Here is a 53519-nt window from a genome sequence, read left to right on the forward strand (position 1 = left end):
CTTAAACTAGGAGGGCTAACAAATTCAAATCCACCAATTTTATCGTCCGATCCCATTCGTACATAGCGCTGACTTTGAACACTAAAGGAGAGATGACGGTGACGAGTTAGTTGTGCCAGCAGTGCTCTGCTGACTCCTTCTACAGAAAAAGTATAACTGATGTGTTCAAGTGTAGAGGTGTGACCTGAGCCAGTAATGTGTCTAAACAACCTATCAGCTTCGGTTCCACCCAATCCATCTGTTGCCTTGTTTTTAAAATATTTTTCACCTTCAATGTCAACAATTTCCGATGGTTTGTTTGGACTATAGCATGTACGAATAGCTGTTAAGGCTACAACTTGACTATCTTTGATTACATCATCACCAATTAGCTTCAAGATATCACTAGAAATAGTATCGCAAAATTCATGAGAAAGCTGTGTGTGAGCAATTAGTTTAATATTCATATATATCTCCTTTAAAATTCAAATTAAAAGGCAGTGGATTAACCACCGCCCATATGTATTAGATAAATCGCGATGCTCCAAGTTCAATCTGACGTTTAATTTCTTCTTCAATCTTCGGTTCTGGCGCTTCCCATCGATCAGGCTTAATTACTTTACCAACCTCATTATAATGTGGTTTTCCATCTGGGAAAATTTTTTGCATGTTTGCATTATGCACAATATCAAAAATTTTGTCTGGAATAACCGATGCTTCAACAAGTCCACCTTCAGCAAAATATTTAATGTCAATTAGCGCATCAATCTGACCAATTAAACGATCTTCAGGAAAGGGTTTGGTTAATTGCTTATCATATGTATCGTAAATTGATTTAATAAGGTTATGCACAAATTCATTGAACTTTAATTTGTTGCCGTTAGACGATGCATAGAGCAACTCAACTACTTCTTCCATGATAAAATTTGCTCTATTAGTGACCAACTTATCATCCAGTGCTGTAGGTTCTTCTGGTGCGGGACAATTAAATGCTTTCTGAAATTCCCTTACTTTTTCAAAGTTTGTTTTCTGTCTATTTAATACTGTCATATGTATTTCATTGCCCCTCTTAGCTATATTTTTTAAAGATCATCAAATCCGTTATCATCGCCAACCTTACCATAGTTACGTGATTTAGCCTCGAAGAAATCTGTCTTCGTAGAGTTCAAAGCTTCATCAGAGAACGGTTTAATCCAAGGCATACAGTTCACATCTACACCTTCATATAACTTCTCCATACCCATCAACTTCAGACGTTTATTTGCAGTGTATTTGATGTAATCGCTCAACTCATCTAGATCAATACTCTGAATGTCTTTGAGGGTGTAATGACCCCAATTGGTTTCAAGTTTAACCGCTTGATCAATCGTGTTATAGACATACTCCATGTTCTCAGGTGTATTCAGTTCAGGGAAGTCCACCAGCAACTGTTTGTACACTTCCGCGAAGAAGTAACAATGCTGATTCTCATCTCTTTGTATATAGGATACCATCTGACTTGTAGCCATCATTTTTTGATCGCGCGCCAGATTGTAGAAGAAAGCAAATGTACTGTAGAAGAAGATGCCTTCAAGAATTAAATCGGCAACCATTGACTTAAAAAATGTTTGAGGATTAGGATTGTCACGAAATCCTTGATAAATATCTGAGATGAATTGATTACGCTCAAGCAATACAGGGTCATGTTTCCAATACTCAAAGATCTCTTTCTGCTCTTGATCAGATACAATTGAGGAAAGCACATAGGAGTATGACTGGTTATGTACTACTTCTTGTTGCCCAATGATTGCAGAAATTGCTTCTAATGATGAATCTGTGAAATACCTTTTTACATCACCAACAAACATTGTTTGCATTGAGTCCAATACCGCAAGTAGTGAAATATTAATTTTGAATGTGTCTTGCTCCACTTTGCTAAGTTGAGTGAACTGGGAAGCGTCTTTAGACATTGGGATCTCATCTGCAATCCAATGATTGAGTAGCAACACTTTGTATAGCTTATACATATGAGGCATTCGGATATCGTTCCAGTTAAGGATACCCGAATTTTCTCCCTCAATAATACGTGTTGATTTATTTGGTGCTTCTGTGTTGAAGATTTTCTGAATTTTCAATTATATATTCTCCTTATATTTAACTAGAACAAGAGTCACATTCATCAATAATTAATGCACGACTTCGTACATAATAGGTCGATTTCATACCAGCTCTCCAAGCATGAAGATGTAACTCTAGAAACTCTGTAGCTTTGATGTCTGGACGAACATAAAAATTAAAACTTTGACCTTGGTCGACGTGACGTTGACGAGCTCCAGCCATATTAATTGAGGCGTGTTGATCAACCTTAAATGAAGTCTTATAATACCAAATTGTTTTCTCGTTTAAATCTGGTGCAGGATTTGCAATTTTGTAAGTAGTTTTTTCTTCATAGGAGATCAATTCATATAGCGGATCGATACTTGCAGTTGAGCCAGCAATAATCGAAGTAGATCCGTTAGGCGCTATAGCAAACATCCAAGCATTACGAACTCCGTTTTCTCGTACCTCAGTCTGCAATTCTATCCATTGTTCAGTAGTTACATATTTACCTTCTCGATTCCCCGATACATATTCACGTTTAACGAAATACTCTCCCGTATCCCAATCAGACCCTTTGAATTTTGGATAATGTCCTTTTTCTTTGGACAGTTCCATACTGGCTTTTACGAGCAAGTAGTTAATTTTTTCATATAGATTATCGTTATATGTGACAGCTTCTTCAGACTCCCAACGAATACCCTCAAGAGCAAGCAAATGATGTAGTCCGAATGTTCCTAATCCAATAGCTCTATACTGTGCATTTGTATATTGCGCTTGTAGTACATCAATATTGTTAATATCGATCACATTATCCAACATTCGAGTTTGTATTGGAACAAGTCGCTCAAGAACATTATCTGGTACTGCTTTAGACAAGTTAATGGAGTTGAGATTACATACTACAAAGTCGCCGGGAATTTTGGAGATAATGATACGCGTTTGACCGTCTTTAGTTACCAACTCTTCTTTTTCAACTACAGTAGGGGATTGATTCTGCATAATCTCTGTACAAAGATTCGAGGAAAATATCATTCCATGTACACTGTTAGTGTTTGCGCGATTCACTGTATCACGATAGAACATATATGGTGTTCCAGTCTCTAATTGAGATTTCATCACACGCTTCATAATATCAATTGACTGAACAGTGATTCTCTGTAGTAAAGGATGATTTACTGCTTCTTCATATTTTTCTCTGAAGGTTCCTCTGCCCAATTCCTCGTCATAGAAGTCTTCCAATCCAAGTGATCGTCCATCGCTATCTTTCCAACCCATAATAGACTTTACTTCATGTGGACAGAACAGACTCCATTCTCCTCGACTCTCAACTCTTTCCATGAACAAATCAGGAAGGCAGACACCATGGAAGATGTCGTGTGCTCTCATTCGTTCATCGCCATTATTGAGTTTCAGATCAAGAAAAGCTAAAATGTCACGATGGAATACATCCAAGTAAACCGCTACAGCACCTTTACGTGTTCCAAGTTGATCTACGCTGACTGCTGTATTATTTAGTTGGCGAATCCAAGGTACTACCCCTGAACTGGTGTTTTTGTGACCACGAATATCAGATCCTCTAGCTCGAACTTTGCCTAGATAAACTCCAATTCCTCCACCAGTTTTACTAAGTCGTGCTACATCTGTATTAGAGTCAAAGATACCCTCCAGTGAATCATCTACTGTGTCAATAAAACAACTAGACAATTGACCAGCAACCTTTTTACCAGCATTGGATAGTGTAGGTGTAGCAGCCGTCATATATAGATTACTCATAGCCCAATAAGCTTCTTTGACTAGATCCATACGTTGGTCTTCAGGTTCTTGATGCATTAAGTACATAGCAATAACCATGTATCTTTGCTGTGGCAATTCCATTAGTTTCCCATCAAAGTCATGAGTAAGATAACGTTCTGTTAGGGTAAGCAATCCGATATAATCGAACAGCAGATCATGCTCAGGGTTAATGTAATCTCCCAATTCTTCAATCTGTTCTTTTGTATAACAGGTGAGAAGTTCTTCTCTGAAGATTCCTTTTTCAACTAAAGTTTGAATTAGAGGATAGAATGAACCATATGGCTCATCCACATAGGACTTATACTTCCGATTGTTTGCAGCCTTTTTATAGAGTTTTGTCAGCAATCCTCTAGCAGCAACAAATTTCCAGTTGGGTTCTTCCTTTGTGATCAAGTCAAGCGCAGTCATTGAGAATGCTTCGCTAATCTCTTCCGCTGTGACCTCGTCACGTCTTAGCTTACTATTAACACCTTTGACCAACTTTCCCTTGTCTAACTCAAAGCCACTTAAAACTCTATCTGAATATGTATTGATTCTGTTTTCGTCAAACGCTAGTTGTCTGTTATTCGGTTTGTTTACTAATCGGGGCATTAAAATCCTCACTTTCAAATGTATATATCTGTGTAAAAGAATTATTTTATTATAATAATATGTATTATTTAGACGTATTTCTCTTCAACCTCTACTACCGTAACCCTATCCCCTACACTCATCGTATAGTTTTGTTTAAAGAATCGGTTCATTGCATATTCCACGGCTACCATCTTCATTTCACTGATGCTAACTGGATTCTCTCCCGCCATTTCGTAACAATCTTCCTCGTCTACATTGACCCAAAAATCAACCTCTTCTGTCTGTTCTTCTCCATAATCACGATCTAGTACAACTCTAAACTGCATTATCATCACCTCCTTGAATTAATCACTTTCTATCTCTGGTGTGAAACACTACTCGGCTAAACTCATTCCAAGCGTTATTCCACACCTCTTCTCCGTACTTGTCATATTTCTTAAACTGCTCTCTTCCTATATGCTGCTTCAACTTCTTGGTTACATAACTATCTTCATGTAACTTAGCTTCATTATCTGTGTCGACATCTTCATTGAAACATTCAATCAACACTCTCGATAAACTTAATGTTGCTTCATTTAGTCTTTGAACTTCTTTTTCCTCCCCACTTGCTTCATTTTTTGTCTTTCTAAGTAGTTCTTCACTTCAAAATACTCTTTAACTGATTCTTCCATACTGTTTGTTTTGAGATGTTGTCGATCAATAGCCATATTTAGAGCTTCCAAACTTTTGTTTAACTTATCTAGCGAATTCTGAAGCTTACTATTTCTATTCATCTTCAACACCTCTTCTTGTTGTTTGTATTATCAGTTTAATCCAACACACTAGTTTAGTCAATATGTATTTTCACTCTTAAAATATTAATCTCGCGGTGATAGGTTAAATTTAATATTACCAAATAACGTATCATTTGCGCTTCCGGTAAAGTTATCCAATACATGCTCATTTTCTTTGTCTGTGTGCTCAATAATCAACACGTTATATTTCTCATCATAATGCATACCACCCAATTTAAACTGTACGGGAATATTCTGTGATGAAGCTGCTGTTGCGATTGCCTGAATAAGTTCTGACTCATGCTTTTCCCTAATCGTTTTATATGTCCCAGTAGGTAGGGTAAGCGTATACGGAGTACCATCCACACTGAATGTAAAGATATTGTTGCTAGTATTAATTGTGACCTGCTTATTAATGTCTACAGATCCCCATACTTGTTGTCCATATTTAGCTATAATGTCCATCTCCTCAACTGATTTTTATTCCAGTTCTATTTGTCTCTAACCTACTTTAAATAAAAGGTACATTTTACAGAGTCTACTGTAGAGGTTGAATTACAAATCCATACTCTTTTGCTCTATAAGCTGCTTTTTGATCAAACTTACTCGAACCACTTATTTTAAATTCTATATTTTACATTATTTTCAATAAATCGTACTTTTGGACCATGTGAACAATGGGATTAAGAAATATACTTACATTGATAGAAATATTAACTATAAAAGGAGTGTATTACTGTTGTTCAAACTAGCAAAAACCTCTCTTGTATTGTCTATTGCTCTTTTCAGTTCTCTATCTTTTGCGTCTTTTGGCTCAGCCGAGGCTGCAAACAATGATGATGTTGCCCTATTCTATCTAAACCATGCAAAAGTTTCGGGCGATACTCCAGCTGAACCCATCCAAAATAAGTTCATTAAAGAAGAAGAACTCAATCCCACCATTGAAAGATCAACCACAATCCCTGTCTATGATGAAAATGGAAACTTGTTGAATGAATATACAATTGAAAAAAACACTGGTGCTGAATCAAAAACTTCTCTACTTCAAACAGGTAAGCTCGTAAACGTTCTTGTTGCTGTGGACGAAGAATATAGAAGCGCCCACAGCGATTGGCAAACAAGGGTATCCAATATAGTTGAAAGTGCAGATGATCCTTTTAACGAAAAATTTAACATAGATCTTAATATATCTGCATATAAGTATTGGTTCTCAGAAGGAAAAAATGCTTCAGAGTTACTAAGTCATTTAAAGGGTGACGGAAAAGATTCCTATGATTTAGTTATCGGTTTTACAGGTGAGTCGGACTTTTATGGAGTAAACGGTGATTTTATTGGTGGGCTCGCATATATGTACTCCAGTAAGCCCCCATATGCAGGCTATAGTGTGGTAAGCAACCAATCATTATCGGGAACAACGCGCGCTTTACAACATGAGGTCTCGCATAATTATGGTTTGGACCATGATACAGCAGCCTCCACACCAATCTGCATTATGAATTATAATACAATGTATAGTACTACCACTTGGCATACTGCTCACTTCAATGAATTAGCTCTGCGAAAACTTTGGTACGGAACAACTTTTAACTAAATAATCTTAATTGTGCCATAGGTGTTGTCAACTTATGGCACAATTTCTCTGAGGTGAAATCAATGAACAATAAATTTGTAATTATTTTAATTCTCATGCTTCTCTTGAGTGGCTGTTCAAATCATTCTGCAAATAATCTACCCAAAGGAGATGACCCAGTATCCTGGATTAATTTTGAAGGCAAAAAGTACGAATTTTACAAAACAGATGTTTCTGTTGATGATTCTCTCATTTCAACAAATGAAAAAACTGATGCAGACGATGGAGTAGAAAGTAACTTAGAAATATTTAAAGCGGAAAGTGAAAATGGTGTTAGTTTGTTTATTCAAGATCCAATTAGTAAGGAATGGGTTGAATATAGGTTAAAGTAAATAATAGATACCATTTGATTGTCTATTTCGTTACGAGTAAAATGGAGATAAAATTTGACTTTCATTAACATTTCATCCTCTAAAAACCCTTATATATCAATACTTTTCTGACTCAAGTAAAGCTAAAATCTCATGATAGGCAGTCATTCGACCAAATTTCCTTCCATGACTACATCCCATCTCATAGCAATCATCAAAGTTGCCTCCTGACCAGTCTTCAGGGTTGTAGTCTTCTTCAATGTCCTTATTGATGTCATCGATATACTCTTGCAATGTCTCAATCTTATTTCTCAGTGCTTCAGCAAGATCCATATAAACATCTCCTTGAATTGTTTTACAGTAACTCAGTAATCTCTTGATTAATCTCGTCAATCTTTGTATTGTAGTATGTATTTTTCTTGACTTTTGCCTCTTCAAACTGCTTCAAATTATCCAAGCATTGTTTTAGGTAGTGATTCACACATCCTTCTTTCGTGCGGAAAATGCTGAGGGACACACCTGCATATGCTCTGTAACCAGTGTTGTCATATGGAGCAATAACTGCGCTCGACAGTTTTTCATTACCTTTGACCTCTCGAAAGTGAAAATCAGAATAATAGACTTTTTTATTTTTTGGTAAGTCTTCGTTGCTGATAACTACAACTTTTTTAGGTGGAATATGGCGAATTGCCTTGTTGTCGACATCATTATAACGATAATCACAAATCCAAACTACATCACCAATCTTAGCCTTCGATCTGAACTCTAAGTGATTCAACTACTCTCCTCCTTGTGAGATATATGCCTTTTAGTTCATTGTGTGGAGCGGATTATCGATCGCTTTATCTATTTCGTTTACAGTAGCCAATCTCCAATTATTAACTACGTAATGATAACCCCTACTGTAGCTTCCATCTAAATTGTCAGCAGAAAAATCTATAGACCCTTTTTCTAATCCACTTACTCTTGCCACTTTACCCGCTTCTCTGTCAAAAATGTATACACCAATACTAATCTGCTTCTTGGATTCATTTTCAATTTCAGCTAATTCACGATATCTTTTAGCTTCTTTCTCATGATATTTGACTTGTTTATAAAAAGACATTGATCATTCTCCTTTCCCTTTGAAATACGCCTTTCATTTGGATCTCACTAAACTTGACAAATCAAACAACAGTCCCACCAAAAAGAAAATTACATAATATCCTGAGACGGTAATAGTGAGACCGAATAGTTCTTCTAAGCCAGTTACGCATATTGCATCAAATCCAAACAGTGATAAGAACCATGCCAATATTAAACCACTCACACAATTCAGTTAATTGTCCTCCTTTCCCATTGGGCGCTTATATCAATATCGGGGGTTCAAAGATTCATTAACAGTTGAAAAGATAACCTGAATTTGATTAGCCCAAGGTTTTAGGGTAGGATCTAACCTTCTAATTTCACCTAACTCTGTTTCGGAAACTTGATTGTAGAAATCGTTCTCACCATATTTGATCCACTCAAATCCTTCACGAAGGACATTGATTCCGTTGATCAGTTCCACAATCATTCCTTCTTTAAACGAATCATCATCTGAGTAATATGCATCAGTAATTTCTCTTAGGCGTTCTGGTGTCAGTCCCATAGATTTTTCTCCTTTCAGTAGTTGAGCTAAGTATTCATCTTTATTTTCTTCTATGTATTTCATTGTTTTACTTAAACTCATATCCTCAGCTCATCTCTTAAGTAGATTTATCTTTAGTTGAATTTAAGAATAATATCACAATACCTTTGACTCTTTTGGAATAATATCTAAGCCAGCAGCATAATCTTCTGCCGTTTCATAAATGTCATAACCATCTTGTTTAGTCTTAACAATGATGCAATCTGGAACCTCGACACCGTTTTGATCAACAATCTCATAAATCTCAATCTAATCACTCATTTCCTGATGAAATCTCACATTTATCAACTTTCTTTATTGACTTCAACACTAATAGATAGTTGATTTGCAACAATGTCGGTCAAGTTGTCAGTCAATACTTTAGATACTCGTTGCTTGAAAGCATCTTTTGACCAATAATCACTTCTAAATGAGCCGTAAATTTCTTGCTTAACAACATCTTCAATTGTTCGTTCAATATAAGCAATCTTGTTAACCTTACTTATCTCTGTTTGGACAGTTTCTTTAATGATTTGGAGGATATCATCTTTAGTGATTCCTAATTCATTATGCATGTAGTTCTTTACAGCATTGTATTCTGCTCTAAATTCTTTAGGTGGTTTGCTGGTAACAGTCTGATTTTTTCGATCTACAGAGTTTTCATTCATTCGTTACTCTCCCTTTCTCAGTCAAATATATCTTTCACTTAGAATGCTAAATTGTAAATCATATACCCAAAATATGTTGTCCAGATCATTGCTGTTAGTGTACTATTAAGTGTCACATTTTTATTACTTAGTACTTTCATCTTTTCAGTAACAAGTTCTGAATCGGTCATATCTTTAGCTTTTTTCTTTAATGAAGAGTGAATCCACATAAAAATGAAGAGTAGAATTGCAAGTAGTGTTGGAATCTTAATCGGATCAAATCCAATGGCAGCAACCAAATAAATTGCTTCAATAACAGTCAGTACTAATGCAATCATTAGCGGTAAGCAACCATCCTTCATAAAGCTATCAAGTAACTTACTATTATATTCACTGTTTGTTCTTTTTCCTTCTATTTCAGAAATCTCTAATAGCTTCAATTTCTTACCTGTCTCTGAGAATATGGAGCCCTTAAAGACGGTGTACAGGTTTATAGCAAAGAATAAAATTGATAGAAAAATCATCATAAATCTAAATCACTCCTATTATTTTATGGATGAATCCAGGCATGAATTTCGTCTGCACGAAGCAACTCACAAAGTTGATTTAAATTACATCTACGTTTAACCGCATCCCACATAAAACCCTTATAGCCAAACTCTTTCTCGCAAAATTCCACTGCCTCGTCTACCTCCGTAAATGTCTTTTCTTCGTTCTCCAAATCAATAATCAACATATTTTCAATTCTCCCCTGTGTATAGTTTGCTAGTTTCGTACTGATCGTGAATAATATCTAATGCTTCCCGTAGCCCAAGAATTTCACCTTCATGAGCAATTGGATCTGTATCCTTGTAGTAATTAAGTGATACTTCAATATCTTCAATGATCTTTTCAATTAGTGCTTCCATTTATGTATTTCTCCCTTCTAGAATCGTACAGTTGGGTAAGGATCATAAATATCTTTCTTTCTACTTTGATACAAATTCCATTTAATAAATTCTTCAGACAGCTTACGACTCTTCATCTCTTCAAGCATTGCAATTTCAATGTTGGTTTTTCGTTGTTGTGTTCGTAAAACTTCAAGTCTATTTGTGATATCTAGGTAGCTAAGCTCAGGAAACATTTATTTACCTCCTTCATTCAATCTCTTCAGGATACTTTTCAATGCTTCTCCAATAACTTGAGATGAATCTCTTGTAGATTTCATTGCGAGGTTCATTTTATTGATTGTTTCATCCATTTTTTCATTTACCTCCCTTGGATTTAAAAAACGGAATGTGTAGTACCATTAGTGCACCTGCTGGAGCCATCAACTGAGTCAAAGCTATTCCAATGATCTTCCCGATTTCCGTGTAAGGTTTTAGTAAGAATATAAACTGAGCTAAATAATAAAATGTGAATCCAAATACCAGCCATAGGAACATAAACTTTAATATCAATAGTGTTGATTTGATTTTTCTCACTCATTTCTTAACAAAAGTATCGTCTCTTGTTGCTATGAATTGTTTAAAATCGTCACTAATCCATTTGAGTATTTTATGTATTCGTACTTGACTAAACTTTTCATTTTTCTCGTTATACCACTCAGTTAACGTTTTATTGTGTTTTTCACTATTACAGAGCCTGCAACTAGGAATACAATTTGAAAGATCGTTTGTTCCATTCGGATTAACATGCTCTTTACTAAAATCGTATAACTTGAAAACTTTTTTAACTTCAATTAAATGTTTGTCTTTGGGCAAGCCGCAGTAAGCACATTCGAAATTGAAATGTTTCTTGCAGTTTTCCCATTCTTCATCTGTAATTTCATGTATTTTTTTATTTTTCCTATAAGATTTCTGTTTGTCGGGATTATTTTTGTACCAATTTTCATAATACCCTCTAGATCTCTTTCTTCTGGTATTTTCTTTAAACTGGACTCTTCTTCTGTCTTTGTTCCGTTCATCACCAGCTCTCACATTTTTCAAATGACGTTCATAATTATCTTCAGCCCATTTTTTAGTCTTTTTAATGGTACAGAGTATACAATATGGCTGATAATAGGTATAGGCTATTCCTTTTGAGTTAAATTTTTGTCGACTATAAAATTCATCTAGTAGTTTTAATTCATTGCAGATACTACATTCTTTAATAAGTTTATCCCTCCTCACAAAAGTTGATAAAGCCACTATTTTATTTGTCGCGATCACTTTTAGGGACAAAGTCATTCCCTTTGCAGGAAAGTAGATTTGCGGTTCTACAGAAGTGTTCAAAGTTACAATCTTCGCAAATGTCCATTGCTTCATAATCTTCAAGCTTTTCTTCGCTCAATAACCTCTACCTCACTTATCTTGAAACTTGTATTTTATAAGGAAATAGGGTCTAAAAAATCCATTCCAAAAGTATTTCGAATGTCTTTTTTTAATTACAACTCCAACACACGTATCCATCTATAGCCTGTGAACATTTCGCACATACTCTCTCAATGTATAATTTACCACCTAAAATCTCTACTCTTGAATATTCACCAGACTCTTCTAGTTCTTTTTTCTTTTGTTCAAGAAATGATCTTTTATATGACGATTTACACCAAGGAACTAATGCCATAAAAATCCTCCTTCGCTTAAGATTTTTCTAAAAACAGATATCAACCAGTTCATCATATGTGCTCTCAATTCTTTGATTAGCCAACTCTATGTATTTACTTTCTGTTTCAAATCCAATAAATCTACGATTGTTTTTTAATGCTGCTACCGCTGTTGTTCCTGATCCCATGCAATTATCTAGTATGATTGAGTTTTCATTTGTGTAAGTTAACATTAGGAATTCAAAGAGTTCTAATGGCTTCTGTGTAGGGTGTATTGGCTTCATATCGACCCCAAATCTTTGTACACTTCTAGGGTAGCCCGTATGTGTCTGAATCGCATCTTTATCAGACTTTCCGTAGTTAGTACCGCCAGCCCCTTCAGATTTCTTTCCACGATCCCCTTTATTAATTGTGGGCTTATCTTTTTCTACTAATCCTTGAGGGTTGTAGATTGGTAAATTCTTATAAAAGACTAGTACATTTTCATGAGCCTTCATAGGCATCTTCTTAGCGTTTAAATGACCAGTTGCCTTATTCTTTTCCCATATCCACTCGTATTTTAGAAGTTTTAAATTGCTTGATCCAAGTACCTTATCAAATGGTGTCTGAGCTGTTAAAACAATAGCTCCGTCATCTTTTATAATTCTTTCATATTGAATCCATAATCTTTCTAGATCGATAATACTATCCCATTTGTTTTGAGTCGTCCCATAAGGTAAATCACACAGTATCATATCCACGCTAACATCAGGAATTAATTTCATTCCCTCTAAACAATCCATTTGATAAATGCGATTCAGCTCAATACTGCCTAATAGCTCCTTAGTCAATTGCCCATCTCCTCATATTTTGATGAAACAGTTCTTTCTTGGACTTCTATGTATTAAAATGTTGTACATCCCTTACGATATCTCTTGCCTTTATATTTGAATCGCGCGATGAATGTACGAACTAGAATTAATCCTTCATTCACACGCTCAATCACAATTACACCCTTTTCAGTCATCCATCTTATTTTTCCTTGTACATTTGGAATGGAGGATATCATCTTAATGAGATATCCCACCCCAACATTGCTTTGCTCACATCTTACGCGCGCATGATCACTGACTTTGATTCTTACTTTTTGATTCTTCATATGTATTACCGTTTATTAGATTTGCGCTGAGTACGTTGCTTCTTGAATTTAGTCAACACAGATCCTTCCTTTCGACCATTTTCTGCTGGCTTAACATAATGGAATGAGAAACCCTTTTTAGCTGCTTGCTGTTTAGCTGCAATGACTGCACCAAGATAATCAGCAGGAAGATTGTCGATTACCACACTTTGATTGTTGTTGTTAGTTGCGATTCCGTAAAATTTCATATGTATATTTCTCCATTCGTATATGTATTATTTTATTGTTTAATTACTTCTCTATAATCTTCAATGAACAATTGGCATGTCTTAGTAACTTTAAATTTAGGCTTATATTCAGTCCAAATGTTCATATTGAGCGAACCTATCGCCTCTATATCTGTAAATACCGGAACCTTATTGTAATACTCAATATCGACTTTGAACTTCATTAGTTGTAACTTTCCGCAATCTATCTTTACAGTGTTATTTGATTTTCCTAATGGTTTTCTATCTGAGATGAACAGATCTTTGATTAAAAACATTCCCGGCTTAAAACCATTACCTGAGTACCGATAAAACTCGGTAATATAATTGATAAATCTCTCATCGATTTCATTGACACTAAACTCTAAGTCATAGTACAGCGTGTCATCTGGAACAAAACTACTTAACCGATTATTGAGCTCATCCTTCAGTTCTTGTAAATTCTCTTTTTTTATACTCAGCCCTCCTGCGCCGGGGTGTCCACCTGTATGTTCAATAGCCCTACATTTTTCTAATAGGTCAAGCATGGAGAAATCTTCTAATCCGCGAAAGCTTCCTGCATATGTATTTTTATCGTCTCCATCCCCCAGAACAATAGCTGGCCTATTGAATTTCTTAGACAGCTCCTGTCCTACAAGGCCGTTCATCCCTTTTCCGATTGATGGATCATAAATTATTGCTACTTTATCGTCGTCACTAATGTTATCTTTGTGTCTCTCAAGAGCTTCAGCTTGCACAACTTTCCGATATTCATTTAATTTAATTAACTCTTTTATATACTCTTTCAATTCAGGTGTTTCTTTGTCACACATTAAGAAATCAATTGCCAGTTTAATATTGTCAACTCTGGTCGCCGCTGTAATAGCAGGACTTACTCCATATAAAAAATCAGTTGCGGTTAGGTTATTCAAATCCTTCTTCATGCCTTTAAAGAGTTGCTTTAATCCTTCATGCCGCAAACCTTTTAGTGACAACTTGGCATAATATCTATTTTCCATTTCCATCATTAACATCATGTCTGCCATAAGTGAGAAACCCGGCAAATCACTTAATTCATAAGAATAAGAGGTTTCCATTAGATCATCTAGCACCTGACACAACTTAAAGGTTAAAAGTCCTCCACATGCATTTTTATTTGGATAACCGCAATCGTCTTGTTGTGGATTTACGATTATTGCGAAAGAATTTGCATTAGTAATTGTGTGGTGATCTATAATTAGACAGTCGATTCCTTTTTCAGTTAAATACTTCATCGACTCCGTATCATTAGATGAGCTATCCAATGCAATAAACAGTTTAGTTTCGTCTGGAATACTTTGTATCAAACTACCAATCATGTGGCCTTTTGATCTTTCATTGCACACATAGTGTAACCTGTCTGTGAAGTTGCTTAAGTATTTGTAAAGAATAACAAGCGAAGTCACTCCGTCCATATCCGGGTCGCCTGAAATTGTGACTAATTCATTTTTATCTAATGCATTCTTAATTCTTTGCCCAACCAAATCAATGTTTTTCAGTAGATATGGACTATGCACTAAATTAGAGAGCGGATTCAGAAATTCATCGATATTTTCAATCTCATTAATCTTCGCTAGTTTTGAATATGTATTGTCATAAGGTTCAAATGGAATTTTGGGTTGCTTTTGTTTCCATGCTATGGCAAAATCACTCCTTTCAACATTTTACTGAACTACTATTTTGAATTTTTCAGGTAATGCAATATTCTCATTATTATTTATCCAACTACTTGTTAACCACTTGTCTACCAATCCTGTATGTTTGTTGATGATTTTGATATTCACTTTTCTCAAATCGATCCACTCCTCAGAAATTAGTTAAGCAGCATTTTAAAACCCTTGTGTTTACTGGCTTTTTTGATCTTCAATTCTAGGTAAAAGAGCAGTTTCATTTAAGCCTTAAATTACCACCAATATCGGTCTGTTTCATCTGAATATTCGCCCATCTTGCAATAACGCTGATAGTGATCCCAATTATCCAAATCTAGTCCTTGCTTTTTGCCATCCTCATAATCCTCATCTGAATATGGCTTCGTTGGATCGCCACCACACAACGATAATTCTTCAATGCTGCTTCTTTGAATCAATTGATTGATAATATCTTCCGTTGAATTCATATTCAGTTCTCCTTTAAATCGAATTTCTTACCACTTAACACTTGGAAGCTTATGTAGCTTTCTTACATATCTTTTGACTAGCCAGTAGCTGATTGGATCGCGAATCTTCATACCCTTATCTTCAAACTTGATGATGCTTGCATGAAAATAACATTTAGCTTCTTCATTTTCGAAACTCTTTGGATAAGACTTCAGCCGTTTCCATTCGTATTTATTCCAGTTCTCTTTAAATTTCTTGTAGCTTCCCCATCCAGATCTCTGCGTGTCGCCATTGGTCATAGAGATATGACCTAACCAAGGCACACAGGGAATTGAAATTAGTGCGTAAATAATCAAGCAGGCTGCAATTAACATTTACATTCTCTCCTTTTGTAAGTAAAAGTATATTTTTACTTAGATTTTCAGTTGCTAGAAGGCAATGCCTAAAATATCACATGCAGTGCGCATCCCTACCTTGAAATCACTTTCTCTTCCCTGATAACCATCTACTACATATTTGTCGAAGCTATTGTAGGCCAATCGTAGCTTTTTTTCTATTGAAATCTTTTCTCCAAGGTATTCGCAAATAGTTTCAAGGGGGATATTGTGCAAAATCTCATCATCCCACAAAGCTGGATTTTGAGAGTGACACTTGATAAACCATTCATTGTTAACTTCACTGACAATCTCATTGATAAGCTCTTTTTGTTCATTCGTTAATACATATACCATTCCATCATCTTCCTTTCTGATTCTCCATCAAACTCTTCTTTCACAGGAACGGGGTAACAAGCAAAGTCACTTTATTCACTTGTCACTCCCATCTCCCCGAATGATTATTTATCTAATTGACCAAGCATTGCTTGTAGCTCTTTAACGGACTTGTTCTCCAATTCTTGATTTTGTTTGGTGAACAAGATTTCTTGGATCTTCTGTTTTTGTTCTTTTTGAGCTTTTGCCTTAAATTGCGCTTCTTTCTCTGCAAGTTTAGTTGAAACAATATACCTTACTAGTTCAATTTTTACATCAAGCTCTTTATCCTCTTTTGTTTTAGAATTCAATAGGCTTTCTTCTTTTACTTGTTTCAGTTGAGAATTAAGTGTTTTGAAAATTGAATCTAAGTTTTCAACACTCAAATCCCACAGATCCTCTGTGCTTATCAAGCCTTTAAACTGGAATCGAATCTTAGTTTTTGTTGCAATTTCAAAAATGTTTTCTGTTGTCATAGTTAATCTCTCCTTAATATTGGTTATTAAAATTTCACTTTAAGAATTCTCTCAGTTTGTCCCTTTACTTTAACCAGTAGATCATTTCGTCTAGTCGAACTGAATCCAATCCCCGACAACTGATCATCCACAGGTTTAATAGATAGTTTACTTCCTAGTGCCTCAAGAACTCTTCTGTGCTGCATCAATTCCTCTACCAAGAATTCATTATAAAATCCAGATGGTGATTCTGTATTGGTACAGTCCTTTAGGAAAAACATATAATGCTTATGCCCAATTCCTTGTTGTTGATTCCAGTAGTTAGGCGAATATGAGACAACACTTACTGGAACAAATTGATTAGTCTTTACTCCCCATACATCCTTAGATGATGCACTTGAAGGCAATTTTTCCTTAAGAGTAAACCCTTTGTCTCGACTAAAATTCACTTCTGCTACTTCAACTTTCTCACCATTTCTCAATTCTTGGCTGTAGTCGAAGGAATAAATTTGTCCATCAAATTCAATCTCTGCTTTGAAACCTGTCTTCCCTCCGCGATGTGAAAAGTTATGAACTAAGAATTTATATGTTCCTTCTTGCATTCTGTCTTTATTTGTCCAAGTAATATTCTCAACTGCTGGAATTCCCCTAAGCGGATTAATAATATCCACATCTAGTTGACCTGTAGTATATCTATTATTCTTTTCACCATAATAAAGTAGATTACCATCAGGTTCATAGCAATGAGCGTCCAAATCATTTTCGTCATATTGCTCGTCATTCCATTGAATAGAAAATCTGAGTACACCTTCTACATTGCCACCTGCTGATTTTACTCGTTCCTTCAGTGCGCTATCGGTAATATTACCAGAATAGGCCCAACTAAAAGCATTGTCCCATTTAAACATTGACTCTGCGCTGCTGTCTTCGGGAGCAATAAGTGATACCATATTTCCAGAATGCTTACTTTCCAGAAACACTTCTAGTTCATTTGCAGTGGGGAGAATGTGATCAATAAAGCTGTCAATGGAAACCTCTTCTACTCGCGAAAAACTCTTAGGGTTAATACCAATATCTTTTGACATCTTATCAAAAACATTTGCAGCGCCCTGAATACGATTTGCTGAGTCTTTGTTAGAGAAAAGGATGTTGTTCACTGTAATATCATCTAAAGTTGCATGTCTGCGATCCAATGAATTTAAGTATCCAAGCTGTTCAATGGTTTTGCGAGCATCATCAAGCATTCTTTGAGTGAAAATTGGCTTGCTTCGCTTGTAGTTTTGAGGTGCTACAATCACTTCATATTTCTTTACAGCCGTGTCCAAATCCAAGCCTTCACTAACATTGATAAGCAGAGTGCCAATACTGTGGTTCCTGATGCGCCCGATTGCACCGCCAACTTTAACGGATTGTTCCCATGCATAGTTATTTTTTTCCTGAATGGAACTTAGTAAGTCATATGTCTTTTTGTGCTTTAGGAATTCAGTTAGTACTCCTTTCCACTCTTCACCCTTATACAAGGAGTTCTGAGAAATGAGCTCTAAAACTGTAAGTAAGCTGTCTGCACTGATTTCTTCAAGGGATCGTTTAAATACATTGCGTGTATCTCTGTATACTCCTTTTGTTTCTGCTTCTGACTTACTGCTTTGATCAAAGAATCCTTCTGGCAACTCCATGTACAGGTGATCCCATTCAATGATCTTTGTATTTGTTTTTTCAAAATTCTTATCTGTGCCGATTTTCTTAAACTTGGTTACATATACATCAGAAACATCATGAGACCTAATGAAGGTTGAAAGTGCGTTAAGTACTGGTTGGAACTTTGTTTCGTTGGTCTCAAAATCCCAAATAGTAGTGACCTGATTGTCTTTAATAAACACTGCGTTTCCAATATTTTTGATAAACTGTCTACAGCAACTACAATCGTATTCTCTTCGTTCACGGAAAATTTCATTTGTTCCTTTTGGGAAACTGTCAAGATATAGATTCCAGAGCTCGTCTTTGTCCACATCCACCTCAAACAATTTGGTGGCATCTTGAGACAGTTTGTTGAAATTTTTCTGAAGCAGCACCTTTAACTCTTTGGTTTGCATATATGTAAAACTCCTTTTTTATGGTTTTTAAATTTCTATGTAACTATTTGTTTTGTTGATGAAATTCAAACTTCATCTACTTTTTATTTTTCCGTTAGCTCGATAGTTATTTGACCGGAAGAATAAGTTGCATCTTGATTGATGATTAGATTTGATAATCCGTACTCATCTCGCATTTCTTTTACTATCTCAAAAATTTTCTCATCCAGTAACTCTGTAAACTGCTCAATATTCATTTAATAAATCCCTCCCAATCTTGATCAAATCCAACATTCATCAGATTACTTCTCTCAACCCGATGAATGTTGTCTAGTACAGTCACTTGTAAAACTCTTTTTTGCAGCAGATCCAGAATGAATAGTTCTCATTTCCGTTGTCATCCAATATGTATATTTCTTCTTCAACCGCTGCGCAATCGTCATACTTTATAATGTAAAGCTTGTACATTCCCCCGATAGTGACTGGTACATTTCTTATACAGGCTAGTATTTTGACATGGGTGGCTTCCTCCTCATTTTGTGTGGGCGTAAGATCAGATACGTCCATCCTCTGCTCATACATTCGACCATCCCTTTCAGTCTTATATTGTTATTATACTACCGTTATTCATTATGTCAATATGTATTTTTATTCTTAAATTGTTTTAATGAAAACTATATTTTATCTGCTTATACATCAGTCAAAATATCCATCATCTTTTCAATGTCCTCATCATTCAGCCCATTGACTTCTTTCCAATCATTTACTAAAAACCTTAAGGGTGGACACTCCAGATCCCACCAAGATAGAAAGCTAAGTTGTTCAAGCTGTTTTACCGTAAACATTTAACACCTCTCTCATATAGAAATTTTAAATTTAGATTCTTCGTACAATTGCTTAAATGTATCCACACCAAGATCACAAGGACTATCCCTGTCTTTAAACATGTTTTTATTGTCAAATAACGCATACACATTCCGTGTTTTACCAAACTTAGCAGCTTGTTTTTTTATTGCTTCTACGGACTTATCCTTATCCATAGCAATGACAATATTGATGTCTAGCCCTAACTCTTTGATCATCTTTACCTGATACTCGCTAATGTCGTCACCACTAATTGCCAGACAATTTCTATAGCCAAATTGACTGCTTAACCAACATGTCTTTTCAGCTTCAAATATGATCACTTCTTTTTCCTCAAGAATGTAGTACATAGCCCTATGCCAGTTGTACCACTCAATCATCTTATTAAAATTGATGAGATACATAAATTTATAGATATCTCTATCCTCATAATCCTCATAAATTGTTCTGCCTTTGACAGAGATAATATCCCCGAAACGGTTGTGTATTGGAAATACAATTCTTTGACTTCTTATGTCATATCCTATGCCAAATTCAATTTGTGTTTTGTAATCAACTCCTTCATCGTAATATTTTTTATGTGGTAACATTACAAATTGATTCATGTACTCATCGTCATAGATATTGTTTTCCAAATCATCTCTCAGTCGACTCTTCTTGCGCCCTCTTTTTACATTTTTCAACCAGCTTAAATGATCTAATGATGGATTGGGAGAATAAACTCCTGATAAAAATTGCTTATAATTTAACTTATCACATATCCATCTTTTCGCCTTTGGTAGACTTTTCTTTTGCTCATCTAACGTGTAATCATCGAAAACTATGTATGATACTAATCCGTAAATATCGATATCTGATTCTCCAAGCGACCTAATTCTGCTAGATAAAGATTCATTAAGGTAAACCTGTACAGACCTTTTATTTGGGGACTCAAATTTGTGGGGCAATTGTGCTTCATATCTATTTTTCTTGGGATTAACATGTTCACACCCCATTAATTCAAGCAATTCTCCAACTCGGTCTTCCTCAAGTATCTTCTGTTTGATTAATTTTAAGTCATCAATCATGCTGCTCCTCCAAGGGAGTTTAACGTCCGTTATTTGGTACGACTACTAAGGCAACTTCTTTCCATGTATTGAAGTCGTAGTTTACTTCAAAAATGATTTGCTCATCTTCAGATCCCTCTCGGTTCTTGGGAAGGAACATGATAAGGTACTTCTTCTCTGGATCAAGCTTGTACGACTTTTTATTCCACGTTCCAAAACCCTTATCTTTCTCCCAATTGTAAGGAGAAAGTGCGTTCTTTTGTCCGTCGTATTCATCTGCAAATACCAATCTTCCAGCTAAAACGACAGCCGCGACTTCTACAATTTCAGGTGATTTACCGATACAGTCCAAATCAAGATATCTAAACTCTTTACCAATCTTAAGTTGAACAGTTGCAATTGTCGAACAATTATTTGCTTCTTCTTTAATGCAATCATAAAGGTCTTGAGCTGAATTTGAGAAAGCCAGCCATCTATCTATATTTTGGGTCATGTCTGGCTTAAAAGTGTCAAAATAAATATGCTTATATCCCAATGGACGATACAGTTCAATTCTATTGATAACATCTTCAATCCGATATTTCTTAAGTTGTATGAACTTTATATAATCCGGTCTGTGCTTTTTGAGCCATTCTGCTGCTTCCTTTAAAGTGTCTTTGATTTGCTTACTAAATCCACCTCTGTTTACAGTATCACGAGGGATCGGCTTATTTAAAATTCTGGCTGCTACGGTGACAAGAAGTCTAACTCTCCACCTTTTTACCCCCTCCTCATTTGCAAAGACAATTCCTTTTTCTTCTTGCTCAATTAAGCCGAGAACACCCTTCTCAGTTACTAGACTCGATTTACCTACGCCCGATGGCAAAACAAGTAAAATAAGATTACCTAATTTTTGTCCATTTATTTTTTTGTTCAGTCGTGGCGAATCAAACAATGGTACTCCCACATCTTCGCCAGCCTCTAACTGTTCAATTGTCTCGTCTAAGCCATCTGTCAAATTGTATTCTATTACTTCTCCACTGTTTACGTGCGAGAAAGATTCTTTGTGCTTGAACTGAAAGAAACTTTGCATTTGCTTTAAATTCATATTTGCAAGGGTTGTTACTAATTTTTCATTTGAAGTGTCAATTAAACCCTGTTTCTGCAAATTTCTGAGTGACTCGTATTTTTGAACTTCACTAAAATGGTATTCATCATTACCCTTGTCTTCATCGCATTCTGCTTTAACCTCTTCAATTGTTCCATATCCGCCATACTCATTATAATATTCGAAGTATGACTTCCTTCCTGTCTCTTGTGGCCTTGAGGTGAGAAAAGAATATGTAGTTACATCATCAAAACTCCTAATGCCATTATCGAACATCTCTTTACCAATATAGTAGTAGTACCACCAAGTAGCTTCAGTGAAAGTTTCTTTGGTAATCTTGTGGGTCTTGTACTTCCCATATAGACTTGGCGAATTCCAAAGATAACCAATGAAAATAGCTTCGTGTACTTTTGAAGGATCAACGAATTCTTTAATATATACTATATGTATCACTCCTAATTCTAAAGAAAGTTCGAGATATCAAGTTCATCACTTTTATTTTTGTTCTTAAAAGTGTTTTGTAAAGATTGATCCCTTTTACTTTCCATTGCTTGAACTCTAACTTCTGCTGCTTCTTGCTTAGATTTGTTCTGCCTGATTTTAAATGCATCATTCAAATACCCTAGCATAGTTGATATTGTGTAGTTTATTTGTGACACAACAGCCCACTCGCCTATTTTATTGTTAATTGCATTCCTATTTGTCTGCTCCGCTAGACTGTACGCTTCGAGCATTAAAGCAAAATCAGGCCCAGTCCTCCACTTACGAGTCCTACTTCCATTCTTATTTTCATACCCAGCCCTCAGATCCTTGAGACGTGAGATGTTTCCTTTTGGTAGTAATAAAATATCGTGCAACTTGATTATGTATTGGTATAAATTATTCCACTCTTGATTTTCCCTTGCTGTTTCTGCCTTCAACTTTAAATACTTATCATGACAATACTCAACATGATAGTATCTCTTATCTTCCTCATATTTCATGTCTTCCTTCTGTCCGTATTGAGTACAGATAGGACACTTAACTGGTCTAGCCAGTTTAATCACCTCCTCAAAATACAAAACTTTCGAACTCAGGCAATCTCAACAAATTGTTTTTGGTATATCCTCTATGCTTGACTACACACTTGATGACAGGATCAATATAAACCGTATCCTCTGTCTCTCTCTTTTTAAGTTGCTGGAATACTTTATATCCCGCTTTTCTCTCGTTTGTGCCGACAGCTAAACTCATTACCCCAACCATTCGCTTACCATCAGACAAGAGCCAACCAAATTCATTTTTCTTGTATCCAGCAATGAAGTATTCTCCTATCTCATACGCAATTACCTTCAACCACTTGTCGGATCGCTTATCTATCTCATACCTTGAATTAATATCCTTCAGAACGATTCCCTCAAGTTTCTGCTGCTTGGCAAGGTTAAAGTATTCAATTCCATTTCCTCTTATAAAGATCGACTTTGTATAATAGTCATTGTCCGTGAAGGCATTAGAAAGTATCACTTTGCGTTCCATAAGTGGTTCAGAAGCCACACTTTCACCCCTATAGTTAATGATATCGAACGCACAGAACGTAACTTTATGTCTGCTTTTCTTGGACATAAACCTTTCCATGATTGATTCAAAGTTTGGTTTACCGTCTGAGTCAGTTACGATCAGTTCTCCATCAAGCGTTGTCCCTTTTTGTATCGGTATGTTTTTAACCAACTCAGGAAACTTGGCTGTAACATCATTGTTGTGTCTTGTATAGATTTTTACCTTATCTCTGTAATCGACGATAAGACGTATACCATCGAGTTTAAGCTCTGTTATATGCATGTTACTGTTGAAAGGCATATTGTTTGGAGCCTTGTATTGCAACATTGGAGAAGTAAACATATTATCACCCATTTAAGTATATCAAACAGGTGTTTGTATTTTCAGCGGTAATATATGTATGACTTAATACATCTACTCACTCTTCTCACAAGCTTCTGAATCTTTATTATCACTATCTTTGCTCTTATAATGTTTTAATATGTCGTCTACTGTTTTAAGCTCTACTTCCACTTACAATCATTCCAATCTTTGTTTATTCATTTTCTTCCCATTCATTTATTTCTACAAAGCGTTTTGTGCCATCATCCGTATAACCGAAAAACATGTTTGCTGGTCTAGCCCATAAAAGATCATCCTCGCCAATGTAGACAACTAACACCTCTCTGGTTTCAGTGTGTCTTGCGAGTCTTATAAGTTTGTATAATCCACCCTTATAATGTCTAAATGATTGACCCTTGGTTTCCTCGAAACTCAATAAAATCACCTCACTAATACTCACTCTTTCTCTCGATATCTCCCATTTACTATTCCAATATTCTGATGAAACTGTACTTTTACCTAGAATATCGGTACAGCTTTGACTTCAGTCCATTTGATATATTCTTCTTTCGGAATTTCACGTACTACATAGCAGCCATTTGCCAAGATCTTGTCACTGTCCTTTTTAGTGAAGTTATCATAAGGTATAACAACTTCTATGAGTACACCTTTATTAAAATAATTGGACTTGTCGATCTCAAGTTTTTCACTAAAGTATAGATGTTCATTCTTAGGTACATTTATTTCACCAAACTTATACTCGTACTTACTATCATAATGACTAAAGTATTGACCATCTCGTTTCTCAACGAACTTGTAGTATTTCTGCGATTCTATGTATTGTTTTCCATCAATCTCGATCATATTGTTAGGTTCATTTTCAAATTCTCTAAGAGTGTTTTTCTTAGTAATTCTGTATGTATGTTCTTTAATATTCACTACTCTAACTGGCCCTTTTACAATCACATCAAGAATATCCTCTACGTCATCGTATTTAATTTCTTTAGGTTTTTCAAAATAGTCTTCACTCATTGCAATATTTGCAATCTTATCAATGATCTTGCTTAGGCTAAATGCTTCACCTTCTTCAAGTTCAACAAGTTTGTCGTAGTTGATACCATACATTCCACCAAGATGCTGTTTCAATTCGTCTGTGTTAGTGATACATAATTCCATGCAACTCAGTGCAACTCGCAAAAACTCAGGCTTAGAAATGTTATATCCCTTATCCTTATACTTCTGAACTCTCAGCAACGAAACAATTGGAAAGTCAGTGTTCTTGTTAAACTTCAAAATTCGTTGTGCATTGTGCTTCAAAAAGTCTTCATGCAATACAAACTGTTCTGTTTCAAAATCAAATGCTCCCATACATACTGTGTAGTCAAAAGTATTAAAGATATCTTCTGCTCTCTCAAAATACTTAAAGTGAATCATTTGAATTTCCTTGTCATCTACTCTTACTAACAATGCCTTAGATGTTAGAGCATTTACCCAGTCATTACTGTCATCATAAATCTCTTCAATCAACTCGGCTAGAGACTCTTCGTCTCTGAAGTACAAATCAATATCATTTACCGGATTGTTGCTGAAAATACTTGTGATTGTTCCTCCTGCTATGTATGCTTTCTGCTGCTTCAGAGTATTCACCAAGCTTGTTCCTAAATAATTGTACAATTTGTTCTTTTCGAAAATATAATCCATTTAATTAATTCCTCCTTTAGATTCATCTTACCATACATTTTAGTAATTGTACATATTTTTATTCTTAAATAATTCTAATTAAATCAACCTTTTACAAAGATTCTTGATGATATATTTGCGGCATCGCCAAAAGTTTTAACAAACACGAAATCCAACACCTCGAAATAGCGGTTAAATTGGATATCTGCCCACTTATACAACAAGACTGGTTCGGTATATTTTGTAATTCATTGAGATCCATCAGATATGCTTCTGAACAAGTGGTTCCCCTTTTTAGATACTCTATGTAGGTAATACGTTCCGTTCTCATGTTCAATGACTAGATCCACTCTTTGCACTTTAGTTCACCTCCTTCCTTTAGGACGAAGAAACATCCACAATCTTCGATACCACTTTCTTGGTGGGTTAGCTATCTCTTCAAAAACTTCCTGATGCAATAAAGACTCAAAATGTATCAAAGAATCTCTTGCTGGAAAAATGATGTTTTTTTCGTCCTCTTCTATAAACACAACCTGTCCCTTATTTTCATGATAATAGGGTTCAACAAATTTAAAAAAGCTATTAACTTTTCCAACTAAGATTTCAAATGTATTAACTGTAGTCATAGAGTTAAATAAGTGCTTCCTGCTCTTGTATGCCTCTCTGAAGTTTGAAAATTCCTGTTTGGCATCTTTGATATCTTGCCTAGTTAATGCGCTTGATATAACCATCTCAACGAAACCAACAAGCTTAAATAACGAAGGAGAGACTCTATCATATGCTGCTACCTTCATTTCTCGTTTAATACGAATTCTTTCAATTTCCAAACTCGCCTTCTTTTGTCTTGTGACATTAATCGTTGTCAACAATAACCCTGCTGATGATACCACTAAAGTCCATATAGGTACATTCATACCAATTTCTCCCCTTTCCTGTGAAAGTAAACTTTCTTAGAGATTATCTGCATCTGGAACAGATCTATCGACATTAGCTGTTACTTCTATGTCGCTGCATACTCTATTGACTAATTTTCTTGCATCGTCTGCTGTAACTTCAAATAGTTCAGCTAGTTTATTTAAAGTTACATGACCTAGTAAATATAAACCCATCAGCTCGATTGGATTCAACTTCTTAATGTCTGTGTGATAATAATCGATCATCAAATTATTCGACTCTTTAGATGAGAACATAGTTCACCTCCACTCTGTGTGAAAGAAAGATTTTATATAAACTTAAAATCACCCTTCTTGAATGTGAGACCACCATATGAGCTGCTAAGTTGTTTTGTTGCGACATCATCAAACTCCACTAGGTATAAGTCTTCAGAATTGCTTGTTCGGATCGGGTTTTCTTTTATGGTTCCTGATTTTCCAATAGCTTCTTTCCAAACTGTTGAATCGTTAATTATAACTCTTTTCTTCATACTATTTCACCCTTTTCTCCATGAAAGGAAAATTTGATCAGAATACTCTTATTATTTTGTTTTTCTGCTTAAATGAATAGCGATTGAGTTAGTCAAATCATCGGTATCGAACGATCCATTTGCAGCCTCAAGTTTAACGCCGTACTGTTCGATTTTTTCTTTAAGCTCAATCATTTTTGCAACATTTCTAAACAAAACACTTGGTTGTGATGTAATGATTTTTTGGAATTTACCACTTTTCGAATCTTCAATTAGTTTAATTAGACTTGGTCTAGTCTCGTTAAGACCGCTATAGCCAAAATCCTCATAAACACCAACCAGTTTATCATTAACACCTAACATCTTCATACATTCTCGTTCCTGTGATTCAGTAGTTTGTTCTTTTGTTGCCGCTCTGTAGTAAAAAACTGTCTTCATTTTATCTCAACCTTTCTAGATCAAATGTACGTTTCTTTAAGATATGTGATTCTCAAGTTTCTTCTTCCAATCTGAGATTGTATCAAAAACAAATTTTGAAGTTTCTACAGACATTTTATTTACGGCTTCATGTTTTTCTAAAATTTTGAATACCTTATATGGAGTAATTGCATCAATTATTATTTTGTTCTCATATTTTGGTATATCATATTTTATATCATTAAACACATCGTAATTGAAACGGTTCTTATAGCTAAATACAAATGTTGAATTTAGTTTATGATCTCTTCCTCTCTCCTCGAACGCAGAAAGAGTCGAAGGATCTATTTTTTCAAGATTAGATTGAATCTCATCATATAAATAGATTAAAACTAAATCAGCAAACACTTTCTCTTGTTTATCTTTTTTCGTTTCATCTTCAAGTCTTTTAATCTCAAGTTGTTCTCTTTCATGATTTAGTTGTTTAATGGCTATATCAGTTTGCGATTTAGCAATTAATAGAGCTATAAAGGCCGCAGCTATACCTCCAGCGTAACTACCAAAAAAACTAACCCAGGTTTCAGAGTCTCCTATTGCTATAGGATTTGGAATCCATGCTAGCACATTGATGAGAATAGGAATCAATATAACAGCAATCCAATATTTAAGTGGTATACCAAAAAACTCTTTATTCATTTCAGTTCATCTCCAAGTCACTCACAATAAAATATTTGTTTGATTAAATCTTAATCATATCTGTATACAACAACCTCTGCCTATTTGGTAATTCAAAGTCATGATGAAAATGACCAAAATACCATTGCTTATATTCTGCCTTCTGTTCAATACCGTAGAAGTAAGGATGCATCTCATCTCGATCCATTCTAATATTACAACGCTGCTCAATGTATTCCAATGCTGTAGTGGAACAGGTATGTGTCAGTATGTAATCCACTTTCCAGTTGTGCTTCTCTAAATTATTTAATCCTTCTTCATATTCCTCCTTTGACGGCATTTCACGACTCCACCATGACTTTCCTTCCTTGCGATACTCTTTGTCGTGTGAAGCAGCTCCACCAAACGTAAAGATCTTCTTACCTTCAATCTCAAAAACCTGTCCACGCATCAGATGAATAACGCTGTCGTTAATTCTATGTACTTTACCACCATTCCAAATCTCCACCGGATACTCTTCAAGTAAATCGAAGTTCTCATGGTTCCCATCAATAAACAGTGTCATAAATGGCTTAGTCTTATTCAGCCACTTAAGCCAGTATTGATCCTCTTTACTTCCATCCCATATTAAACCGAAGTCTCCAGCAATGATTACATAGTCATCCTTAGTCATATCTCTTTGTTGTGGAAAGTTCTTAGTATTGAGTCGCTTGTTCACACTAATTGTTCCATGAATGTCTCCAGTAATATTGATCATTTATGTCTCCTATCATTTTAGAGTCTCGATAATTTCAATTCCATTAATATCACAATCATAAAACTTATCTTTATCATCATAATAAAAAATTGCTGACTTCTTAACTTTGAGTTTAAATTTACTGTTAGACTGTTCTTCTGTCCAAACAGCGATACCATCTTGTGTATTTGACATTATAAGATCGTAACCATCATTATCTGTATAAGCAAGAAAGTAATCAAGGCTTTCAAGCTCATTCATTTTTTCTATCACAATGTCTAATTTATTTTCAATGGCCCAGTCTTTCAACTCTATCCAGTTGCTCAATTTGAAACCTCCTTATTTTAAATGAAAGTCATATTTCATTAAATTCCGACTTATTTGAGTCATCAGTTATTTCACCTATACCTCCTCTAATACTCTTAAGGTCGACATGGACTTCAATCACTTCGTTCGGGTCAAGTTGTTTCATTTTGAGTGATTTATTGCCATTTTCGTCTAGCAGCCAAGCTTCTCTAACTGAAAACTTTTTAATCAAATTCATACCCTCCCTTTCCTTAAATCTCACATTTCATATTGTTTCTTTTTCAAATAATAAAAGAAAAGATTAAGATGATGGAAAGAAGAATCCATGTGAAATATCCATAAGTTTATCCATCCATTTCTCGAACAAAAAGACCGCATTTTGTCGTGATATCTAAACCAAAACCGATGATAAATAGCCACAATCTCACCCCTATTATGTAAAAGATTCGTTTTACCCGATCTTACTCAACCTTGTACTCTTGTTCTTCCTTTTTCCGCTCATGTTTCTCTAAATAAAATTTGTGGAGAAACCTTCTTTTAATTGTGTCATTTAAATCCTGCTTTATCCAAGGCCTTGCTTCATTTTTAGATCTTTCCCAATCATGCTTCAAAAGCGTACCAATACAATAACGAAACTCTTTCAGCACTTCTTGTGCTCTATTCCCTTTTTCGATTTCTTCTAATAATTCTCTGATTCTGTTATCTAGTCTATTGTCAGAAGTAAACCTTAGAGGATTTAAACTCAATATCAGATGTGTGATGACACCCGCCTCTGTCTCCTTGTCTAGATCATATTTACCAGAATATATTTTCGAAGCGCTAATTTTAACAAACTCTCTCCACTTTGCTCTTTCATCCGTTATGTACTTTAACGATTGATTCTTATCATTGCTTATTTTGTTTATAATGGCTGCGATTACAGTAGCAGAAACGGAAGCCGTTATTATCGTTTGCAATATCCCCATAAGATTCTCCCCTTATTATGAAACTACTCTTTTACTTAAACTTCGTTTCAATAACTTCAAAAACTTCTCCACATTCAACTTTTAATTTAATCGCAGCATTTTCTGCTCTTACAAAAGTAGTATATTTCTTTGCTGTAATTTCACTTCCAACTGTCACTGCTATGTATTCGTCCTCCCTTGCTAACTTTTTCTTTCTTAAGAAGTATTCTGTAGAGTTCAATCCAAACTTACGCATCAATACGAACATACCATTCCCTCATTTCCTTAACGACCAGTGCCACTCAGACAATAATTACAAATCGTCTCACCTTTGATAACTCTCCATCCTTGATTCCTTAAAGCCTTCTCAGCAATCGATTTGTTACCTCTCATTTCTGCTGGATTAATATCTCCACTAGCCCAATTACCACACCTGTCACAGCATGTATCATAATATCTTATTAAATTAAAACTCAATAAAGAAATCCCCCTTTTATCTATGAAAGACTAATTTTACTTTCTCTTATTACCATTATAATCCTTTAATCATCCTGTTCAACACAATATCCTATGTATAAAAGCTGCGTCTCTTGTCATTAACAATTATTTATAATGTTATTTTATTATCTTTATTCTTAAAAGTCAAGTAACAAATCACTTCATGTCTTAGTTAGATCTATTTTCATGTAGTCAGCCAACATTACTAGCACATCTGTTCTAACCCTGCTCATTAGTGGGTTCATTTGATGCTGATATTTACGGATTGAGTAAGAAATAAACAAATTGTCTTTAGTTCTTCTCTGTTCGATGATTTTAATGTCACGGTCTCTTAATGTTTTCTTCAACTCATATATATCAGCGGTTATTCTATCTTGCAAAGAACTTAAATAAAATTTCAACTCTCTTTTTAATATGACACTGCTCTCATCTATCCTTTTCTTGTCTTCTTCTATAACGTCTAACAGTAACGGCATCTCAGCATATTTTTTCACCAACTCCAACTCTTCAGCACTTTGTTTCATTATTCTAATCCTCCTCCCGATAATCTGACAGCAACTAAACTCTTTATGTCGATCCATTCGTGCCCATTTTCCCATTCGATTCTAATCTTCTTTCCTAACTCATTAACCTTTGAAACAATCCCACTTACAGCCCGTTTCGAATTCGATTCAAAAATCTCAAAGTATGCTTCTTCAGTATATCTATATGATATTCCTATGTTTTGATAAATAACTTCCCATTCGTCCTCGTGTAAAAGTGGTTTAGATAAATCGTTATCTCTTGAACGATGTTCAATGATTCTTTCTTTATGTTGTGGCAGCATCATACGACTTGATTCCCACAGCCCATTTGCCTCCAGTTTTTTGCTCATTTATAGTGTCCTCCAATTTTATTTGATCTGTCTATGGCTTGACCAGCAGATGTAATTGAGCTTGCCCGTAAGATTGCAATATCTCCAAAACGATCCTTAATGTCATCCATTACCTTATCAATCGCACGTTTTTGTTCTTGATCATCGAACAATGAGAGTTGATAGGTCTCAGCATTGGAAAGATTGGACAATGATATCCCCACTCTTCGCACAGGCTGACCATCCCAATGTTGCCTAAAGATTTGTTTAGCTATCTTACACACGTCTACAGTTATGTTAGTGGGATCTTGCAACTTAACTTGTCGACTGAAACCTGTAGGATGATCAAAGTCTGCTCCCGATAAACTCATTGTAACTACACTACCCATTAATCTCTTTTTACGTGCACGTCTACAAACCTCAGTACAGATATCTTGAATGACTACTTCAATCTCCCAAGCTTCTGTATAATCCCTAGGCAGCGTCATACCGTTCCCAATATCCTTTTGTACACTATGAGTATTAATTGTTACTGGAGAGTCATCCAGTCCATTTGCCACTCTCCAAATAACCTCTCCGTTTACGCCCCATTTGCTTCTCAATTTTGACAGAGGAGTATTCGCAAGCTGTCTTATTGTTCGAATGCCCATTTTCCATAAATGTTTTTCCATCCTAGACCCAATACCCCACATATCACGAATTGGTTTATCGCCTATGTGCTGATGAAGCTCTTCTTTTTTAAGGAAGAATACTCCACCTTCAATTTTCTTAGCGATCAGGTCACAGCAAAGCTTACTCATCACTTTATTTGTTGAGATGCCAGCTCTTGCATAGACTCCCGTTTCATTGTAAATCTTGTCTTGAATCTGCTTTGCTAAATCAATGGGATCATTGCCAAAAAGGTGTAGTGATCCTGACACGTCCGCGAAAAGTTCGTCGATGCTATAGGGTTCCACTAAGTCAGTAAACTCCTCAATAATGGACATAATTTGAGTTGAAACTTCGATGTATTCCTGCATATGTGGCCTTACAATAATCAGCTCAGGGCACTTTTGAAGTGATTGCCATAATGGTTCAGCGGTTGACACGCCTTTTGCTTTAGCTAGAGGACATGCAGCAAGTATGATTCCTGAACGCCTTGCTGGATCTCCTGCAACTGCCAACGGTTTGTTTTTATGTTGCGGCATTTTAGCCTTTTCTACACTGGCATAAAACGATTGCATGTCAATTAACATAATTGTCCGCTCTTTCTTCGCCATCATTATCACTCCCGTAGTTATATAAGAACATTTGTTTGTATTAGTATTATACACCGAACAGACGTTCTTTATGCAACAGGAAATTTTTGTAGTTCAATTAAACATTAAAGTTGTATAATACATTAGGTATTCTATCTCACATAACAAGGGAGTATTAAAATGAAGGACAAGTTAAAGGGGTTAGTGATTGGTATTCTGATCGGATCAACAATTACAGGGGCAACAGCATTTGCAGCTACTACAACACCAATTAAAGCAGCAATCCAGAAAGTCAGTCTTTATGTAGATGGAACTAAGAAATCCACAACTGATGCAATAACGTACAAGAACACTACATATATCCCAGTTAGAAGTATGAGTAATGCAATTGGTGAGAAGGTTTCATTAAAAGGGGATAATCTTTATATAGGCAAGCAGCCGAAGTTTATTGTAAATGAGGACAATGCCTACAAGTATGTTTATGCTAAGATCAAAGTTGATGCTGATAAATACAAACTGGGGTTCATGGACGAGGGATATAGTGATGATGGGAAATATTTTACGATCAGAGCTTATGAAGATCATCAAGAATACATCGTCACTTATGGATTTTATTATGTAGAATTGACTACAGGAAATGTTTATAAATTTGACCTTTTCTCTGACGGTTTAATAAAACTATAGGGTGGATTTCTCCACCCCTTTTCTTCTTAAAACTTGTCTTTCATTGAAACAATCATATTTAAACAAACGAAAAACTTCTCATTTTTTCATCAATATCTATTTCCATGTCCCACCAAATCTTACCCTCTTTTACCTCAGGATCTTTTTGGAGATTCATTTCATTATCTAATCTAAATACATTTTGATCATATACCTTCCCGTAGCTCATTCCATATCTAGTACCACCTTCGATCACTCCTTCATTTTTCACTGTAACGATTTTTGGACACAATGCTGCCAATAGTCGATCACGTTCAATTAAACGCTTTGAGAATTGACTCAATCCTCTCTCGTTGCGTTCAACTGCCTTTGTGGCGTATGGGTGAATAATACATCCTTTGTTTCTAATCTCTTCGGCAAGGCTACGGTTTTTCCATGGGTAGATATCTTGCTCAATAGGTGTGTTTACGATTGCTATCGTTTTCCCATTTCCAGCTATAGCTCCCTTGTGTGCGGCTGCATCTATACCTTCCGCTAATCCCGAAACAACTATGTATCCGTGCCTTGCTAAATTATAGGCAAAACTATGTGCTGTTTTTAACTCTTCAGGGCTTGCTTTTCTTGACCCAATCACGGCAACCCAATTGTCTCTTTGAGTTAAATCCAAATTTAAACCAGATACTTTAATTAGTCCCACCATCCTTGAGACTTTTCAGCAATGATTTTGAATGCTTCTTTCATGTCATTTAACTCTTGCTCTTCGGCTTTACGATTTACCTCTTTCCATTCCTGATAAACAGGGCTATTTCTATTCACATGCCATTTGCGATTCTCAATACTGATAAATCCATCCGGTAAGCTATCGACCTTATTGGAATGAACGCTGTTTATCATATTGTTGAGTTTATCTTTTGCTTCTTTAATTTCTTCTGCAATCTGTGGAGCTTCAACAGAATATGTATTCTTACTATTAAAGAATTTCTCCATACTGGACATCTTATAATGAACAATGCGATACAGATAATCATGATCATAGTCCCTATCAGTCCATACAATCGGCAACCATTTAATCAGATTCCGAACTCCAACTCTAAATGCTCGTGCTTGTGACATAATTCTTTTGTAGATGTTTATACTAATGACCTCTCTTCAATTATAGGATATGGAATCTTCGTAACACTGCAATTAAAACAAACGTTGCCATCATCACATAAAAGTATAGTCTGTGTGAGAATCTTGATTTATTTGTAAAACTTACGAAACGGATAGGAAGATATGCTAGTGCCATTGTACTCAACAATCCCAATGCAGTATCTAAATAATTTACCAGAGTTCCTGCCTCACCTTTCTTTATCAATTGTTCATTTTATCAGATAGAAATTTCATACACATTCCCTACCTTTGTCCCCTTGGTAATACAGGAGCCTTTTAGATGTTCTTCATGCTCAGGATCTTCTAAATGCTTTGAGTCTGCCAAATAATAGCCTGTGTTCACATAATCCCACTCAACTACGTACAGCCAACCCTCATATTCTATAACGTCTTTATGATAAACTTTTTGCTTGCCTGACACATCGTAAAGGCCAGTAAACGCTCTAAATATATAGTTGGCATAATGTCCACTACCTTCAGCATCATGAACTCCACTCTCCTCAAACCAATATAAATCTTCAATGGTCTCCATTTCTTTGCGGCGAGTATCGAAAGCCTGAAATTCTGAAAAACATTACTAAGTCACTCCTTATTCGTATTTTCAATCCAATATGTATTTCATTCAATTACTGATATCTTAATTTCTTTTCCTTTTAATCGATCTAGAATCACTCCAATAGAAGTGCCTCCAATAATGTGATCTGTAACAATGCCTCTTGATGGTGTAACTTTACCTGTTTACTGAACATTACCTGAGAAATCTTCGTCATCAATGGCTATGGATTCTCCATTTTGTTTATCCAGCTCATTTGCCACTTGATTAAATTCATTGGCGATACTTCTAAGATCCTGAGCACTCCACGTGTTATTTGTTAAACTGATACTGCTAACAAGCCGATGTGGGAATCCGATTTGTTTTACTATTTTCCCTTTTATAAATCTCCCGTTAACCTTTATCTCAGCACTAAACATTCGCAATTTCCTCCTTTTTAGTCCATTCTAATTTATTTGTTTCGTGTCTATCCTTTTTATGTTTGAACCCCAGTTTCGCCAAAATATAATCATAAAAGGGCTTATAGTTATAGTTGTCTGTTCTGATATCTTTAGTTAAGTATGGTGACATATCTGAGGGATGTTTATAATAATGAACCCTTAAATAATATCGTTCCCCATAACTATCTCTCCCGAGTACTCTGACACACAATTCAGCATATTTATTTTCTGCTTGAGGAATCCAAACATAATGATGTGAATGGAAGCTTCCATCTGGATCATTTCTTAAATCCTCAACCTGATAAAGACATCCATCTCTAACTTCATATGTATACCGCTCATTGTCTGGAGCATAATTGAAACTCTTTGGAATTTCGTATTGAACACCATTAATATCTGCTGTATTAAGTTTACTACTTACTCGGCGTGCTTCCTCGTCAATCTTATGTCTCAACTTGTACATCTCTTCCCCAATGCCCTTTTTTGCCGTTTTGCTTTTCACATTCCCGTAATCCATTTTTGCTTGTTCATACTCGTTCTTCATTTCTATTAGCTGCATTTTCTACCTCCCCAATGTTAGTCAAACACGAATTTCATTCTGACTTGTTGAAAGCAATCCTTCGGTATATACCAGTCATATGTATTTGATTAATGATGTGATTTCGAATCTTCTTTTCTGAAAGATATGATTTTACTGGTGTGTCTGTTTCCTCAGCAAATTTTAGCAATTGTTCCTTTGTGAATGGATCAAATACTACTTTTAATTCTTCAACAGATAGATTGTAGTAATATTCTAGTGTCAACAAATGAATCTCCTCCTTTCCAATAAAATAGACCTTTTACAAGATTGTATACCATGCCTCTAGATTACTTTCAGTTAGCGGAACTACTTCGTTTAAGTGCTCTCCATCCTGATTGCAATATACAATTGCACTGTCTCCAAACCTTCTAGTTATGTACCACTCCTCATGAAGTCCGTATTCTGCTTTTGCTACATTTCCATTAGTCAGCAGATCTAAAATCCCCGCCAACGTCAACATTTTAATCACTCCTTATTATAAATAGCCAACAAATGTCCCTTTTGGTGCAATTTCAATCTGATCAATAAAGTCTCTCTTTGATAAATACTCAATATCAAGCTTACTCCTGTATCCAATTAAGCCTTTAATTACAGGCGATCTATATGCCACGATACCAAATTTATTTAGCACTTTTTCACACTTTTCATAGTCTTCAGAAAGTCTAATTATGTACTCCATCTACTAAGCTCCCCCTCTTATCTACCAAAGAAGTCATTGATACACTCCTTCTTAAAACTTTCAAGAGATATTCCATAGTCGCTATCTAATTTATTTTTATACACACTCTTCCAACCAAACCAATACTTCATTTTCTTAAAAATACTCAGATTGTATTCTGTTGTATATAACTCAACTCCACCCATACGACCCGTTGATACTCTTGACTGTCTAACTTTCATTAAGTATCGTGTTCCATTTTCTACCCAATACTTTTTATACAAACTTGTCCCCTCACAATCTGTACAATGTCACTTCATAATCGCTGAATACTTCTTCAATAATTCCATAAACAACTTTCCAATCTCCATTAGCTAACCCACAACCAATGTTATATGGAAGTGCAACTGAATAACCAAACTTCTTTGCCCGTAACTTCAATGACTCAAGCGCAGACTTCAAAGCAGCATAGTCTGTGTATACAACGTTCCTATTTCTTCCATATGTAGTCTGTCCAAATATATTAGCTATAACTCTCTTATTGTTTACCTTGGTAGTCCAACATAGACCCAGTAATCTATCACCATATTCATGACATGCCAACTGGTAAAACGGATAAGCATCTGGGTACATCTGTTTGATTGCTTTGGCGATTCCTGATCCCCAGACACCTTTAGTATTTGTTTGATGCCCAATGATATCTTCAGTAGCATCAAGCAAGTCACCATCGATTATTTTAATCCTTCACATTGTCCTTTCTTTGATGGGCATATAATTCATAGAACTTTGTAAATAATTCACCACTAGATGGACTTCGTTTAATTTCAAACTCAATTTCTCTTGTTCCTAATTCCAACATAATCTCTTCTTTTATGTCTCCAAGTTCTTCGAGTTGTTTTTCATGTAATAAATAATAGTCCAAAGCTTATTCTCCTTTCCTGTGAAACGTGCCTTTTACTTAGACTATGATTGCAAGTCATCTACTCTAACTAAGCCCCATTTCTCTTCGTCGTCTGGTGTTGCTTCTCTGACGAACTTTGCCTGAACATGAGGACACAAACACCCATCTTCTTCTCTTACAATCATTTCAATAAGATTGTCTGCACACCATGATCCCTTATTGTATCTAAACTCAACATCTTCATCCTTCCAAGACTCCGGTACGTCCATTACCATCCTAATAGTAAAATCCATAACAACTGTTCTGTTTCTAATTACACATTCGGAAGTATGTGACTCTCCAATCAAGCTATGGCAATAAAAACAACGATCTGGTTTACCTGCTGGTCTTGCTGCATATTCAGTTACAATCCAATCTTTTCTTCTCATATAGCTACCTCCAATTTTTGATGAAACAGATCTTTTACATAAATATATTTGTGGTATATTTACTCTTAATTATTCTTCTGTAAAGCATCTAATGCGGATCTCATCCTTTGTACGGTTTCGTCAAGCACTTGCTGCGCCCAATATTCCAGAGGATAGTGTCCAACAAATTCTTCATCTTCTTTTAACATCTCAATAAAAGATGAATGACTAATAATGACTCTTACTAAACTTTCCTCTAAAGGTGTTGCATCGGTTATGTACTGGATTAACATTTCAACAAAAATATGATCGTTCAATGAACTTGTCCTCCTAGCTCTTTTCTATATTTACTATCTGCTATCTCAGGGAAGATTGCTACGAATAAATCTATTACATCTAAAATTTTACGTTCTCCGTTTGTTGCAACATAGAATCCAAAGTTTTCACTATGCTTAGTTACTTTTATGCCCAATTCTTCAGCTAATATCATTGTCTTGTCTAAATCAACTGATTTGATGTCTTTCAATTTATGTATCGCCTCCTAATTAAAGTAGTGGTATAACAACTTGTTAAAGTCATCATACCACTACTTTTATAATTTGTACATATATTTATTCTTATTTAACTGATTCTCAAGTGTTTTTTGTCATTTACCAGTACTGCACCTTCAACTTCCAATCCATTTTTCACGGCTTTAAGAAGTGCCTTACTATCAATTTTAGGCTCCTGTTCAATTTTAAACGTATCTGGGATCTTCGCTGGATCAATTATATTGATTGATGGTGGATTTACTTGGAGTTTTACTTTAAAGGTTCCAGCATTGACCTTATCGATCTTACTGACCTCAAGTGTATTTTGCATGTAGCTCTTTAGACCATCAAACTTGTTCTGAAGATACTTACGTTTCTTTTCAAGTCGCTTTTCCTCGTTTTTAAAAGCTTCAATATCGCCTTCGATATTCTTCATGAATTTCACAATGTTCTCAACTTTAACTTCAACCTCATCTTCAATTGATTCAAGTGTCTCAATATACATCTGCAAATCATCTTCAGTCATATCCTCATCATCCCAAGCTGCATCAACAAAATGATTAAAGCGTCTGTACTTCTCTCCAAGCTCATAAAGTTTACTCATTCATTATTCTCCTCATATATGTATTATTCTTGATAAATTCTATGTTTCATTGAAATATTTCATCATGAGGCAATCAGATAGTATCGTTACTAAAATCAGATTCTATGTCTTCTATTGTTTGATCAGCAAGCTCGGAAATAAATTTAATCTTTTCCTCTTTAGGAATGTTCAATTTACAAATCATCTCAATTTTCTTGTCCATCCTGATATTTCGTTGCATTATAAACGCTTTCTGCTGAGGATATTGGAAGTCTAGATAATAAAAGTGTCCATATTGATTTTCTGTCATTTGGTCTTTAAATAGTTCAGACAACTCAGTATTAAACTTTAGAAGATATGAATTCTTCTTAACGAAATTCTTATGGATTTCTTTAAGATTTTTCGTCGGAATGAGCTTAAACAATTCTTTAGACTGACTAGTACTGATATTCTGATAGTCTTGTATTTTAAAGAAGTATTCTGAATGACTCTTCTTGTTTAATATTGAATCATAGATCAGTTTGAAGTATTTATCTTGAGTAAGTAGTGGATTCTGCAACAGTAGATTCCATGGAATTTCAACATATGATTCCTTCTCAAATAGATTCTTTAGATTCCCTTTGTAGCGGCTAACAGAGGAGAAATGAAAACCCATATTGTGCTCAAAGATACAACCATTACACACGTACATTTTATAAAGGTTGCTAAAAATCATATCTAACTCACTTTCATTGTAGTCATACGGAAGCTTATAACTTTTTGCCCATAGTGGATATTCGATATCAAAGAGATCAAACAGAGCAAATATGATATCTTTATCTGGATAATATTTAACAATCAATTTAAACCATTGGGGAATCTCATCCTTATGCATCCCCTCAAAGTCAACTGAACTAGATTCTAGGTTTAAATGTGCAATCAATACAGAAATATTATCTAAAGTAATCTTAGACTTAAGAACCTCAAACAACTTCATTTGTTCAGGTTTCTTGTTTGTCTGAGTTAATTCGATGATCTTTTGCTCACTCAACCTATTGACTTCTCTTAAAGAGTGCAACTCATCGAGGTATTCATTAACCCTCTTTTCAACCTCTGTGTTCACCAAAGACATAAAACTGCTCTCGAAACTCTGATAGCTTTCCTCATCATATTCTAAGTACAATTTATTAACTCCTTTTCTCAGTAAAATTTACATTTGATCAAGATTCGTTCGACGTTAAGTCGATACCAAAGAAATATTCGCTGTTTGCCCCTCTTACACTATCAGGTGTGTCAATAAGTTCGATTCTGCTTCCATTTCCAAATTCAATATAACCATTGTTGCCTTTTTGACTTCTCAAAAACTTGCGAATCTCAATCAATTCTCTGAAATTACGTTTCATCATCATCTCATCTACTTCATCCATAATTTGATACATCGCTTCCTGATGATCACTCCGTATAGCCGAAGGACAATCCAATGTGTTTGGAATAGCAGCATTATGTAGTTCTTCGCTTTCAGGGCAACATTGATCAAATGCATTCCACAAACAGTGATTGTTATTGCAATGCATTTGAATCACCTTCAGACACAGACATATCCGACAAGCTTTCAGATAGTTCCTTATATTTGTCGGTAAGTTGTCTTGCATCCTCTTTTATTTTTTCGTCATCATATGTATGCATTTTTAGGGTTACACCATTCAGGGCATCTTTTGTCATCATATTACTTCATCCTCCAATTCTCTAAGAAAGTCCTCTTTTACATAGTTATTTGCTTTAGTAACTCATCATTGTGCTCCATTAATTCCGTATATTTTTCGAGCACATGTTTTAATTCCCCAAGATCTATAAAATCAGAAGCTAAGCTTGTTCCAGTTTCTCTGTTGAAAATAATGAATTTGTTATTATCAAATATCATCTCATGCCTTCCTGAACCTACTGATGAGTAAATGACGTTATCCCAATTAATCATTTCTACACTCCTTTCATTTTCCATGTCAAAAAATTTAACTGCGAACAATCCAATAAACGTCAAAACAATTGTCCCAGCAGATATTTTTTGTTACGTAGCCAGTATCTTTGAACTCTCGGAAGAATCCGTATTTAATATCTGCCTTTTCGATATCCGTCAGATACTTCTCAGCATCTATCTTCATATGTAATTCCTCTACACTGTTGGCGTAAAATCCACCTTCAGTCCCATCAGTTTTACCATAGAGCACTGTGTACTTGTATAGTGAAGCTACTGTATTCTCAAAAATACGTTTCAGGTCATGAGAATATTTAAAACGCTCCATGTTTAATCTAATGGACTTTATTTAATTACCATCATCATGTCGTCTTGTTGCTGCATGCCAATCACAGAACATTTCTACGATATCAAACAGGTTCATGTCTGCAATTCCTCTTGGGTAGTGCTCAGGGTGATGTGAGTTGTTAGCATAATGATGTTTAAGTGCCACACCCATTTTTTCAAGATATACCTTGTATTCGTCAGACCCATAAGTACTCACCTTGAGTTTAGGAGTGTATTCAGTGAAAACCTCAAGTTCGGGAGATTCTAACTTAGATTTATCATGTACAAGTGCTCTTTCAGTCAATTCCTTTGTAAACTCCATCATGAATTCTCTAACCTGACCAATGTGCTCCTTGGTGTCTCGTATACAATGTTCTTTTGTGTATTCGTACATTTTATTATCCCTTTCTCTGTAAATTTTCTATTTCATTAACTTATTGAAGTACTCATGAATGAGCTCATCATCAGACATAGCCTTCTCAATAATGCATTTTAAGTCTTTAATTTGAATTTCTTTAGATCCGTTTTCTTCAATTTTAATCAATAAATCATAAAAGAACTTACCCGTGTTAGCAGAACCTAACTTAAATGCCTTATTTATAGTTGAGTATTCTGCCATTTCTTTAATAATCTCTATATAAATCTTATCCAGTTCACCTGTAGTGTCTCTATTCAACTTCAATTCTCCTTTTCTCTGTGAAATTGCGATTTGATCTGAATTACTTTTCATCTGAATTGGTTTGAAAACAGTGAAAATCATCGTTACACGAAAAGATGGCTTCGGTTCGAATGTTCTTTTTCTCACACAATCCATCACCTTGAAACTTACCATTGGTATAGTCGTCCTTATAATAGATGCAAAAATCACAGAGTGCTCCGACCATCTCGCATTCGCTATCACAGTATACAGCCATTCATTTTATCTCCTTATTTCTAATTATTTATTGTGATTTAATTTGCTTAGCTTAGCTTTTTAATCATATGATCTAGTGTATTTCTTAAAGCAATCGCATCAGCAAGGGAAAAGTCTATCCCACAAAATCGTGAATTGTCTTTAATTGTTACGTAAAACTCATCATCTCTCCCATGCTTCATCGCATTCTCAACATTGTCATGATTCCAAATTAACTGCAGCAAATTGCCATTGCTATTGTTTATTTTTAACTGTAAACCTTCCTGATCTAAATATTGAGTGCTTGACATACTATTCATCCCCTTCATACACAGAACAATATCCTTTAACATACATCTTAAAATTTATGTATAATTCTTCAATCGATTCTGCGTAACTATTAACATTTGGCAAAGAATATAGAAATCTTTTTTGATAATTCGTATTAAAACCATTGTCGTCCATATAGTCTTCGAATGATAACAGCAGGGACTGAAGATATCCTCTTTCTTCATTACTACTTTCACAATGTTGGGTTTGCATATGTAAAAAGTACAATTTGTTCTTTCTATCATAAATGACTTCTATATCATTTAAGGTATACATATTAGCTTCCTTAAAACGATTATCTATTGAAGACTTAACACCCCAAATGTGCTTAAGTCTTCCCTGATTGTATTCATTGTCAGCATAGTCTGGATATTTCATTTTGCAGCGAAACACGTCAATCCATCTTGTTGTAGCATAATAAAAGTCTTTCAAATTCTTACCCCTCTCTTAATGAAATCACGATATCATTTTAGATTTTCAATTTCACTCATTAGGATTTTTTTATATTCATCCAGTCCAACAATATGAACGTGTGTGTCTGGTTCGCTGTGATAATATCCACTTTCATCGTCAATTTCGAATTCCTGCTCAGGATCATAGCAAGTGTAATGTACATATGTATTAGGGAACTTCATAATACTCTTATCGTATTTCTTGGTGTAGCCACCATATATACCTTCCTCTTCGTATCGATTCATATCTTCAATGCTTTCAAAATCCAGTACTTCAGCATCTTCGACTGACAAATGCACACCCCTACGTTTGATTTTGCAGTAATTGAATTCGTAACTCTCAGCTTGATGTTCATAATCAAATTTCTGTCCATCACTTGTTTCCCATTTTTCTTCCACATGTTCACCTACTTGAATACTTTCAAAAACTGGAGTTTTAATTTCGATTTTCTTAGTCATTTAATCTTCTCCTTTTATGACCCAAAATGTCTGTCTGCTTTATTGCTATTCAAAATCTCAATTTCCTTATCAGTAAAACCTACGCTATGTAGTTTCAATAAAACTTTACTCATCTCTTTTTGTGTAATAGTCATTCCACGCTGGATAAATCGCGGAACCCGTACAATTGTTCCTACAATATCTCGTGCTCTTTGTTCGTTGTAAACCAACGCATTACCTTTCAGATATGACCAATCACTCAAAGTATATACTCGTTTATTTTTCCAATAGAACATGTTGTGCCTGAAATCAAATTCCTGAATAACATCCTGCGGATCTCCTACCCATTGAGTAATAATTTGATACTTACCAATGGAGATTGCATTGTTTGTGATAATCAAAGGTAAATCATGATATGTTCCACCACTTATATCACTGCCATGATATCCAGCACGTTCAATAAAGTATTCTCTAATCTCATTAACGAGAGATTGATTTACCAAGAAGAAGTCAAAGTCTTTAGGCTTCTTGTCGTGATATAGACTGTAGATACAGCCACCAGAAATATAAGCCTCCTCTTCAAACCGCTGCCACATCTGAGTTGGTAGCAATTTGATCAATTCATTTTTAACTTCTCTTAAGTGATTGCTAATGTCGTTCAGTTTTTGCTTATGTATTTCTTCGCTACCTCTATGTATTGTCTTTCTAAATAGATTACTCTTCAATAATAGCCGCTTAAATACGTTCAACAACTCAGCTCCTCTCTTTAATCTTCATCAGTAAATTTATGTTCAACGCTTGCGGTAAATAGTTTTCAATACTAACATAGGCCGAGACTAGTGGGATGAGACAATCCGCATGAATAGTTTTTTCTGAGTAAATGCAAGGCTGAACTTGAAAATTACTAACCTCACACTCGCCATCCTCATACTGCTTTTTTACCTCTTCAATGAATTCCTCTTTACTCAGAAAGTCATTAGCTAAACCATATACAAAATCAGAATCTTCTGACCACAGCAACTCTTTTGCCATTTTTATCGTTCTCCTTTTCTAATTGAAATTCTCATTTCGTGAAATTTAACAATACGATCCAATCTTCCGTCTAACTGTGAAGCCTTGTGTATCTAAATACTCGTTCAATTCGCGCGCGCTAATGTTTCCATTATATTTACTCTCAATATCTTCAATTAAAATGTCTACTGCTTTATCTGGCTTCTTAAATGGTTCTGTTGGTTCTGATTTCAATATGTATTTTGTAACTCCACCATCTAATTCTTCACTATGTATTTTGTATCCACGTACATATAACTCTTGAATACGTGCATTGTATCGTAAAGCAATCTTATTTAGTTCTACGTTGGTTGCTCCTGAATCTCCTGCACGTTTTAATGCAGATACAATCTTATCCCTCTGCGTCTCTGTTCGTTCTTGAGTCTCTTTTTTCATCTATTCTCCTTTCTTAGATCTAGCTTCTTTAAGCCGTTCAGCAGCAGCTTGTTTCTGCTCCTCAGTCCATACTCGACCACTACTCTTAGCCCGGAATGACACCTGTCCATAATCGCCTTTGAAATAATGTCCTCCATGCTCATCGACCCGCAACAATTCCAATCCCGCTTTCTTAATCTTTGTAATTACTTTGGAAGAACAACTATAGACTTCCCACTCATTAGTTTCGTCATTACAAACACAAACTGTCTCACGCTCAATAGCAGTAAAACTCAACCAACATCAACTCCCTTATTAAACTTTCTCTTTAACAACAAATCCTATTTTAATTTTCTGTTTATAGTATTCCTCGGCAGGTACTTCCTTTTCAGTTGCTCTTCTACATCTCAAACATCTACTTAAAGATTCTGACTCATAAATTTCGCCATCACACTTAATGCATTTATCGATCAATATCTTAGTCACCTTTCCTGATCAAAGTTTCATTTTATATACATCCTCCGAACTACATGGTATATTTATCCTATAAATTTACATGATTAATAGGAGGAAAGTATGAGTAGTTTGTCTAGAGTTAACAATAAGCGTGTTCCCAAAGAAAAAGATCAAACAAACAAAGCGGTAGTATCATTCATTTTCAGTTTGTTGGGTGTAATAACTTTAATTTGGGTATTATACGGAACAGCTAAAGCAGACGAGTTTATGTTTAGGCCATTCCTTATCACTTTGTTCTTCAACTTAGGTGCAATGATTCTTGGTTGGAAGTCAAGAAATTCACTTGAGTTGAAAGGGCTGGCTGTAGCTGCCATTACTATTAGCGCAATCCCTTTAGCATTAATTGCTTTCGTAGTAATTTCTACTTTACCCGCTTTAATTAGAATGCTTTAGAAACATGTACATATTATTTAATTAGGAGAGCCTTAACGGGCTCTTTTTAAAATGCTGATTTTACTAAAACATCTTTCGGTATCCTTCTTTTTGCCAAGAACCACATAGACCTTCATCTTCCATTCGTTCAATCACATAACTTGCTCCATACCAATTAACAGAGAAAGTTCTCATCACCCATTCAACATAGATAACACCATTTGATTTTGCCTTTCCAACAATCTCATCATAAATACCATTGGCCTTTTTAATAGAGTCATCTATGTATTCTTGTGTTATTTCATTCATATTTTCACTCTCCCTTCTTATGAGTAGCAGTGTTATTTTCTATTAACGAATCAAAATCTAACTCACTTAAAATCTTTAACAGTCTTTCTACTTTTGGAGCTCTCCACGCTGTCATTGCATATGTATGTGCCTTACTTGTGTAATGGTAATGGTTTAACTCAAGATGTCGTTTTGCTTCTGCTTTAGTCAGAAACATTGTATTTGGAGCAATAAAATCTTCTTCTTTCACAAATACCGAATCAAAATATCCATCCTCATTCAAATTGTTTGTTATGTATTGCCAGAGATATTCAATATCTTCATTGTTTAAATGCCATCTCAACTCATCATCTATGTCTTCCTCATAGTGTTCCTCAATGAACTCTTTTAGGTGGTTAAAGTCTTCAAATACTACATGATCACCATCGTTGAAGTAATACTGTAGTTCTCCACTATCATAATCTTCATTTCCGGGTGACTTTTTATAATCCATGATCGTCCAGAAACGTGGCGCTGCTTGACAGTCATTCTCTTGAGTATTTAATTCTGTTTGCAGCTCTTTTAGAAACTTTAAATCCTCGTTCATTCATACACTCCTTTTCTCAGTAAATGATCGATTTCATCTAATCTTGATGATCGTATATGTATTCGAGTTCAAACTCTACGTTCAACGCCTCAAGTAAATTCCTTACAACATCCTCATCAACATCTGTAAATGTACCAACTAACTTTTCATTGACAATTAACTCTGTTCCCCATTCGCTACAGCAACCATCAGAGCAACTGTAATGGTAGTCTCGGACTACAATCTTGTTCAGCAGTTTCACCCCCTTTATACTCCCCCTACTAGAAGAAATGGACATGTTCTTTCCAGTTATAACTATCATCATGTTCTCCATAAAAGTCTGGTGATCTCAACATAGTTAAAATATAATTAACCGCATCTGAAACTACAGACAAAGACTTGTCAATGTAAACTTCTTGATATCTATATCCCCTGCAACCCTCAAAGTACTTTTTAGCCTTAAATGTTCCTACAGTTGTTTTAATACGATCATTTTCTCTTTTCACAATGGATATCTCAGGTAAGAATCTGACTAGCTCATTCATCTTCGCTTCTGCCTTTGATTGATCATCAGAAAATATCATTGTGCTAACATGTGTAGCATTCATACTCATGTCATCTCTCCTTTCTTGATCAAATATCAATTTTATTCAACTACACAACTTGCTCTAGTTCCGTTGCCGCTAAAGAGATATGCTTATATTTTGTATTACATAAGTTTTCTAGCATACTTTTGCGTTGTTTAAAGTCTATTTGACCTATAATCAATGCAATATCCACAAGTTGTAGTTCATACAAAGTTTGATTGATCTGAATTGTCAAATTGTCTCTTGTTTTATCATCCTCTATTTCTAAAAATAATCTTATTTGCTTAGCTTTCGCTCCTAAAAGACACTCATTAATCATATCGGCTTCATTGCTATAGACAAAAATATTCGCTTCTTTCCCATTATGAGTTAACTTGTAATTACTATTTACTGCTTCACATAGTTGTTTGTATCCTTCTTTTTCTGGATTACGTACTAGTATCCATTTTTCCATATCGCGAACTGCTCGTTCCAATAGGATAAAATACGAACGAACTTCTTTTCCTTTTGCACTATTTTCTGATAAAGCAATGTGCTTAGCAGATTCTACAGTAAAATATTGATTCTCCAGTTCTTTAAATCCATCATTTACAAGGTGGATTTTTTTCCACCTTGTAATATAATCAACGTTCTCAGTCCACCCCTGCTTTCTAACCTTTCTATTGAACCAATGGTTGTATTTATCATATGGTTTCCCAAGATGCTCCCAAAGAATCCGATTATCAATAACAAAATTTTTCTCAGTGTGTTCCTGTAGAAGCTCAGGAAAATCTTTTTGGTATTTCATTACAATCTTGATTTCTTTTTCATTAAAACCTAATTTATTTCGTAAGTCTTTTTTCTCAAAAACCTTGATCTTATTCCCATTATCGAGTTTAATATTTTTTATTTGAATACTCTCCTTTAATTATTTGTTTCTTCTTATTTGATTCTAAATAAATTCTTTATTTCACTGACTCTTAGATTCCTTATACTTCCCAATCAATTCCTCACGGGTCATACTGAGCAATGTAATCGCAAATTCAAGTAAATTACAATCTGAAAAATCTTCTTTCCGACAGTAGTTGCAGCTCGTCCCTTGTTCCCAAGTGCTACCCTCTGGAGTGAATCCATCTTCCTCTTCTCGATAACCCTCTGTGTCAGCACATTCATCACAACACCAGTGCATACCACATTCACAACCAGTGTAGCTTCCACAGTCAGGAAATGTATCCTCACAGCTATTGCATGTATAATAATCTACTCCCACTTATAAGTCCTTCTTTCTATGTTTTATTTACTCTTGAACAAATCCATCAATTCCTGATAATCATCCACTAAAGACTGTCTACCTACTTTTATGTATTGTCTTACTACATCTGCCTGACAATTCAAGCTTTTACCTTTGAAGATGTCATTGAATTCATCAAATTGTTTCGCATATTCTACAAGCTCTGGATTATTGTCCAAGTAGTTAACCCACAACATCTTATACCATTGAGATAGTAATCTTAATTCATATTGTCTTCCGTTCAATTCGCATGTGTGTAGGTTCCTTGCCTTTTGCATCCTTCCAGTTAGAAGGTTTAGATTCACCAAACCTTTTACTCAGTTGATAGTGGTTTTCTATTGAATCATATCTTTCCCAAGCCCTAACCTTTGCATAAAATGCTGAATAACGTTTATCGCCTTTAGACGAGCATTCAAGAACTTTTATACTTAGCTACCCCCTATGGAAACTATTTCGCTTATTCGTATGTATTAATTACTTTCTCAATGTCGTTCAATATCTTTTTTATTTCTTCAGCATTCTTTCCAAAAATTGAGCCACCACTTGATTTAATCTCGAACTTGAAGTTGTCCTTGTTCATCTCTGGTTCAACTGGAACAGTGTTATAGATCAATGTGCCTTTTGGAAAAGTCTTTTTGGTGTAGCTGTCGCAATAATCTTCTTTAAGCTCTGTTAAACCTTTACATCCTCTATTCTGCTTAACGCTTTTCTTAGATCTGATCCAGCAATGACCAAGTGTTTTAAACTTATGTACTTCTAAAAGCAAACCTTCTCTGACTCTCCATATATCTTTAATTGCGTGTGATTGAATTTTTTCCATATGTATCGATCCGTTTCTGTAATTTCTTTTTAATTCGTTTGTTCTTTGTCTTTTTTTTCAATTTTGTTAATTTATCTGCTTCTACTTGGTTCAAAATTTCACTAGTTTTCTGATTGTTCCAGATTAGAAACTGTGGCTCTTGTGGAGGAAGACCTTCAACTTCTCCAGATGACCATGTCTCGGCTTTAGCAACCTGATCTCCATACCAACTTACATGTAATTTATTGGCCTTCACATTGCCTTCAATGTCCATTTTAAACTTGTCTTCCTTAAATACTTCCGCTGCCAACGGTTTAACTGGTGTACTAAATTTACTTGCTACTTTTTTAATGAATGCTTTAAATTTACTCATTCGATCTCTCCTTGTTATATGAATTTATATTTCCGATGAAATACAGCTTTTACTGTGACTCAAGGCGTTCAATTAACTCTTGCACCTTGAGTCCGTATTCAGTTCTACTTGCTTTTGCTGAATCAATTACTTTAATAATGTCACTCTGCTTAGAGACGATCTGTTTGACCATCTCATCCACAGAGGTTTCACTTATGTATTTAACTGTTTTAAGCCTATTCATCTAAAGTTTCGATTCAACTTTGATGATGTTTCTGATAATTTTAACTGCTTTGTCAAAATCATAGTTGGGAACCTGATAGTCATAACGCTTCTTACTAAACTTAATTCCGTCAGTATTGATACGAGACAGAATTCTAAGTACATCGTCACCACGTTTTTGCATACGTTTCATGCGTGTCTCTTTATCGACTTTCAGATAAATTACTACAAATTCAACATCCTTCATGCGCTCTTTTAAATCCTTAATACCCACAGGGTCAACAACGTAAATATCCGAATTCAAGAGTTGTTTCTTCGTTGCGAAGTAATGGTATCCTTGGATTTGAGAATACGCGGCAATCTCATCTTTTGCTTTATACTTCCCATACTCTTCATCGTTACAAAATGTGTGTCCCCACTCATTCTTATGACGTTGTGGTCTTGTGGTATAGGACTGCAAGATTTTATATCCGTCTTTTTCAAGTTCTTTTACAATCTCAGTCTTACCAGCTCCTGAGTAAGCCATAATGCAGAATATTTTCTTCTTCATATGTATTCATCCTCTACTACTCAATAATTCTTACTTTTACGTGCTTCTTTCGTCCGAATTCCAGAGCTTCCTCTTCGCTCTCAAAGTACACGTCGATTTTTTGCCCCTTAATCGCGCCACCTTTATCGAGGACGGTTCTTTCGCCTACTCCATCTATGTAAACACGAGTTCCTTTAGGGAGCACTCGCCAGTCAGCAGCTATTGTGACACCCTCTTCTGTTTTAGCTCCACTTGCTGTGATACCATAGTCGGGATCACCTTTACTTTTCCCTGTGCTATTTTCATGATTGGTATATGCAGTTAATTCAAAGTACATCCAATCATTCTCATCATTGCTATTTTTACTTGCAGTTGCTTTAACTTGCTTGACTTCCTTTTGAACAACTTTCTTAACCTCAACGGACTTATCAACTTTTTTAACACTCTCAATCTTAGTCGTGTTTTTCGCTTCTCGTGCTTGATTGGCACTTTCTAATCCTGCCTGACCAATGGACAGTGCCAACAATAGAGATAGGAGTACTTCCAACGTATCACCTTCCTGATATTTGATTATAGTAAAGCCCCACTATCTCAAGTGAGGCCGTATGTATTATTGATTTACCACTGCGTGATGACAACACCATTATCTTTAATGAAAGCAATGGCTTCACCGTTTTCATTTTCAATCCATCCCTGATAGCCTGTTTCAGATCCCTTTGAATATTGATAATATTTCATATTTTTCACCTCCTTAAAATATCATTTGAACACTTGATCAGATGGACAATGTACCATTTTTAATGCTCTCGGCAATTCTATTCATTTATTTTTTTGTCTCTTCGCTTATTGATCCGGGTAAACTTTGAATTACATCGATCTTCATGCAAAGTGGTAAACTGGACTTCACACTCATCAGTCGTTTGATTAACCGTAATTTACTTTGATAGTTTTTCATGTTACCGATTTTAATATCCTCTTTTGTCTCACTCTGAATACCTGTAATTTCTGACTCGATAGATTGGTTTAATTTATCGAAAAATTCTTTATATTTAATTAATTCAGGATTTTTAGTACTAGACACAATTAAACTCACAATTAGCCCAATACTATCAACCACCGTTTTATAGTCCTCCGCCTGACCTGACTTTCTAAGGTTCACAAGAAGCTCCATTAACTCACCAATATCATCTTTATAAGAATCAATATTAACGGTCATATTCTCTCCTATCGTCTATATGTAGATCTATATAGTTTGTTATAATCTACATATAGACATCTATTCTTTATGAAATCTGTCTTTCACAAACTCTATGTATTAGATTGATTTTACGAAATCAAGCGCTTCTTGAAGCTTCTCTGTATCAGTAATTGTTCTGAAATTAGGAACACCAAGGATATCTTTAAATTTTGGCACAATCTTTTCGGTTTTATCATTAGAACTGAAACGATCAACCTCTGTTTGAATGGCGTTGATTAAGTCGTCGGCTGAAGCTTTTGCTTCCTCGTTTTCAGCAAATTCTTGTGCTTTTTGTTCCTGAACTGTTTCTTGTTCTTCCTCAATCTTCACAATATTCTTTCTTGACTCAGCATCCATTTGGCCTTTTACAGCCTCCTCATAGATTCGCATAAACTCTTTAGAACTATAAGGAACGGGCTCGGATGGTAGGTTTACATAGCGACCACCACCAATGGACACAAATTCATTCGGACGGAACAGCATCATGACCTGAGTCTCATGGAAAGCACTAGCTTTATCCTTACCTTTTTTGTCTTTGATATTTTCATCCAATTCATTTCCATCTTTGTCCAAAATCACGGTATCGTTATATAGCGTACAAATCAGACTAGCCTGAGACTCGAACACCTTTTTACCAGTAGCAGACATCATCATATCAATAGATGTAAATTTGTTGCCATTGCGAAGAGTAGTTTCTCTCTCTTTAGACCATGCGAGAGACATCGTTCCGTAGCCCGAATTTTCTAATGTATCGAATTGTTTATTCATTTCTGCCGTAAGAAGTGTGTATCCATTATCAGAGGTTTTATCACTAATTTCTTTAAGAGAAGTATATCTTGACCCATTTCTCTTGTTGAAGTCTCTAATTACCCACTCTTCTGCTGCTGCCATAGCTTTATCAGCCGTATCTACGCCAAGAAGTTTAACAATTTTATTTGTACTTGCTTCCTCAACAAGATCCTTTACAACTGTACTTCGGAAATATTCCCATTGATCTGCTGGAGTTTTACCTTTAGCATGAATAGGGACAACGTTCTTCAAACTCCATGTTTCCCAACCTTTTTCAAATGATAGTAACATGTAGTCATCAGGATTGTCGTAATGAAGTTCGGTTACTTCTTTCCAAAGTCGTGTTTTACCCGACTTATAATTTCCTACTATAAGCGAACGAATTCCATGTAAAGCTACCTTTGGTACATTGTTAATTACTGCGTCTCTCAATCCCATAAATTAAACATCTCTCCCTGATATTATTTTTTTTATTTTAAATTAGTTGTTTAGGAGTGCCATAAGACACTCCATATCTCAATTACCAATTAAGCAAATGGATCATCGCTCTTATCAGTTGCAAATGGATCGCTCTCAACTTGGCTAAACGGGTCATCTGATTTGTTTGTGTTGTTAAATGGGTCATCGTTGGTTGATGCTGCTGCTTTTCTGAATTCCTCTTCGGTTAGCAATTCACGCATAATACTACCTTGAACATAGCTCAGTACCTCTAAACCTTTTTTATCTCCATTAGTCACACGTTCTTGCCGGGTCACTTTTTCGCTACTGTCAACTTGGCTAAACGGGTCATCTGATGCAATTTCCTCCACAACATCTACATAAGCAAATGTCGCCCGGTTATTATCCTGTCCAATTACTTCGATGAAATCATATGTATTCAGAGAGGCGAATGCATCAGCCATAGAGATTCCTTGCTCTACTTTCTTCTGATAGACCATCAATTCAACATCTTTTGGTTCAGATCTATCCATACCATTTGTTAGGACAACTGCGTTTACTTTTGTATCACCAGTTTCACTATCTTGATATGTGGTATTGATACCAATCTGCATATTAAATCGATTTACTTCAATAAAGTCAGGTGATTGGAAATCACAAACATAGTTAATGGTGTTTTTGTCGACTTTAATCTCTTTGACTTCTCCATCGATAATTACTTTACCTTCATCGTTAACTGGATTGATAAAGCTGATTTGTCTTGAGATTCCTTTAATTACTTTCCCGTCTTCAGCTTCAAACTCGTATGGGATATATTTCCCCTTAACTTCCACCCAACAATCTTTCTCTACGATCTCTTTAAACTTTTCAATTCTATCCCATTCAGGCTCAATGAGA

92 protein-coding genes (2 of these 92 running past the window's edge) are annotated in these 53519 nt (G+C 35.3%); 4 read left to right on the plus strand and 88 right to left on the minus strand.

Annotated elements, in window-relative coordinates; genetic code table 11:
- The 7 genes from thyX to CS562_RS13870 all read right to left on the minus strand — a co-directional run.
- Nucleotides 1–446: the 5' portion of an FAD-dependent thymidylate synthase gene (gene thyX, locus CS562_RS13835; protein ID WP_099856395.1), read on the minus strand. Its footprint begins 328 nt before the window's first position; only the first 446 of its 774 coding nucleotides appear in the window; its start codon is at nt 444–446; its stop codon lies beyond the left edge, outside the window.
- Nucleotides 447–504: 58 nt separating this feature from the next.
- Nucleotides 505–1029 carry a pyrophosphohydrolase domain-containing protein gene (locus tag CS562_RS13840; protein WP_099856397.1) on the minus strand — a complete coding sequence of 175 codons (525 nt, stop codon included), beginning with the start codon at nt 1027–1029 and terminating at the stop codon, nt 505–507.
- Nucleotides 1030–1061: 32 nt separating this feature from the next.
- Nucleotides 1062–2093, minus strand: coding sequence for a ribonucleotide-diphosphate reductase subunit beta (locus CS562_RS13845; protein WP_099856399.1), 1032 nt, complete (start codon nt 2091–2093; stop codon nt 1062–1064).
- Nucleotides 2094–2112: 19 nt separating this feature from the next.
- Nucleotides 2113–4443, minus strand: coding sequence for a ribonucleoside-diphosphate reductase subunit alpha (locus CS562_RS13850; RefSeq protein ID WP_099856401.1), 2331 nt, complete (start codon nt 4441–4443; stop codon nt 2113–2115).
- 68 nt (nt 4444–4511) lie between these two features.
- Entirely contained in the window at nt 4512–4751 is a 240-nt protein-coding gene (locus tag CS562_RS13855; protein ID WP_099856403.1) for a hypothetical protein, read from the minus strand.
- 249 nt (nt 4752–5000) lie between these two features.
- Nucleotides 5001–5198, minus strand: a complete 198-nt coding sequence (locus CS562_RS13865; RefSeq protein WP_099856407.1) for a hypothetical protein — start codon at nt 5196–5198, stop codon at nt 5001–5003.
- An 84-nt stretch (nt 5199–5282) separates the two neighbouring features.
- The gene (locus CS562_RS13870; RefSeq protein WP_099856409.1) at nt 5283–5663 is read right to left on the minus strand and encodes a hypothetical protein; all 381 of its coding nucleotides are present in this window, start codon (nt 5661–5663) and stop codon (nt 5283–5285) included.
- 274 nt (nt 5664–5937) lie between these two features.
- Between CS562_RS13870 and CS562_RS13875 the strand changes: the two genes are divergently transcribed.
- Together CS562_RS13875 and CS562_RS13880 are read left to right on the plus strand one after the other, a co-directional pair.
- Entirely contained in the window at nt 5938–6789 is an 852-nt protein-coding gene (locus tag CS562_RS13875; RefSeq protein WP_180287124.1) for a M12 family metallo-peptidase, read from the plus strand.
- A gap of 62 nt (nt 6790–6851) precedes the next feature.
- Entirely contained in the window at nt 6852–7160 is a 309-nt protein-coding gene (locus CS562_RS13880) for a hypothetical protein (RefSeq protein ID WP_099856413.1), read from the plus strand.
- Nucleotides 7161–7256: 96 nt separating this feature from the next.
- Here CS562_RS13880 and CS562_RS13885 read toward each other — a convergent pair whose 3' ends face one another.
- The 40 genes from CS562_RS13885 to CS562_RS14075 all read right to left on the minus strand — a co-directional run bounded on the left by CS562_RS13885 (nt 7257) and on the right by CS562_RS14075 (nt 32397).
- On the minus strand, nt 7257–7472 hold the full coding sequence (locus CS562_RS13885) for a hypothetical protein (protein ID WP_099856415.1): 216 nt from the start codon (nt 7470–7472) through the stop codon (nt 7257–7259).
- A 22-nt stretch (nt 7473–7494) separates the two neighbouring features.
- Nucleotides 7495–7917, minus strand: coding sequence for a hypothetical protein (locus CS562_RS13890; RefSeq protein WP_099856417.1), 423 nt, complete (start codon nt 7915–7917; stop codon nt 7495–7497).
- A 30-nt stretch (nt 7918–7947) separates the two neighbouring features.
- Nucleotides 7948–8244, minus strand: a complete 297-nt coding sequence (locus CS562_RS13895) for a hypothetical protein (protein ID WP_099856419.1) — start codon at nt 8242–8244, stop codon at nt 7948–7950.
- 246 nt (nt 8245–8490) lie between these two features.
- Nucleotides 8491–8850 (minus strand): hypothetical protein, encoded by a 360-nt coding sequence (locus CS562_RS13900; RefSeq protein ID WP_125477276.1) that lies wholly within the window; start codon nt 8848–8850, stop codon nt 8491–8493.
- Between the two features lie 242 nt (nt 8851–9092).
- Entirely contained in the window at nt 9093–9455 is a 363-nt protein-coding gene (locus tag CS562_RS13905) for a hypothetical protein (RefSeq protein ID WP_099856422.1), read from the minus strand.
- Nucleotides 9456–9493: 38 nt separating this feature from the next.
- On the minus strand, nt 9494–9961 hold the full coding sequence (locus CS562_RS13910; RefSeq protein ID WP_099856424.1) for a hypothetical protein: 468 nt from the start codon (nt 9959–9961) through the stop codon (nt 9494–9496).
- A gap of 23 nt (nt 9962–9984) precedes the next feature.
- Nucleotides 9985–10170: a hypothetical protein gene (locus CS562_RS13915; RefSeq protein WP_099856426.1), complete on the minus strand. Its 186-nt coding sequence runs from the start codon at nt 10168–10170 to the stop codon at nt 9985–9987.
- A gap of 4 nt (nt 10171–10174) precedes the next feature.
- A complete protein-coding gene (locus CS562_RS32915; protein ID WP_180287125.1) occupies nt 10175–10342 on the minus strand; it encodes a hypothetical protein in 168 nt (55 codons plus the stop codon).
- A 17-nt stretch (nt 10343–10359) separates the two neighbouring features.
- A complete protein-coding gene (locus CS562_RS13920; RefSeq protein WP_099856428.1) occupies nt 10360–10557 on the minus strand; it encodes a hypothetical protein in 198 nt (65 codons plus the stop codon).
- Between the two features lie 340 nt (nt 10558–10897).
- Entirely contained in the window at nt 10898–11719 is an 822-nt protein-coding gene (locus CS562_RS13930; protein ID WP_099856432.1) for an HNH endonuclease, read from the minus strand.
- A gap of 115 nt (nt 11720–11834) precedes the next feature.
- A complete protein-coding gene (locus CS562_RS13935; protein WP_099856434.1) occupies nt 11835–12020 on the minus strand; it encodes a hypothetical protein in 186 nt (61 codons plus the stop codon).
- 27 nt (nt 12021–12047) lie between these two features.
- Entirely contained in the window at nt 12048–12830 is a 783-nt protein-coding gene (locus CS562_RS13940; RefSeq protein ID WP_257219483.1) for a DNA-methyltransferase, read from the minus strand.
- A 313-nt stretch (nt 12831–13143) separates the two neighbouring features.
- On the minus strand, nt 13144–13365 hold the full coding sequence (locus CS562_RS13945; RefSeq protein ID WP_099856436.1) for a hypothetical protein: 222 nt from the start codon (nt 13363–13365) through the stop codon (nt 13144–13146).
- Between the two features lie 32 nt (nt 13366–13397).
- Nucleotides 13398–14918, minus strand: coding sequence for a DHH family phosphoesterase (locus CS562_RS13950; RefSeq protein WP_125477277.1), 1521 nt, complete (start codon nt 14916–14918; stop codon nt 13398–13400).
- A 386-nt stretch (nt 14919–15304) separates the two neighbouring features.
- Nucleotides 15305–15517 (minus strand): hypothetical protein, encoded by a 213-nt coding sequence (locus CS562_RS13955; RefSeq protein ID WP_099856440.1) that lies wholly within the window; start codon nt 15515–15517, stop codon nt 15305–15307.
- A gap of 27 nt (nt 15518–15544) precedes the next feature.
- The gene (locus tag CS562_RS13960; RefSeq protein WP_099856442.1) at nt 15545–15871 is read right to left on the minus strand and encodes a hypothetical protein; all 327 of its coding nucleotides are present in this window, start codon (nt 15869–15871) and stop codon (nt 15545–15547) included.
- Nucleotides 15872–15925: 54 nt separating this feature from the next.
- Nucleotides 15926–16228 (minus strand): hypothetical protein, encoded by a 303-nt coding sequence (locus CS562_RS13965; protein ID WP_099856443.1) that lies wholly within the window; start codon nt 16226–16228, stop codon nt 15926–15928.
- A 104-nt stretch (nt 16229–16332) separates the two neighbouring features.
- A complete protein-coding gene (locus CS562_RS13970) occupies nt 16333–16722 on the minus strand; it encodes a hypothetical protein (protein ID WP_099856445.1) in 390 nt (129 codons plus the stop codon).
- 26 nt (nt 16723–16748) lie between these two features.
- On the minus strand, nt 16749–18794 hold the full coding sequence (locus tag CS562_RS13975) for a hypothetical protein (RefSeq protein WP_099856447.1): 2046 nt from the start codon (nt 18792–18794) through the stop codon (nt 16749–16751).
- Nucleotides 18795–18877: 83 nt separating this feature from the next.
- Entirely contained in the window at nt 18878–19030 is a 153-nt protein-coding gene (locus CS562_RS32920; protein WP_180287126.1) for a hypothetical protein, read from the minus strand.
- Nucleotides 19031–19462: 432 nt separating this feature from the next.
- On the minus strand, nt 19463–19618 hold the full coding sequence (locus CS562_RS32925; RefSeq protein ID WP_180287127.1) for a hypothetical protein: 156 nt from the start codon (nt 19616–19618) through the stop codon (nt 19463–19465).
- A 12-nt stretch (nt 19619–19630) separates the two neighbouring features.
- The gene (locus tag CS562_RS13985; protein ID WP_099856451.1) at nt 19631–20704 is read right to left on the minus strand and encodes a DNA primase; all 1074 of its coding nucleotides are present in this window, start codon (nt 20702–20704) and stop codon (nt 19631–19633) included.
- 19 nt (nt 20705–20723) lie between these two features.
- On the minus strand, nt 20724–22223 hold the full coding sequence (locus CS562_RS13990; protein WP_257219484.1) for a replication protein: 1500 nt from the start codon (nt 22221–22223) through the stop codon (nt 20724–20726).
- An 8-nt stretch (nt 22224–22231) separates the two neighbouring features.
- Nucleotides 22232–22753 (minus strand): hypothetical protein, encoded by a 522-nt coding sequence (locus CS562_RS13995; protein ID WP_099856453.1) that lies wholly within the window; start codon nt 22751–22753, stop codon nt 22232–22234.
- A gap of 67 nt (nt 22754–22820) precedes the next feature.
- Entirely contained in the window at nt 22821–23648 is an 828-nt protein-coding gene (locus CS562_RS14000) for an ATP-dependent DNA ligase (RefSeq protein ID WP_099856455.1), read from the minus strand.
- Nucleotides 23649–23841: 193 nt separating this feature from the next.
- Entirely contained in the window at nt 23842–24087 is a 246-nt protein-coding gene (locus CS562_RS14005) for a DUF1653 domain-containing protein (protein WP_257219485.1), read from the minus strand.
- Nucleotides 24088–24146: 59 nt separating this feature from the next.
- Nucleotides 24147–25328 (minus strand): Gabija anti-defense Gad2 family protein, encoded by a 1182-nt coding sequence (locus CS562_RS14010; protein ID WP_099856457.1) that lies wholly within the window; start codon nt 25326–25328, stop codon nt 24147–24149.
- A 344-nt stretch (nt 25329–25672) separates the two neighbouring features.
- On the minus strand, nt 25673–26221 hold the full coding sequence (locus tag CS562_RS14015) for a hypothetical protein (protein WP_099856459.1): 549 nt from the start codon (nt 26219–26221) through the stop codon (nt 25673–25675).
- A gap of 36 nt (nt 26222–26257) precedes the next feature.
- Complete coding sequence (locus CS562_RS14020; RefSeq protein ID WP_099856461.1) at nt 26258–26497, minus strand: hypothetical protein; 240 nt, start codon at nt 26495–26497, stop codon at nt 26258–26260.
- Between the two features lie 32 nt (nt 26498–26529).
- Nucleotides 26530–26730 carry a hypothetical protein gene (locus tag CS562_RS14025; RefSeq protein ID WP_099856463.1) on the minus strand — a complete coding sequence of 67 codons (201 nt, stop codon included), beginning with the start codon at nt 26728–26730 and terminating at the stop codon, nt 26530–26532.
- A 51-nt stretch (nt 26731–26781) separates the two neighbouring features.
- Entirely contained in the window at nt 26782–27147 is a 366-nt protein-coding gene (locus CS562_RS14030) for a recombinase family protein (RefSeq protein ID WP_099856465.1), read from the minus strand.
- A 36-nt stretch (nt 27148–27183) separates the two neighbouring features.
- Nucleotides 27184–27822, minus strand: a complete 639-nt coding sequence (locus CS562_RS14035; protein ID WP_099856468.1) for a hypothetical protein — start codon at nt 27820–27822, stop codon at nt 27184–27186.
- Nucleotides 27823–27865: 43 nt separating this feature from the next.
- Nucleotides 27866–28558: a metallophosphoesterase family protein gene (locus CS562_RS14040; RefSeq protein WP_099856470.1), complete on the minus strand. Its 693-nt coding sequence runs from the start codon at nt 28556–28558 to the stop codon at nt 27866–27868.
- A gap of 12 nt (nt 28559–28570) precedes the next feature.
- Complete coding sequence (locus CS562_RS14045; RefSeq protein WP_099856473.1) at nt 28571–28864, minus strand: hypothetical protein; 294 nt, start codon at nt 28862–28864, stop codon at nt 28571–28573.
- Between the two features lie 28 nt (nt 28865–28892).
- On the minus strand, nt 28893–29075 hold the full coding sequence (locus tag CS562_RS14050) for a hypothetical protein (protein WP_099856476.1): 183 nt from the start codon (nt 29073–29075) through the stop codon (nt 28893–28895).
- Between the two features lie 229 nt (nt 29076–29304).
- Nucleotides 29305–29808, minus strand: a complete 504-nt coding sequence (locus tag CS562_RS14055; RefSeq protein WP_099856479.1) for a hypothetical protein — start codon at nt 29806–29808, stop codon at nt 29305–29307.
- A 31-nt stretch (nt 29809–29839) separates the two neighbouring features.
- Nucleotides 29840–30055, minus strand: coding sequence for a hypothetical protein (locus tag CS562_RS14060; RefSeq protein ID WP_099856481.1), 216 nt, complete (start codon nt 30053–30055; stop codon nt 29840–29842).
- 391 nt (nt 30056–30446) lie between these two features.
- Nucleotides 30447–30809: a YhjD family protein gene (locus tag CS562_RS14065; RefSeq protein ID WP_099856483.1), complete on the minus strand. Its 363-nt coding sequence runs from the start codon at nt 30807–30809 to the stop codon at nt 30447–30449.
- Nucleotides 30809–31159, minus strand: coding sequence for a YolD-like family protein (locus CS562_RS14070; protein ID WP_099856486.1), 351 nt, complete (start codon nt 31157–31159; stop codon nt 30809–30811). The genes CS562_RS14065 and CS562_RS14070 overlap by 1 nt, the downstream gene beginning before the upstream one ends.
- Nucleotides 31156–32397 (minus strand): DNA polymerase IV, encoded by a 1242-nt coding sequence (locus CS562_RS14075; RefSeq protein WP_099856489.1) that lies wholly within the window; start codon nt 32395–32397, stop codon nt 31156–31158. Before CS562_RS14075 ends, CS562_RS14070 begins: the two co-directional genes overlap by 4 nt.
- Before the next feature lie 159 nt (nt 32398–32556).
- On the opposite strand from CS562_RS14075, the gene CS562_RS14080 reads away from it, so the two are divergent.
- Nucleotides 32557–33060: a stalk domain-containing protein gene (locus CS562_RS14080; RefSeq protein WP_099856491.1), complete on the plus strand. Its 504-nt coding sequence runs from the start codon at nt 32557–32559 to the stop codon at nt 33058–33060.
- Between the two features lie 58 nt (nt 33061–33118).
- Here the strand turns inward: CS562_RS14080 and CS562_RS14085 are convergent, their stop codons facing one another.
- The 28 genes from CS562_RS14085 to CS562_RS14215 form a co-directional block, all read right to left on the minus strand.
- Entirely contained in the window at nt 33119–33739 is a 621-nt protein-coding gene (locus tag CS562_RS14085; protein WP_099856493.1) for a DNA-processing protein DprA, read from the minus strand.
- Nucleotides 33727–34026: a hypothetical protein gene (locus tag CS562_RS14090; RefSeq protein WP_180287128.1), complete on the minus strand. Its 300-nt coding sequence runs from the start codon at nt 34024–34026 to the stop codon at nt 33727–33729. The genes CS562_RS14085 and CS562_RS14090 overlap by 13 nt, the downstream gene beginning before the upstream one ends.
- 382 nt (nt 34027–34408) lie before the next feature.
- Nucleotides 34409–34723 carry a YopX family protein gene (locus CS562_RS14095; RefSeq protein ID WP_099856497.1) on the minus strand — a complete coding sequence of 105 codons (315 nt, stop codon included), beginning with the start codon at nt 34721–34723 and terminating at the stop codon, nt 34409–34411.
- Between the two features lie 206 nt (nt 34724–34929).
- Nucleotides 34930–35163: a hypothetical protein gene (locus CS562_RS14100; RefSeq protein ID WP_099856499.1), complete on the minus strand. Its 234-nt coding sequence runs from the start codon at nt 35161–35163 to the stop codon at nt 34930–34932.
- Nucleotides 35156–35743 (minus strand): hypothetical protein, encoded by a 588-nt coding sequence (locus tag CS562_RS14105; RefSeq protein WP_099856501.1) that lies wholly within the window; start codon nt 35741–35743, stop codon nt 35156–35158. The genes CS562_RS14100 and CS562_RS14105 overlap by 8 nt, the downstream gene beginning before the upstream one ends.
- Nucleotides 35744–35777: 34 nt before the next feature.
- Nucleotides 35778–35990, minus strand: a complete 213-nt coding sequence (locus CS562_RS14110; protein ID WP_099856503.1) for a hypothetical protein — start codon at nt 35988–35990, stop codon at nt 35778–35780.
- A gap of 33 nt (nt 35991–36023) precedes the next feature.
- Nucleotides 36024–36224, minus strand: a complete 201-nt coding sequence (locus CS562_RS14115) for a hypothetical protein (RefSeq protein WP_099856505.1) — start codon at nt 36222–36224, stop codon at nt 36024–36026.
- 15 nt (nt 36225–36239) lie between these two features.
- The gene (locus CS562_RS14120) at nt 36240–36443 is read right to left on the minus strand and encodes a hypothetical protein (protein ID WP_099856507.1); all 204 of its coding nucleotides are present in this window, start codon (nt 36441–36443) and stop codon (nt 36240–36242) included.
- A 273-nt stretch (nt 36444–36716) separates the two neighbouring features.
- Complete coding sequence (locus CS562_RS14130) at nt 36717–37142, minus strand: macro domain-containing protein (protein ID WP_257219486.1); 426 nt, start codon at nt 37140–37142, stop codon at nt 36717–36719.
- 16 nt (nt 37143–37158) lie between these two features.
- Nucleotides 37159–37344, minus strand: coding sequence for a hypothetical protein (locus tag CS562_RS14135; protein ID WP_099856513.1), 186 nt, complete (start codon nt 37342–37344; stop codon nt 37159–37161).
- Nucleotides 37345–37385: 41 nt separating this feature from the next.
- Nucleotides 37386–37751, minus strand: a complete 366-nt coding sequence (locus CS562_RS14140) for a hypothetical protein (RefSeq protein ID WP_063562957.1) — start codon at nt 37749–37751, stop codon at nt 37386–37388.
- 65 nt (nt 37752–37816) lie between these two features.
- A complete protein-coding gene (locus CS562_RS14145) occupies nt 37817–38047 on the minus strand; it encodes a hypothetical protein (protein ID WP_099856515.1) in 231 nt (76 codons plus the stop codon).
- Nucleotides 38044–38256, minus strand: a complete 213-nt coding sequence (locus CS562_RS14150) for a hypothetical protein (RefSeq protein ID WP_099856517.1) — start codon at nt 38254–38256, stop codon at nt 38044–38046. Before CS562_RS14150 ends, CS562_RS14145 begins: the two co-directional genes overlap by 4 nt.
- A gap of 95 nt (nt 38257–38351) precedes the next feature.
- Nucleotides 38352–38864: a siphovirus Gp157 family protein gene (locus CS562_RS14155; RefSeq protein ID WP_099856519.1), complete on the minus strand. Its 513-nt coding sequence runs from the start codon at nt 38862–38864 to the stop codon at nt 38352–38354.
- A 73-nt stretch (nt 38865–38937) separates the two neighbouring features.
- Nucleotides 38938–40005: a hypothetical protein gene (locus tag CS562_RS14160; RefSeq protein ID WP_099856521.1), complete on the minus strand. Its 1068-nt coding sequence runs from the start codon at nt 40003–40005 to the stop codon at nt 38938–38940.
- Nucleotides 40006–40042: 37 nt separating this feature from the next.
- Nucleotides 40043–40396, minus strand: coding sequence for a hypothetical protein (locus CS562_RS14165; RefSeq protein ID WP_180287129.1), 354 nt, complete (start codon nt 40394–40396; stop codon nt 40043–40045).
- Nucleotides 40383–40547, minus strand: a complete 165-nt coding sequence (locus tag CS562_RS32930; RefSeq protein ID WP_180287130.1) for a hypothetical protein — start codon at nt 40545–40547, stop codon at nt 40383–40385. Before CS562_RS32930 ends, CS562_RS14165 begins: the two co-directional genes overlap by 14 nt.
- 37 nt (nt 40548–40584) lie before the next feature.
- The gene (locus tag CS562_RS14170; RefSeq protein WP_099856523.1) at nt 40585–40797 is read right to left on the minus strand and encodes a hypothetical protein; all 213 of its coding nucleotides are present in this window, start codon (nt 40795–40797) and stop codon (nt 40585–40587) included.
- A gap of 34 nt (nt 40798–40831) precedes the next feature.
- Nucleotides 40832–40981: a hypothetical protein gene (locus CS562_RS32935; protein ID WP_180287131.1), complete on the minus strand. Its 150-nt coding sequence runs from the start codon at nt 40979–40981 to the stop codon at nt 40832–40834.
- Nucleotides 40982–41143: 162 nt separating this feature from the next.
- Complete coding sequence (locus CS562_RS14175; RefSeq protein ID WP_218966735.1) at nt 41144–41515, minus strand: DUF5662 family protein; 372 nt, start codon at nt 41513–41515, stop codon at nt 41144–41146.
- 27 nt (nt 41516–41542) lie between these two features.
- A complete protein-coding gene (locus CS562_RS14180) occupies nt 41543–41926 on the minus strand; it encodes a hypothetical protein (RefSeq protein WP_125477280.1) in 384 nt (127 codons plus the stop codon).
- A 155-nt stretch (nt 41927–42081) separates the two neighbouring features.
- Nucleotides 42082–42324 (minus strand): hypothetical protein, encoded by a 243-nt coding sequence (locus tag CS562_RS14185; protein ID WP_099856527.1) that lies wholly within the window; start codon nt 42322–42324, stop codon nt 42082–42084.
- 1 nt (nt 42325) lies between these two features.
- A complete protein-coding gene (locus CS562_RS14190) occupies nt 42326–42775 on the minus strand; it encodes a hypothetical protein (protein WP_099856529.1) in 450 nt (149 codons plus the stop codon).
- A 32-nt stretch (nt 42776–42807) separates the two neighbouring features.
- Nucleotides 42808–43254, minus strand: coding sequence for a hypothetical protein (locus CS562_RS14195; RefSeq protein WP_099856531.1), 447 nt, complete (start codon nt 43252–43254; stop codon nt 42808–42810).
- Nucleotides 43255–43268: 14 nt separating this feature from the next.
- The gene (locus CS562_RS14200; protein ID WP_257219487.1) at nt 43269–43982 is read right to left on the minus strand and encodes a Gabija anti-defense Gad2 family protein; all 714 of its coding nucleotides are present in this window, start codon (nt 43980–43982) and stop codon (nt 43269–43271) included.
- 4 nt (nt 43983–43986) lie between these two features.
- On the minus strand, nt 43987–44265 hold the full coding sequence (locus CS562_RS14205; RefSeq protein WP_099856533.1) for a hypothetical protein: 279 nt from the start codon (nt 44263–44265) through the stop codon (nt 43987–43989).
- A gap of 45 nt (nt 44266–44310) precedes the next feature.
- Nucleotides 44311–44679: a hypothetical protein gene (locus CS562_RS14210; RefSeq protein WP_099856535.1), complete on the minus strand. Its 369-nt coding sequence runs from the start codon at nt 44677–44679 to the stop codon at nt 44311–44313.
- Nucleotides 44680–44955: a hypothetical protein gene (locus CS562_RS14215; protein WP_099856537.1), complete on the minus strand. Its 276-nt coding sequence runs from the start codon at nt 44953–44955 to the stop codon at nt 44680–44682.
- Between the two features lie 279 nt (nt 44956–45234).
- On the opposite strand from CS562_RS14215, the gene CS562_RS14220 reads away from it, so the two are divergent.
- Nucleotides 45235–45567 carry a hypothetical protein gene (locus tag CS562_RS14220; RefSeq protein WP_099856539.1) on the plus strand — a complete coding sequence of 111 codons (333 nt, stop codon included), beginning with the start codon at nt 45235–45237 and terminating at the stop codon, nt 45565–45567.
- Nucleotides 45568–45630: 63 nt separating this feature from the next.
- On the opposite strand, the gene CS562_RS14225 is transcribed toward CS562_RS14220, so the two are convergent.
- From CS562_RS14225 to CS562_RS14285, 13 genes are all read right to left on the minus strand, one after another.
- Entirely contained in the window at nt 45631–45855 is a 225-nt protein-coding gene (locus CS562_RS14225) for a hypothetical protein (protein WP_099856541.1), read from the minus strand.
- 4 nt (nt 45856–45859) lie between these two features.
- Nucleotides 45860–46420 (minus strand): hypothetical protein, encoded by a 561-nt coding sequence (locus CS562_RS14230; RefSeq protein WP_099856543.1) that lies wholly within the window; start codon nt 46418–46420, stop codon nt 45860–45862.
- A gap of 37 nt (nt 46421–46457) precedes the next feature.
- The gene (locus CS562_RS14235; RefSeq protein ID WP_099856545.1) at nt 46458–46661 is read right to left on the minus strand and encodes a hypothetical protein; all 204 of its coding nucleotides are present in this window, start codon (nt 46659–46661) and stop codon (nt 46458–46460) included.
- 19 nt (nt 46662–46680) lie between these two features.
- On the minus strand, nt 46681–47013 hold the full coding sequence (locus tag CS562_RS14240; RefSeq protein ID WP_099856547.1) for a hypothetical protein: 333 nt from the start codon (nt 47011–47013) through the stop codon (nt 46681–46683).
- Between the two features lie 40 nt (nt 47014–47053).
- Nucleotides 47054–47773 (minus strand): antA/AntB antirepressor family protein, encoded by a 720-nt coding sequence (locus tag CS562_RS14245; RefSeq protein WP_099856549.1) that lies wholly within the window; start codon nt 47771–47773, stop codon nt 47054–47056.
- A gap of 485 nt (nt 47774–48258) precedes the next feature.
- Nucleotides 48259–48534 carry a DarT1-associated NADAR antitoxin family protein gene (locus CS562_RS33825; protein WP_099856551.1) on the minus strand — a complete coding sequence of 92 codons (276 nt, stop codon included), beginning with the start codon at nt 48532–48534 and terminating at the stop codon, nt 48259–48261.
- 179 nt (nt 48535–48713) lie between these two features.
- Nucleotides 48714–49076 (minus strand): hypothetical protein, encoded by a 363-nt coding sequence (locus tag CS562_RS14255; protein WP_125477282.1) that lies wholly within the window; start codon nt 49074–49076, stop codon nt 48714–48716.
- Nucleotides 49048–49428, minus strand: a complete 381-nt coding sequence (locus CS562_RS14260; protein WP_099856555.1) for a hypothetical protein — start codon at nt 49426–49428, stop codon at nt 49048–49050. Before CS562_RS14260 ends, CS562_RS14255 begins: the two co-directional genes overlap by 29 nt.
- Nucleotides 49429–49651: 223 nt before the next feature.
- Nucleotides 49652–50179, minus strand: a complete 528-nt coding sequence (locus CS562_RS14265) for an AAA family ATPase (RefSeq protein WP_099856558.1) — start codon at nt 50177–50179, stop codon at nt 49652–49654.
- 16 nt (nt 50180–50195) lie between these two features.
- Nucleotides 50196–50705 (minus strand): 3D domain-containing protein, encoded by a 510-nt coding sequence (locus tag CS562_RS33440; RefSeq protein ID WP_257219488.1) that lies wholly within the window; start codon nt 50703–50705, stop codon nt 50196–50198.
- A 276-nt stretch (nt 50706–50981) separates the two neighbouring features.
- Nucleotides 50982–51374 carry a hypothetical protein gene (locus tag CS562_RS14275; RefSeq protein ID WP_099856560.1) on the minus strand — a complete coding sequence of 131 codons (393 nt, stop codon included), beginning with the start codon at nt 51372–51374 and terminating at the stop codon, nt 50982–50984.
- 99 nt (nt 51375–51473) lie between these two features.
- Complete coding sequence (locus CS562_RS14280; protein WP_099856562.1) at nt 51474–52622, minus strand: AAA family ATPase; 1149 nt, start codon at nt 52620–52622, stop codon at nt 51474–51476.
- An 89-nt stretch (nt 52623–52711) separates the two neighbouring features.
- Nucleotides 52712–53519, minus strand: the 3' portion of a protein-coding gene (locus CS562_RS14285) for a hypothetical protein (protein WP_099856564.1). It continues 332 nt past the right edge of the window; only the last 808 of its 1140 coding nucleotides appear in the window; the start codon falls outside the window, past its right edge; the stop codon is at nt 52712–52714.

Origin of the sequence: Paenibacillus sp. LK1 (genome assembly GCF_002750415.1) — a bacterium.
Classification (GTDB): Bacteria; Bacillota; Bacilli; order Paenibacillales; family Paenibacillaceae; genus Paenibacillus; species Paenibacillus taichungensis.

Coding starts and splice junctions, on each gene's coding strand:
- CS562_RS13840 (WP_099856397.1), bottom strand. CDS start 1,029: ATGACAGTATTAAATAGACAGAAAACAAACTTTGAAAAAGTAAGGGAA.
- CS562_RS13850 (WP_099856401.1), bottom strand. CDS start 4,443: ATGCCCCGATTAGTAAACAAACCGAATAACAGACAACTAGCGTTTGAC.
- CS562_RS13855 (WP_099856403.1), bottom strand. CDS start 4,751: ATGCAGTTTAGAGTTGTACTAGATCGTGATTATGGAGAAGAACAGACA.
- CS562_RS13865 (WP_099856407.1), bottom strand. CDS start 5,198: ATGAATAGAAATAGTAAGCTTCAGAATTCGCTAGATAAGTTAAACAAA.
- CS562_RS13870 (WP_099856409.1), bottom strand. CDS start 5,663: ATGGACATTATAGCTAAATATGGACAACAAGTATGGGGATCTGTAGAC.
- CS562_RS13880 (WP_099856413.1), top strand. CDS start 6,852: ATGAACAATAAATTTGTAATTATTTTAATTCTCATGCTTCTCTTGAGT.
- CS562_RS13885 (WP_099856415.1), bottom strand. CDS start 7,472: ATGGATCTTGCTGAAGCACTGAGAAATAAGATTGAGACATTGCAAGAG.
- CS562_RS13895 (WP_099856419.1), bottom strand. CDS start 8,244: ATGTCTTTTTATAAACAAGTCAAATATCATGAGAAAGAAGCTAAAAGA.
- CS562_RS13900 (WP_125477276.1), bottom strand. CDS start 8,850: ATGAGTTTAAGTAAAACAATGAAATACATAGAAGAAAATAAAGATGAA.
- CS562_RS13905 (WP_099856422.1), bottom strand. CDS start 9,455: ATGAATGAAAACTCTGTAGATCGAAAAAATCAGACTGTTACCAGCAAA.
- CS562_RS13910 (WP_099856424.1), bottom strand. CDS start 9,961: ATGATGATTTTTCTATCAATTTTATTCTTTGCTATAAACCTGTACACC.
- CS562_RS13915 (WP_099856426.1), bottom strand. CDS start 10,170: ATGTTGATTATTGATTTGGAGAACGAAGAAAAGACATTTACGGAGGTA.
- CS562_RS32915 (WP_180287125.1), bottom strand. CDS start 10,342: ATGGAAGCACTAATTGAAAAGATCATTGAAGATATTGAAGTATCACTT.
- CS562_RS13920 (WP_099856428.1), bottom strand. CDS start 10,557: ATGTTTCCTGAGCTTAGCTACCTAGATATCACAAATAGACTTGAAGTT.
- CS562_RS13930 (WP_099856432.1), bottom strand. CDS start 11,719: ATGAAGCAATGGACATTTGCGAAGATTGTAACTTTGAACACTTCTGTA.
- CS562_RS13935 (WP_099856434.1), bottom strand. CDS start 12,020: ATGGCATTAGTTCCTTGGTGTAAATCGTCATATAAAAGATCATTTCTT.
- CS562_RS13945 (WP_099856436.1), bottom strand. CDS start 13,365: ATGAAATTTTACGGAATCGCAACTAACAACAACAATCAAAGTGTGGTA.
- CS562_RS13955 (WP_099856440.1), bottom strand. CDS start 15,517: ATGAATTCAACGGAAGATATTATCAATCAATTGATTCAAAGAAGCAGC.
- CS562_RS13960 (WP_099856442.1), bottom strand. CDS start 15,871: ATGTTAATTGCAGCCTGCTTGATTATTTACGCACTAATTTCAATTCCC.
- CS562_RS13965 (WP_099856443.1), bottom strand. CDS start 16,228: ATGGTATATGTATTAACGAATGAACAAAAAGAGCTTATCAATGAGATT.
- CS562_RS13970 (WP_099856445.1), bottom strand. CDS start 16,722: ATGACAACAGAAAACATTTTTGAAATTGCAACAAAAACTAAGATTCGA.
- CS562_RS13975 (WP_099856447.1), bottom strand. CDS start 18,794: ATGCAAACCAAAGAGTTAAAGGTGCTGCTTCAGAAAAATTTCAACAAA.
- CS562_RS32920 (WP_180287126.1), bottom strand. CDS start 19,030: ATGAATATTGAGCAGTTTACAGAGTTACTGGATGAGAAAATTTTTGAG.
- CS562_RS32925 (WP_180287127.1), bottom strand. CDS start 19,618: ATGTTTACGGTAAAACAGCTTGAACAACTTAGCTTTCTATCTTGGTGG.
- CS562_RS13985 (WP_099856451.1), bottom strand. CDS start 20,704: ATGATTGATGACTTAAAATTAATCAAACAGAAGATACTTGAGGAAGAC.
- CS562_RS13995 (WP_099856453.1), bottom strand. CDS start 22,753: ATGAAATATGAGGAAGATAAGAGATACTATCATGTTGAGTATTGTCAT.
- CS562_RS14000 (WP_099856455.1), bottom strand. CDS start 23,648: ATGTTTACTTCTCCAATGTTGCAATACAAGGCTCCAAACAATATGCCT.
- CS562_RS14010 (WP_099856457.1), bottom strand. CDS start 25,328: ATGGATTATATTTTCGAAAAGAACAAATTGTACAATTATTTAGGAACA.
- CS562_RS14015 (WP_099856459.1), bottom strand. CDS start 26,221: ATGAATGTACCTATATGGACTTTAGTGGTATCATCAGCAGGGTTATTG.
- CS562_RS14020 (WP_099856461.1), bottom strand. CDS start 26,497: ATGTTCTCATCTAAAGAGTCGAATAATTTGATGATCGATTATTATCAC.
- CS562_RS14025 (WP_099856463.1), bottom strand. CDS start 26,730: ATGAAGAAAAGAGTTATAATTAACGATTCAACAGTTTGGAAAGAAGCT.
- CS562_RS14030 (WP_099856465.1), bottom strand. CDS start 27,147: ATGAAGACAGTTTTTTACTACAGAGCGGCAACAAAAGAACAAACTACT.
- CS562_RS14035 (WP_099856468.1), bottom strand. CDS start 27,822: ATGAATAAAGAGTTTTTTGGTATACCACTTAAATATTGGATTGCTGTT.
- CS562_RS14040 (WP_099856470.1), bottom strand. CDS start 28,558: ATGATCAATATTACTGGAGACATTCATGGAACAATTAGTGTGAACAAG.
- CS562_RS14055 (WP_099856479.1), bottom strand. CDS start 29,808: ATGGGGATATTGCAAACGATAATAACGGCTTCCGTTTCTGCTACTGTA.
- CS562_RS14060 (WP_099856481.1), bottom strand. CDS start 30,055: ATGTTCGTATTGATGCGTAAGTTTGGATTGAACTCTACAGAATACTTC.
- CS562_RS14065 (WP_099856483.1), bottom strand. CDS start 30,809: ATGAAACAAAGTGCTGAAGAGTTGGAGTTGGTGAAAAAATATGCTGAG.
- CS562_RS14070 (WP_099856486.1), bottom strand. CDS start 31,159: ATGAGCAAAAAACTGGAGGCAAATGGGCTGTGGGAATCAAGTCGTATG.
- CS562_RS14075 (WP_099856489.1), bottom strand. CDS start 32,397: ATGGCGAAGAAAGAGCGGACAATTATGTTAATTGACATGCAATCGTTT.
- CS562_RS14080 (WP_099856491.1), top strand. CDS start 32,557: ATGAAGGACAAGTTAAAGGGGTTAGTGATTGGTATTCTGATCGGATCA.
- CS562_RS14085 (WP_099856493.1), bottom strand. CDS start 33,739: ATGGTGGGACTAATTAAAGTATCTGGTTTAAATTTGGATTTAACTCAA.
- CS562_RS14090 (WP_180287128.1), bottom strand. CDS start 34,026: ATGGAGAAATTCTTTAATAGTAAGAATACATATTCTGTTGAAGCTCCA.
- CS562_RS14095 (WP_099856497.1), bottom strand. CDS start 34,723: ATGGAGACCATTGAAGATTTATATTGGTTTGAGGAGAGTGGAGTTCAT.
- CS562_RS14100 (WP_099856499.1), bottom strand. CDS start 35,163: ATGTTTAGTGCTGAGATAAAGGTTAACGGGAGATTTATAAAAGGGAAA.
- CS562_RS14105 (WP_099856501.1), bottom strand. CDS start 35,743: ATGCAGCTAATAGAAATGAAGAACGAGTATGAACAAGCAAAAATGGAT.
- CS562_RS14115 (WP_099856505.1), bottom strand. CDS start 36,224: ATGTTGACGTTGGCGGGGATTTTAGATCTGCTGACTAATGGAAATGTA.
- CS562_RS14120 (WP_099856507.1), bottom strand. CDS start 36,443: ATGGAGTACATAATTAGACTTTCTGAAGACTATGAAAAGTGTGAAAAA.
- CS562_RS14140 (WP_063562957.1), bottom strand. CDS start 37,751: ATGAGAAGAAAAGATTGGATTGTAACTGAATATGCAGCAAGACCAGCA.
- CS562_RS14155 (WP_099856519.1), bottom strand. CDS start 38,864: ATGAGTAAACTTTATGAGCTTGGAGAGAAGTACAGACGCTTTAATCAT.
- CS562_RS14165 (WP_180287129.1), bottom strand. CDS start 40,396: ATGCATTGCAATAACAATCACTGTTTGTGGAATGCATTTGATCAATGT.
- CS562_RS32930 (WP_180287130.1), bottom strand. CDS start 40,547: ATGATGACAAAAGATGCCCTGAATGGTGTAACCCTAAAAATGCATACA.
- CS562_RS14170 (WP_099856523.1), bottom strand. CDS start 40,797: ATGATTAATTGGGATAACGTCATTTACTCATCAGTAGGTTCAGGAAGG.
- CS562_RS32935 (WP_180287131.1), bottom strand. CDS start 40,981: ATGAAGATAGATGCTGAGAAGTATCTGACGGATATCGAAAAGGCAGAT.
- CS562_RS14175 (WP_218966735.1), bottom strand. CDS start 41,515: ATGTACGAATACACAAAAGAACATTGTATACGAGACACCAAGGAGCAC.
- CS562_RS14185 (WP_099856527.1), bottom strand. CDS start 42,324: ATGTCAAGCACTCAATATTTAGATCAGGAAGGTTTACAGTTAAAAATA.
- CS562_RS14195 (WP_099856531.1), bottom strand. CDS start 43,254: ATGACTAAGAAAATCGAAATTAAAACTCCAGTTTTTGAAAGTATTCAA.
- CS562_RS14205 (WP_099856533.1), bottom strand. CDS start 44,265: ATGGCAAAAGAGTTGCTGTGGTCAGAAGATTCTGATTTTGTATATGGT.
- CS562_RS14210 (WP_099856535.1), bottom strand. CDS start 44,679: ATGAAAAAAGAGACTCAAGAACGAACAGAGACGCAGAGGGATAAGATT.
- CS562_RS14220 (WP_099856539.1), top strand. CDS start 45,235: ATGAGTAGTTTGTCTAGAGTTAACAATAAGCGTGTTCCCAAAGAAAAA.
- CS562_RS14225 (WP_099856541.1), bottom strand. CDS start 45,855: ATGAATGAAATAACACAAGAATACATAGATGACTCTATTAAAAAGGCC.
- CS562_RS14230 (WP_099856543.1), bottom strand. CDS start 46,420: ATGAACGAGGATTTAAAGTTTCTAAAAGAGCTGCAAACAGAATTAAAT.
- CS562_RS14240 (WP_099856547.1), bottom strand. CDS start 47,013: ATGAGTATGAATGCTACACATGTTAGCACAATGATATTTTCTGATGAT.
- CS562_RS14245 (WP_099856549.1), bottom strand. CDS start 47,773: ATGAAATACCAAAAAGATTTTCCTGAGCTTCTACAGGAACACACTGAG.
- CS562_RS33825 (WP_099856551.1), bottom strand. CDS start 48,534: ATGCAAAAGGCAAGGAACCTACACACATGCGAATTGAACGGAAGACAA.
- CS562_RS14255 (WP_125477282.1), bottom strand. CDS start 49,076: ATGGAAAAAATTCAATCACACGCAATTAAAGATATATGGAGAGTCAGA.
- CS562_RS14260 (WP_099856555.1), bottom strand. CDS start 49,428: ATGAGTAAATTTAAAGCATTCATTAAAAAAGTAGCAAGTAAATTTAGT.
- CS562_RS14265 (WP_099856558.1), bottom strand. CDS start 50,179: ATGAAGAAGAAAATATTCTGCATTATGGCTTACTCAGGAGCTGGTAAG.
- CS562_RS14275 (WP_099856560.1), bottom strand. CDS start 51,374: ATGACCGTTAATATTGATTCTTATAAAGATGATATTGGTGAGTTAATG.
- CS562_RS14280 (WP_099856562.1), bottom strand. CDS start 52,622: ATGGGATTGAGAGACGCAGTAATTAACAATGTACCAAAGGTAGCTTTA.